A 47,695-nucleotide genomic window follows, 5' to 3' on the forward strand; every position below is an offset into this window, starting at 1 on the left:
TCTACATTGATCCCCCATTCAATACCGGCGCAACGAATTGGAAATATAACAATGATTATGTTGAGAAAGAAGACGCTTTTAGGCACAGTAAATGGCTTAGTTTGATGGAAAAAAGATTGAAACTGGCTAAGGCTTTGTTAAAGAGAAGCGGAGTCCTCATTTGCGCCATTGATGAGAATGAGTTGTGGCATTTGGGATGTCTTTTGGAGGATATTTTCCCAGGGCATGAAGTGCATTTAGTTACAATAGTCCATAATCCTAGGGGAGTACAAGGGAAAAATTTTTCTTATACTAACGAATTCGCTTATTTTGTTATACCCAATGGGCAAAAGGTTGTAGGAAATAGAAAGCTGAGCGAAGACGAAATATATATAAGTAATTTGAGGAACTGGGGAGGGGAATCATTAAGAACAGATGCGCGAAATTGCTTTTATCCTATAATTGTAAAGAATAATAAGATAATAGGTTTTGGAGATGTTCCCCCTAAAGATTTCCATCCTAAAAAGCAAACCGAAGAGAAAAAAGGCAGCTTCTATGTTTGGCCTATTGATGTAAAAGGAGTAGAGAGAAAGTGGAGATATGCTCGGCAAAGCGTAGAGTCTGTACTCAAGATATTGAGAGTAAAAGAGAACAAAGATAGGATCGAAATTGAAATTGGTAAAGACTACGGCACCGTGAGAACTGTCTGGCAAGATCACAAATATGATGCTGCCGAATATGGTACGAAGTTGGTTCATGCTCTTGTCCCAAGTAACCATTTTGATTTCCCCAAGTCAGTTTACAACGTATATGACTGCCTAGCTCCCTTAATTACTGAACAAAAAAATGCAGTTGTCCTAGATTATTTCGCTGGTTCTGGAACAACGGGACACGCGGTAATGATGTTAAATAAAATGGATGAGGGAAACAGGAAGTTTATTCTTTGCACAAATAATGAGGGCGGCATAGCCGAAGAAATTTGCTATCCCAGAATAAAAAATGTAATTAAAGGCCACAAAGATTATCCCGACATAACAGACATTCCTGCCAATCTTAAATATTTCAAGACTGACTTCGTCGATGCAAAGCCAACTGATTTGAATAAGAAAAAGCTTGTTGATAAATCAACAGAGATGCTTTGCCTGAAGGAAGATTGCTTTTACGAGGTTAAAAAAACGAGAGATTACAGAATTTTCAAGGATAATAAAGATAAGTATCTTGGCATAGTTTATGATGACGATGGAATTGATCCATTTAAGAAAGAAGTCATAAAATTAAAAAAGGATTTTGTTGTTTATATCTTCTCCCTTGATGAGAGTGCAAGAGAGGAAGAATTTGAAGATGTGATTAAGTTTGTAGAATTAAAGCCAATTCCGGCAGTCATACTGAACGTATATAAGAGGATATTTAAATGATAGAGCTAAGAGATTATCAAAAAGAGGCGATAAAAAGTCTTCATGCCAAAGTAGTAAAAGCATTAAGGACTCCTGAGAATAAAGTTGTTATATTTCAAGCGCCTACTGGTTCTGGTAAAACTCTTATGGTTTCGGAAATGCTTAAAAAGCTCGTAAGAGATAGAAAGAATGATCAGACATTTTCTTTTGTTTGGGTTTCAGTAAGAATGTTGCATGAACAAAGCAAAGAAAAGCTGGAGAAGTATTACGAGGATGATAGATTGATTCAATGTTCTTATTTCGAGGATTTGGAAGACAGAAAAATAAACGAAAATGAGATTCTTTTCATAAATTGGCACAGTATAAACAAAAAGGACATTAATATTTTCGTGAGAGAAAATGAACAGGATAATAATCTCAACAGCATAATTCGAAATACCAAAGAAGAAGGCAGAGAAATAATCATGATTATAGACGAGAGTCATCATACTGCAAGTTCAGAGAAGTCCAGAGAATTGATAGAGGTCATTTCTCCAAAGGTTACCTTGGAAGTTTCTGCAACCCCTCATCTAACAGAGAATGTTTTTGAGATTGAGAGAGTATCTTTGTCAGAAGTTAAGGATGAAGAGATGATTAAATCGGAGATTTCCGTTAATCCAGAATTCAGTAAGAAAAAAATTGGAGATAAGAGCGCAGATGAATTAGTTATAGAATGTGCTTTATTAAAACGAAAATGGTTGCAGTCAAAATTAAAAGAAGAAAATACAGATATTAATCCTCTCGTTCTTATTCAGCTTCCTGATGCCAGAGAAGGAATGGATGATAAGAAAAGAAGCGTTATTAATATTCTAGAAGAAAAATTCGATATTACAGAAAAAAATGAAAGATTAGCCATCTGGCTTTCTGAACAACATTCAGATGCTCTCGCTAATATAGAAAAATATGATAACAAAGTTGAAGTATTGATATTTAAACAAGCAATAGCATTAGGTTGGGATTGTCCAAGAGCTTCTATACTGGTAATTTTCAGGGAATCAAAGAGTTTCATTTTTACCATTCAGACAATAGGCAGGATAATGCGGATGCCTGAATTGAAATATTATAATGAGCCAGAATTAAATAAAGGGTTTGTCTTTACTAATCTGTCGAATATAGAGATTACAGAAGATTATGTAAAGGATTATGTCACGATATATGAAGGCAAGAGAGATGATAAGTTATATAGCGACTTGTCTATTCCTTCAATTTACCTAAAGCGACAAAGAGAGAGAACGAGAATTTCCGGGAAGTTTGTTAACATATTCTTTGAAGCCGCCGAAGAATATAAACTTGACGATAAAATTGACGTGAAGCCGTCACGAGTTATCAATCCAATTATGAGCGACGGAAGGATTATCGACGTTGATAAAGCTGGTGAAATAGAGTTCAAGGGTACGATAGATATTGAATTAAATGAGAAGGAGTTATCAGATAGATTTGATAGGTTTATAGCGCAGGCCTGCTCTCCTTATGCCCCGGTTGATTCAAGTGATAGAATGAAGACGGCAATTTACTTATACATTAAGCAAAAATTTAAAATTGATAAATATGATCCAAAAGCTCAAATGATTGTTTTAGGAAAAGAGAACTATCAGACTTTTATTAATGTTATAAACTTGGCGAAAGAAAGATTTAGGACGAATGTAATTGAGGGACTGAGCGAAACACGGGAAGTGCAACAAGTAGAAAAGTGGGAAGTACCGCCTTTGATTAGTTACAATAGCAAGTATAAGAAGATAGAGAAAGATAAGTCAATTGTGAAACCATTCTATGTTTCTCAATTAAGCGAACCAGAACAAAGTTTCATAGAATTAATTGAGAATTCTGATAAGGTTAAATGGTGGTTTAGGAATGGCCAAGGGGAAATCAAGTATTTTGCTGTTCCTTATAAAGATAAAGATGGTTTTGAGAGAGCTTTTTATATCGATTTTATCGTAATGATGAAGGATGGGCGGATAGGTTTATTTGATACCAAAAGCGGATTTACTGCAGAATTGGCAAAAGAAAGAGCAGAAGCTTTAGCGCGATATATCAAAGAACAAAATAAAAAGAAAGAAAAGAAGCTTTGGGGCGGGATCGTGACATTTAAAGATGGAAGCTGTAGGTATAATGATTCTGAGAGCTATGGTGGCGCTATTTCAGAAAGCCAAGCCCCTTATTGGAAAATTCTAACGTTATAAATGGATAAGAAAATATTACTAAAGCGGATTGACGATTTTATTGCTAATTACACTGAGGTTAGAAAGAAATCTCAGTATGATGATCTTTCTGATTTGCACGATGATGCTTTGACTGAAAGACTTGATACTCAGGCTTTGGCCATAATAGAGTCTATTGCAGAGAAAGGATCTGCTTATGTAATGAATTCAAAATGGATAGACTCAGCAGGTCATCCTCACGCTGTTCATATTCAACGACTAGTTGGTATTTTACATGCTCTAAGAGCAGATATTGATGCCGGTTATTTATGGCGAATGAGTGAACTAATTAATGCTGGAATTTTTGCAGATTTCTTAGAAATGGCTCGGTATCTGTTAGAAGAGAGTTATAAAGATCCCGCGGCAGTATTGGTAGGTGGAGTTTTAGAAGAAAACTTAAGAAAATTATGTTTAAAAAATGGTATAACAATCGAGATTAATAAAAATGGTAAGATACTATTCAAAGAATCATCTTTGATGAACGATGAGCTTAAAAAAGCTAATATTTATGGAAACTTGGAGCATAAGAGTATTATCGCGTGGCTAGACTTAAGGAATAAAGCAGCTCATGGAAAGTATTCAGAGTATAGCAAAACTCAAGTAGAGAATATGTTGTCTGGTGTAAGAGATTTTATAACAAGGTATATTGCATAACCTATTTCCGCCATTTGAACTTTTTGTTCTTTGAACGGCAAAATTTGCCCGCACCAAATTTTGCCGGAGCCAAACGTAGTTGTGGGGCGGGCGTGCCCGCACCACGCCCGCCCCATGCTTTTGCTTTGAAGCACTGCCCGCAAGAGGCGGGGCAGGCCGCTAACCTGTATTTTTTATCGTTGTAAGCGGCACGCGGCCGAGCTCTTTCCTAAAAAATTTTGTTTTTAAGGTGTAAAGAGAGCTAAAGCGAGGACGCTCGCCGCGACCCTGGATTTTTTATTGTTGTAGAGCGGCGAGCCACGCCGAACCCGCATTGCATTAGCTCGAAGCGAGCGGCCCAGCGAGCGCCATTGCACGCTCAATGTGGGAGCGCCCCCCAGGGCGCGGTGCATTAAAAGCTGTTTCCTTAGAGACTATGCTTTACCCCGCCCTTAGAGACAAAAACGACAAAAGGCGGGGCATAGCGTAGGCATAGTGGGAGAGAGGCTTTCCGGGAAAGATTTTGTTTGTCAGGGGGCGCGGGGGATAGAGTTGTTTCAGTAGGGGTTTACCCCGGGGGAGAAAAAATTCGAGCGCTTCGCGCGATCAGAATTTAATTCGATTTCTAGAGTATCTGGACCCCATTTTTCTGTTTCTCGCAGTATTGGAGAGTTTAAGGCCTATGACCGCAGTAGCGGTTATAGGCCTTTTTGCCGAAGAAGTTGGCACACGCGCGCAGTTCAGTTTAGCGCGGGGTGTATTCTGTCGCTGTCCGTAGGAGTAATGAAAATACCGGCAATATTACTGCCCGTCCGCACGAAGGTCACCTTTTCAAATTTCCCAATGCCTGTTTATAAAGAGATCGTTCCTCTTTCAAATATTAGTACCCGTTTTTATGGGGAATATCCATAAATATTACTTTTAACCGGATCTTAACCGTTTATTTACGGTGTGGTTTATGCTTATTGTATCGATAAATCGGTGGTATAATAATTTATTATGTATAGATGCTTGTAATATGGCAGTCTGATCATGATGAAATTCCTATCTCGTGTGATAAAACCTTCATTGGCAGGCGGCTGGCGAAGGTTTTTTGCTTTTCCGATAATGGATCCCGGACAGGAAAGGGTGAAAATATAGATAATTTGTTATAGGAGGTGATGGTATGTCAAAGTTTATTAAGAAGGCATCAAAGACAATTGGTCAAGCCCCCGGCAGCATTATCTATGTAGGTGAAAAGAAGATTGAGGAGCCCCGCATATCTATTATTGATTATGATGAAAAAAGTTTCCAGGAGAAAGAAGTAAAAAATGTGGAGGAATGTTTTCCATTTAAAGAATCCCCTACAATAACATGGATAAATATCGATGGTCTGCATGACACAGACATTATAAGCAAAATCGGTAATTATTTCGGCATCCATCATCTTATTCTCGAAGATATAGCAAATACTTCGCAACGCCCGAAATTTGAGGAGTCAGGCAAATATATCTTCGTTGTTTTGAATATGTTATATTTTGACGAAAAAGACAATGAGACAAAAGCCGAACAGGTAAGCTTTGTTTTTGGGACAAATTTCGTCATTTCGTTTCAGGAGCAAGAGGGAGACGTATTCAACCCTATTCGCGGAAGGATTAGAGATAATAAAGGGCGTATAAGAAAAAGCGGGGCGGATTATCTGGCCTATGTTTTAGTGGATGCTGTTGTCGATAATTATTTTATAATACTGGAGAAGCTTGGTGAGAAAATAGCAAATATGGAAGATGAATTAGTGGCTAACCCGAGCACCAGAAAATTACAAACAATCCAGGATTTAAAAAGAGATATTATATTCTTGCGTAAATCCGTATGGCCATTGAGAGAGATAATCAGCGGGCTACAACGAACAGAGTCGGATTTGTTTCAGGATTCTACAGCAGCATATTTGCGGGACCTGTACGACCATACTATCCAGGTTATCGACACTATAGAATCTTTGCGAGATATGGTTTCAGGAATGCTTGATATTTATATGTCCAGCATAAGCAATAAGATGAACGAGGTAATGAAGGTCCTTACAATTATCGCGACAATATTCATTCCCTTAACATTCATTGCCGGAATATACGGCATGAATTTCAATCCCGATGTTTCTTTTTTTAACATGCCTGAGCTAAACTGGAAGTTCGGCTATATGTTTGCATGGGGCGTGATGTTTTCTGTGGCATCGGCGATGGTGATCTATTTTAAAAAGAAACGGTGGTTTTAGGATAAAATGCGAGGTGTATAAATGAATTGGAAATGGATACTTGTTTTGATATTATTGCTGCTTTTGGCGATTTTTTCTGTGCAGAATTATGAAATTGTTAAGATTCAATTTTTATTCTGGTCATTCCAGACCAGCCGGGCTATCGTGATATTCTCGGCGCTTTTCATAGGTATAATCATTGGATTGATAATCTCCCTGATTAAGAGAGGTTAGGATTAAAATAAATACTGCCCTATGTTAACGCTGATAATATTAGTGATAAGCATGCTTTTTCTTCAAAGTTAAAGCGGATCCAAAATGAAGTTATAATTCTGAATGTATAAAAAAAGGGGGGGGGCTTATGAACTTATTGCTTTTTATTATGGCGATTATTATATCGTTTATTGTGGTAAGAATCGGCGCTATTGCATTTGAGCTGACAGGCCTTGAGTGGTCTTTGGCAAAATTCCAGGCCTTGTCTTGTTTTTCCGGCATGGGTTTTACTACAAAAGAGGCGGAGTTAATTACGGGTAATCCTCAAAGGCGGCGTATTGCCTCAATCCTTATGGTCTTAGGAAACGCAGGCCTTATTACAGTAATTGCAACATTTGCTAATTCTTTAAGACCGTCCACTATTATGCCAAAGTTTACTATCCCATTTGTGCATTTAGTTTTTCCGTCAAGTTTATTGCCGTGGATAAATTTGTTGATCATCGTAGTCTCTATATATGTAATTTACAGGTTTTTTAGCCACACAAGCATTACTAAAAAACTGACGGATGCATTACGGGCAAGGATTGTAAAGAAGGAAATTATTAAACGGGTAACTTTTGAGGAATTACTGGTTGCCACCGGCGGTTATGGCGTGTCGAGCATCGAGGTCTGTAAAGATAGTTTCATAATCGGAAAAACCTTATTTGAATCCGATTTGAGAAACAATGATATAACAGTCTTAGCAGTAGAAAGAAAGGATGAGATAATTCCTAACCCTGCATCGGAAACAAGAATTATGCTAGGTGACACCATTATATGTTTTGGTAAATTAGAGAATATTAGAAACAAATTATGCGTAATCTCTAAATAATGATGATTTGCCCTCCGCCCAGCCGCCAGCCGGCCGAGCCGGACACGCTCTAAAACTGGCAAGAAGCGAGCGGCCTGGCGAGTGTGCCTGCCGGCAGGCAGGCGCCCAGCGAAGGCCTTGCCCCAGCAGGGCCGAAGCGGTGCCGCGGGGCACAACGAAGCCCGCGCATCCCTAAAGGAACTTCCTTGGCTCGCAAGCGGGCGTGGTTTAGGGCCGCAAAGCCGAAAGTCCGAGCCAAGTCTTGCCCTCGCTGTTACTTTTTGCCTGTCCCGCTTTTTTATATTTATGATGCTCGTTATATAAGGAAAGCAGCTGTCTGCCCAGAGGCCGTTTTCTTATTTAATTTTTCTTTAATTGTGGTATACTGAATTTTAGGATGTAATCAAGTGGTCTGGGGATAAGTAAGCAGCTCCAGAGGGGTATTAGATGGTCGGGCCGCCGTCTATGTTCGGGTAGAGGGCGGTTTTTAATTTTAAATCGGCTGGGTTTTGTGGCGCACGATCCCGGAATCAGGAGGCAATAGTGGATATGCGAATCGGATTATTTGGCTTCGGTAGAACGGGCCGCGTGGTCGCGCAGGAGATTATGAATGATGAAGATTTGTATCTATCGTGGGTAATAAGGAAGACCCATAATGACGAGGGTGATTGGGCAAGCCATTTTTTCGGCAAAGAATCGCCGCAGGGAAAAATATATAGCGCGGGTAGCCTGGATTTTAGCACATTTTACGAGGAGAACCCTGTGGATGTGATCATCGATTTTTCTTCATCCACGGCAGTGAATGAATATATCCAGGCTGCTAATTGCGGGGTAAAGATTGTTTCGGCAATCTCGCGGTATCAGAAGGATGAGATGCTTAAGTTAAAGCGCATGGCCGCAAAGACGGCAGTTTTGTATTCTCCGAATATTACTTTAGGGATCAATTTTCTGCTCATTGCTTCCCAGATCCTTCAGCAAATAGCGCCTCATGTAGATATCGAGATCGTAGAGGAGCATTTCAGGGGGAAGAAGGAAGTGTCCGGCACCGCGCTTCGTATCGCCCGGCTTTTAAGCTTGTCCAAAGAGCACCACGTAAATTCCATCAGGGTAGGCGGGATCGTGGGAAAGCACGAGGTTATCTTCGGGTTCCCGAACCAGACAATACGGCTTACCCATGAATCCATTAACCGGGCAGCTTTTGCCAAGGGCGCGATATACGCGGCTAGATGGCTTGTTGGGCAGAAAAAAGGCATGTATACTATGGAACAGGTTATGGCCGCGGATTTCATTCGGCATAGTAAAACCATACATAAAAACAGCAGGCGCGAACGTGCCCGGCTCATGGAAATTTTGGGCCTTTAGATCACAGGCAAGTAACAAAGTGAAAAGTTTGCAAAGGAGGCTTAAGTGTATACGGAGATACTTAATAAGGTTTTTTTAGGTAACAGGGTTTTAGATTATCTGATATCCTTCGGTGTTTTCTTGTTCGGTTTTCTCGCGATCAAGATCATCGCGCTTGCGATCATCAGGCACCTCAAGGAGATCTCCAAGAGGACAGCGAACACTTTAGATGACTTTTTCATGGAGGTTATCGATAGAATAGGAGCGCCTTTGTTGTATCTGGCGGTTTTATACCTTTCTGTCAAAACCCTTACTTTTCATCCGTATTTTGCAAAAGGAATGAATTATTCGGGGCTGGGGGTCCTGGTTTATTTTGCTGCCCGCGTAACGATCATGTCTATTACGTATGGTTTTACCGTATATTTGACTCGGCGGGGAGAGGATGCCGGTCTTGCGCGCAGTCTCCAGGGGATCCTTGTTGTGGTAAAAGTAATAGTTTGGACAGGCGCTGTAATTTTCTTTCTGGATAATTTAGGCTTTAAGATATCGGCAGTTATTGCCGGTTTGGGCATAGGAGGTGTAGCGGTTGCCTTGGCCGCTCAGACTATTCTCAAGGACCTTTTTAGCTATTTCTCTATCATTTTTGACCGGCCTTTTAAAGTAGGGGATTTTATCATCATCGGCGATTTTATGGGAAATATTGAGCATGTCGGGATCAAAACTACGCGCATACGGTCTTTAGGCGGAGAGATGCTTGTTTTTTCCAATTCCGATCTTACCGATTCGCGCGTGCGTAACTATAAACTTATGGAAAAAAGGCGCGTCGTATTTAAACTGGGCGTTACCTATCAGACTACGCTTAAACAATTGAAGGAAATCCCGAAAGTCATTGAAAATATCGTTAAAAACACCAAAGATACGGTTTTTGACCGCGCCCATTTCTTTAGTTACGGCGATTTTAGCCTTATCTTTGAAATTGTTTATTACGTCATTGGCCCGGACTACAACAAATATATGGATACCCAGCAGGATATTAATTTCGCGATCAAGGAAGAATTTGAGAAGCGCGGCATAGAGTTTGCCTATCCTACGCAGACTCTTTACGTGCAAAAAGCGGGGTAAATGTTTGTTTTAAGGTTTATCGGGATATTTTGGGAACAGCAGCGGGTATTGCCGGCAAATCCGCCAAATGTGGGTTTGCGGAACTAACCTTTAATTAAAACCACGCGCCATAAATCCTCCCTGATTGTTAGTTTGTATTCTTATTTACTAGTGCTATAATGGAACAAAATGGGCAGCTTGATATTGTTATCGAGGCATGCGCGGTAAAGGCCTGAACAAGTATGGAGAGTTTCCCGCCCGCTTAGTATGGATCCTGTCCGGCCTCCGATATCTCAGGCATATTAGTTCAATGATCTAAAAATCCTGCGCAGGAATAAAAATAGGAGTGCGATTTGCATTGGCCGTTTATTGATGATTATATCCGTTTCGTAAAAATGCGGCTGTCCGCTTTTTGCGGCAGTAAAAAAATCGCGGAGGAAAATATCCTTCGTGCCGAGCTTTTCAGTATTGAGCAGTTTAAAATATACGCGAAGCGTTTAGCGCGAAAACAGCAGGTAAGTTATAAAAAAGGGTGGGGCCGTCTTTTGCTCCGATTGGAGGAGAATGAAAAGGTCCTTTGCGCTATTAACGAATTGCTCAACGAGACTGAGAATGGAAAACGCCGGGTTTCGCCGGCCGGCGAATGGATCCTGGATAATTATTACCTCATTGAAGAACAGATACGACTCGCCCAAAAATGCCTCCCCAAAACATACATCCGTGAATTGCCTTATTTATTGAGCGGCCCGCTTGCGGGGTGCCCGCGCGTCTACGAGATCGCTATGGCGCTTGTTTCTCATGGCGACGGCCTTTTGGATATCCGGGTGCTTACTGAATTTGTCGCCTCATATCAGAAGGTCAGCCATTTAAAGCTTGGCGAATTATGGGCAATACCCATTATGTTGCGATTGGCCCTTATTGAGAATTTGAGGCGAGTGGCTTCCCGGTTGATCATATCACAAAAGGAAAGGAACAGGGCAGATTATTGGGCAACGCGTATTTTGGCGGTCTCAGATAAGGATGCGAATGGGGTTATCCGCGAGATCGCGGCGATGGACAAAGGGGGAGGGGCGTTGTCCGATGCTTTTGTTACAGAGTTCACCCGCCGTTTTAACGGGCAAAGCCCCGCGCTGAATCTTCCTTTTGCGTGGTTGGAAAAGAAACTTGCTGAACAGGGCGAAACGCTTGACCGGATCATACGATCGAGCAGCCAAAGGCAAGCGGCTGATCAGGTTTCGATCGCGAATACGATCGGGAGCTTGCGCCTTCTGGACGTTACCGATTGGCATGATTTTGTAGAAGATTTGAGCGTGCTGGAGAAAGTTTTGCGCCAGGATCCTTCGGGCGATTACGCCGGGATGGCGTTTGCTTCCCGCGACCGGTATCGGCATGTCATTGAAAAGCTTTCTTTGCGAAGCAAGATGGTTGAAGAGGAAGTTGCGGCCCAGGCGATCGTGATCGCTAAATCCGCGAAAGTGGCGCATGGGCCTGATCATAGCACTGCGCATGTGGGGTACTATCTTGTTGACAAAGGGCTGGAGCTTTTTTACCGCCACTTGGGGCTGCGACTGCCTTTTGGTCAGTATGTGCAAGCCCAGAAAACATTTTTTTCATTCCTTTTGTATGTGGGATCTATCGGTTTGGTCAGCTTGACTGCGACAGCGTGTGCATTATATGTGATGTCAAATGTGGGGATAGCGGGCCTGCCCTGGCTTCTGTATTTCGGGTTTTTGTTCCTTTTGACAACAAGTCAGACCGCGGTTTCACTCGTGAACTGGGTCTCTTCACTGTTCGTGTCTCCCCAGCCGCTTACAAAAATGGATTTTTCCGAAGGGATACCGGAATCCGCGCATACACTCGTTGCCGTTCCCTGTATGCTGAGTGACGAGCGGACGGTTGCCTCTCTTCTTGAGGGATTAGAGGTCCACTATCTGGCGAACGTTGACGCGCATATTGATTTTGCGTTAGTGACTGATTTGTGCGATGCTGCGCAGGAGACGATGCCCGATGACGAAGCCTTGCTGGCTCAGGTCACAGAGGGGATTGAGCAGTTGAATTACAAGTATCGCCTGCAGAAAGAACGTATTTTCTATCTTTTTCACAGGCCGCGGCGGTGGAATGGCAGAGAAAAAAAATGGATGGGGTATGAGCGCAAGCGGGGCAAGCTCTCTGACCTGAATGCGCTCCTTCGCGGAAAAGGAGAAAACAGGTTCAGTTTTATTCTCGGGGATCCGGCGAGCCTGCGGGATGTAAAATATGTCATTACGCTTGATACTGATACCCGGATGCCGCGCAACGCGGCGCGCGGCCTTGTTGAGGTTATAGAACATCCTTTGAACCGGCCGGTTTATGACGAAACAAAAAAACGGGTGGTTTCCGGCTATGGCATTCTGCAGCCGCGCGTAGAGTCAAGCTATCCCGGTGAAAACCCCTCTTTTTTCGCCACATTTTTCGGCGGAGATTCGGGGATCGATCCGTATACGAAAGCGGTGTCGGATCTGTACCAGGATTTGTTCTATGAAGGGTCTTTTATCGGCAAGGGCCTGTATCATGTCGATGCGTTCGAGAAGGCGATCGAAGGCCGTTTTCCGGATAACCTTATTTTAAGCCATGATCTGCTGGAAGGATGTTATGCCCGATCGGGCCTTGTGACGGATGTGCAATTCTACGAGCAATATCCCTCGGGGTATCTGAAGGATGCTAAACGGAGGCATCGTTGGATCCGCGGCGATTGGCAGATCGTGTCGTGGTTGTTCGGTTCTGTCAGGGGGGGCGGTAAGAAGCGAGTAAGGAACCCGATCTCCGTTTTATCTCAATACAAGATAGCAGATAACTTGCGGCGGAGCCTTGTCGCTCCCTCAACGGTCTTATTGTTGTTGTCAGGCTGGGGGATGTTCCAGTTGTCCTGGATCTGGTCGGCTTTGGTGATCGCGCTTGTCGGTTTTCCCCTCGTGCTGATGTCCCTTGTAGAGACAATGAGGAAGCCGGACGACCTTTATGTCATATCCCATTTGAGAGCGGTGATGGCGTCTTTCAAAAAGAACACGGTTCGGTTGTTTTTTTCGTTGGTCTTTATGTTACACGAGGCCTCCTATTGTATGGACGCGATTGTCAGGACACTGTGGCGAATGTTCGTATCCCGCAGGCGTTTGCTGGAATGGGTGGCTTTTAGTGAGTCGAAGGCGTCTGCGCGGGAAGATGTTGCAGGCAGCTTCCGGAAAATGTTACCGGAATCCGTGTTCGCTGTTTTATTCTTGATTTATTTCGGTGTGGTATTGCGCTGTTTTGACGGGCTCGCGTTGATCCTGTTAAGTTTATGGATAGCATCGCCTTTTATCGCATTCGTGATCAGCCGCCCCGCATCTCCCCGTAAGATCAAATTATCTGATTCTCAGATCGTTTTTCTCAGGATCTTTGCGCGAAGGACATGGGCTTTTTTTGAAAGGTATGTGACTAAAAAGGATAATTGGTTGCCTCCGGACAATTTTCAGGAAGAACCCGTCAGCACGGTTGCCCATAGGACATCGCCTACAAATATCGGGCTGTCGTTATTGGCGAATTTGACGGCGTATGATTTCGGGTATATTTCGATGGGGGAGATGTTCAATAGGACGGAAAAAACATTCGATAGCCTTAACCGCATGGATAAGTTCCGGGGGCATTATTACAATTGGTACGATACTGAAACTTTGAAGCCGCTTATACCGTTGTATGTGTCTTCGGTGGATAGCGGTAATCTGGCCGGCCATGTATTGGTCCTGCGTTCGGGGCTTTCGGAGCTGTTCGGGCAGAAGATCGTCTCCCAGAAAATAGTCGACGGACTTTTAGATACGCTGCATATCCTGTCCCGGAGCGTGGGAGAGCTTGATAAAAAACAGGCAAGCGGCGTCGCGGTGATGCTCCAAGGGGTCTTTACGCGAGTCGGGTATTTTCAGCATAAGATATCGGCGTCTTCGATCAGCCTTTTAGAGCTTCATACGCTGTTGCGTCAGCTGTTAACTGATATTTCCAAGGTTCTGTCGGCCTCGGATCAAAAAAATTTCGAGAGAGTGAAGCAATGGGCGCTGGCTTTTGAAAAACAATGCTATGATTTTCTGGAGGATATGTATTTTATCGCGCCCTGGATCCAGCTGCCGCCGGAAATGCCCGGCATGTGGGACGCCGGCGATGAAAAACAGAAAGAACGTTTGGTCCTTCTTAGGGAGTCATTACGATGCCTGGATGAGATCCCGACTCTTGGGGATGTGGCGAGACTCGAGCTCAAACTGATCCCTCTCATAGACGATGTTATTAGCGGAATGGTAATTGTGGATGACGAATCCAAAATGAGCAGGGAATGGTTCGAGAAGCTGCGGGATGCGGTTAAGTCTGCCGGCACACGATCCAGCGAAAGGATCAGCGTAATAGAGGCTATCATTGTGAGCTGTAACGAGATATCCGGGATCGAATATGAGTTCTTATACAACAAGACAACGCATCTTCTTTCCATCGGTTACAATGTCAGCGAGCATAAAGTAGATCGGGGCTGTTATGACCTTTTGGCGTCTGAGTCCCGGCTCTGCAGTTTTGTCGGTATCGCTCAAGGCCGGATGGCACAGGATCATTGGTTTAAACTCGGCCGGATGATCTCAAAGTCCGGGGGGGATCCTGTGCTGGTGTCGTGGGGCGGGTCGATATTTGAATACCTTATGCCACTGCTTGTCATGCCGACCTACACGGGGAGTTTGCTTGATATGACGTATAAGAGCGTGGTCCGGGGTCAGATCCGGTACGCGTCAAAAAACAATATTCCCTGGGGGATCTCAGAATCCGGATACAATAAGGTCGACTCGAACATGGTCTATCAGTACCACTCATTCGGCGTCCCGGATATGGGGTTTAAGCGGGGACTTGCGGAGGATCTGGTGGTTGCTCCGTATGCTTCGATGTTGGCGCTGATGGTAGAGCCCGAGAAGGCCTGCGAGAATCTCGAGCGTTTATTCGCGCTGAACGCAGGAGGGACGTATGGCTTCTATGAAGCGGTTGATTATACGCCTTCGCGTTTAGCCCCGGATGAAACGCATGCGATCGTGAAATCGTATATGGCGCATCATCAAGCAATGGGTTTGTTGTCAATTGCCTACGTGTTGTTAAATATGCCCATGCAAAGGCGTTTTCTCGCGGATCCTATGTTGAAATCTGCCGAACTCCTTCTTCAGGAACGGGCGCCGAAAGCCGAACCGTTCCTTTACGATTTCGAAGTGACCGGATTGTTCAAAAAATTAGGAGAAAGAGAAACGCTTTTGCGGCTTTTCACCACCGCGCAAACCCCGGTCCCGGAAATACACCCGTTATCCAACGGCCGGTATCATGTGATGGTCAATAACGCCGGCGGCGGATACAGCCGCTGGAAAAATATCGCGGTAACGCGATGGCATGAGGACCCTGCCTTGGATAATGAGGGGGTTTTTATTTATCTGCGCGATATGGATACCGGTAATTATTGGACATCGGCGTATCAACCGTCGCGCGCAAATCCCAAGAAATATGAAGCCCTGTTCTCTCAGGCCGGCGTTGAATTCAAACGGCGGGATTATTATATTGATACTCATACGGAGATAGCTGTTTCGCCTGAAGACGACATTGAATTACGCCGTGTGACGATCACGAACCGGTCCCGAACGAGGCGCATTATTGAGGTTTCCAGTTACGCGGAAGTCGTGTTGAACGACCCCGCAAGCGATCAGGCACACCGTTTATTCAGTAATTTGTTCGTCCAGACCGAAATTGTCAGGTCTCATCAGGCAATTCTGTGTTACCGCCGTCCGCGATCCGACAAAGAAAAGTTCCCTTTAATGCTGCATCTTATGGCGGTGCATGGCCGGGCGACCGTCGGCGCTTCATATGAAACGGACCGGAACTTGTTTATCGGCCGCGGGCACACGGTCGCCGACCCCATCGTAATGCAGAAAAACGGAAATTTATCGGACAGCGCAGGCTCTATTCTGGACCCTATTGTTTCTATACGAAGCCGTATTGAGCTGGATCCGGATGAATCGGCCGTTATTGATTATGTTACAGGGGTATGCGAAGACAGGGAAACGGCTAAGATCCTAATGGAAAAATACCGGGACAGGAATTTGGCCGATCGCGTGTTTAACCTCGCCTGGACTCATGGGCAAGTCGCGTTACAGCAGATCAATGCGACGGAGGACGCGGCTCAATTGTACGGCCGTCTTGCAAGCGCGATAGTCTATTCTAACCCTGCCTGGCGCGCGGGAGAGAATATCTTGCGCCGGAATTCCCGAGGCCAGCCTGATCTGTGGGGGTATGGCATTTCGGGGGATCTTCCGATCGTTCTGGTGCGTATCGAAAATCAGGATAATATCGATCTGGTCGTGCAGATGATGCAGGCCCATGCGTATTGGCGTATGAAAGGGATCACGGTCGATCTGGTCATATGGAATGAAGACAGCTCCGTGTACCGTGATTTGCTCGGCGACAGGATCAGCGGATTGATTTCTGCGGGCGCTGAAGGGCGGACGAACAAGGATGGTAACATTTTTTTACGGCGTGCGGATCAAATGTCGGAAGAGATCCGGATATTGATGCAAACGGTCGCGCGTATAGTCATTACCGACCGCGAGGGGACGCTCGCGGAACAGATCGCGGATATGACGCAGCCGATAGTGAATTTCCCGCCTTTTGTGCCTACGAGGAAAGATGTTCAGGATGAAGAAGAAGGGCCTCTTGACCGTTCCGATCTGGTATATTTTAATGGCCTGGGCGGTTTTACCCGCGATGGCCGCGAATATGTAATTACTACCTCACGGTCGAAGAAGACCCCGGCGCCTTGGGTCAATGTGCTCGCGAATAAACATTTCGGAACGGTTATTTCCGAGAGCGGAAGCGCCTATACGTGGAGTGAGAATGCGCATGAATTCCGTCTGACGCCCTGGAAGAACGATCCCGTTTCCGATATACCGGCAGAGGCGTTGTATATCCGCGATGAAGAGACCGGGCGATTCTGGTCCCCGACGCCGCTTCCCTCTACGGGCAGTACCCGTTACACGACCCGGCATGGATTTGGTTATAGCGTTTTTGAGCATACTGAAAAGGGGATCGTATCTGAATTGACGATGTTTGTTTCGTTAGAGCACAGCGTTAAATTCGCCGTATTAAAAATAAAGAATATTTCCGGCCGGCGCAGGTCTCTTTCCGCGACAGCATATTATGAGCTTGTTATGGGAACATTTAGAGATAAATATCACAGGCACATTGTTACCGAGATCGATCCCAAAAGCGGCGCCTTGGTCGCCCGCAATCCGTATAACAAGGAATTCCCCGACAGGGCCGTGTTTTTGGATGTCACCGAACAGACGCGGTTTGTTTCCGGGGACCGGATTGAATTCATCGGGCGGAACGGGACGATGGCGTCCCCTTCGGCTATGCGCAGGGATAAGCTGTCCGGGAAGGTGGGGGCGGGAATGGACCCCTGCGTTTCCACCCAGGTAAAATTCCAGCTTGAGGACGGCAATGAAAAAGAAATCGTATTTACGTTTGGTTCCGGAAAAACGCTTGATGAGGCGCGGGATTATGCCCGGCGTTTTGGCAGAATGGACGCGGTGCGGCAGGAACTTGAAAATGTGTGGGAATACTGGAAGCGCACTCTGGGGGTCGTGTATGTGGAAACGCCCGAACCTTCGATAAATTTTCTTGTAAATGGATGGCTGCTGTATCAGGTTATGAGCTGCCGCCTGTGGGGACGAAGCGGTTATTACCAGTCTGGCGGGGCTTTTGGTTTCCGGGATCAGCTGCAGGATGTGATGGCTTTGGTCCATGCGAAGCCGGAAATGATACGGGAGCAGCTGTTGGCATTTGCCTCCCGCCAGTTCATTGAGGGAGATGTGCAGCACTGGTGGCATCCGCCGTCCGGACGCGGGGCAAGGAGCCATTGTTCGGATGATTATTTGTGGCTCGCGCTGGTGACATGCTTGTATGTTGAAGAGATCGGCGATACGGGCGTCCTTGATGAAAGGATCGGTTTTCTGGAGGGGCCGTCGGTTAAGCCGCAGGAAGAATCGTACTACGATATCCCCAGGATCTCCGAGCGTTCCGGGACGTTGTACGAGCATTGCGTGCTAAGCGTGAAGAAAAGCATGGCGCGCGGCGCGCACGGCCTGCCTCTCATCGGAAGCGGAGATTGGAACGATGGAATGAATCTCGTCGGCAGTGAAGGAAAAGGCGAAAGCGTCTGGTTGGCCTTTTTCCTGTGTTATGTCCTTAAATCGATGGCGGCTTTAGCGGCTCGGAAGGATGACGCCGCTTTTGCGAAGTTTTGTGAAGATGCGGTTACGACGCTGACGGCGAATATTGAAAAAAACGCCTGGGATGGGGAGTGGTATCTCCGGGCGTATTTTGATAATGGGAAGGCGCTGGGGTCTTCGCGGAACAGCGAATGCAGGATCGATTCGCTCCCGCAGTCTTGGGCGGTCATTTCAGGCGTAGCTAAGCCGGAAAGGGCCATAATGTCTATGGCGCAGGTAGTTAATCAGCTTGTTGATAAGGACAACGCATTGGTCAAATTACTCGCGCCTCCTTTTAGCGCAGAACGGCCTGCCCCGGGATACATAAGCGGTTATGTCCCCGGCGTAAGGGAAAACGGCGGCCAGTATACCCACGCTGCAGTGTGGGCGGCAATCGCGTTTACGATGCTCAAGGATAAAAAGAAGGCGTGGGAATTGTTGCATATGATAAACCCCGTGCATCATTCCGATACCCCCGATAGCTGCGCCACCTATAAAGTAGAGCCGTTTGTTATGGCCGGCGATGTCTATGCCTCTGTGCCGTTTGCCGGCCGCGGAGGCTGGACGTGGTACACTGGATCAGCGGCCTGGATGTATCAGCTTATTGTAAAATATTTGTTGGGTATCCGGTTGAAAGTTGACCGGCTCTATTTTGAACCGTGTTTGCCTGGCACGTGGACTTCGTGGAAGCTGCACTACCGTTTCAAAGAGACCTTTTATCATATTACTTTTGTGTGTTTAGGTCCCTCGGACCGGGTGACTTCTATTGTTGTTGACGGGGTCGCGCAGGAGGAAATGGCTGTGCGGCTCATTGATGACCGTGTAGGGCATACAGTGGATGTGAAGGTGGGATGATATTAAATCGGGCTGTGATGACGATATTGTTTTAAGCAATTCCAAGAAGAGCAGCTTTTTTTATCGAAAGGGCGGTGAAAAAGGAGGGGGGGATGCCGTTATTAAAGGAGTTCAAGGAATTCGCCATAAAAGGCGATGCCGTGGATATGGCGGTGGGTATTGTGATCGGGGCTGCTTTCGGCAAGATCGTCAATTCTTTGGTCAATGACGTCATTATGCCTCCTGTCGGTATGCTCATAGGCGGCGTTGATTTTAAGAATTTGGCGCTAACGCTAAAAGAAGCAACTATCGACCAGCCGGCGGTTACTTTAAAATACGGCCAGTTCATAAACAATGTAATTGATTTCCTTATTGTGGCGGCCTCGATATTTGTGGTCGTGAAAATAATCAATACTTTAAAGAATAGCCGGGCGTAGCTTGGAGTATTTGAAGGGTAAGAAAAGATCAATGAACCGGGTATATTGTCGGCGGCGGTTCTGGTTCGTTTTTATTCGATCTAAGAGGGAACTATGGATAAAAAGTGCCTGAATTGCAGAGAGTATAAGAACTGCAGGGATTCTTACGTTTCCTGGATAGTCTTTATTATAGGAATGATAGCGACGATAGCGTTAAGAGCGGTAACTGTCCTGATGCACTTGGACCCTGTTTACGGACAGTTGTCCTGGTATATCGGGGTAACGGGTTTTTTTATCTTTTTTGTGTACAAATTCAAGGTTGACCGGGCCCGCTATAGGCTTATAACCCAAAGAAGCCTGATGGAAAGGATCGCGCGCGGCGACCGGATAGAGGAATATGACCGAAGGCTTATAAGCCAGATACTTTGTTCCGTAAGTTCCAACAAAGACAGGATAAATTATTTATTGATATTTGTTTCTTCCGCAGCCGCGCTTATTTTCGCTTTATATTTCGATTTTCTTAGATAAACAGAATAAACTTGCATTTGTTCCGTATGGGTATGATAATAAAAAAAGGCCGTGATATAATAGGATCGTATTTCCAGGACGCCTCTAATCTTAAAGGCGGATACGCATCTGAGGCGGTTTTCCCCGATCGGGAAGAGCAAATTTCGGAACTTCTCGCGGAATGCCATTCAAAAAAGACGCCGGTCACTATTTCCGGAGGGGGCACTGGAACTGCCGGCGCCCGCATACCATTCGGCGGGATCGTGATTTCTACGGAAAGACTTGATAAAATCAACGAGATCTCCGTCGAGAAGATGTCCGCAAGATTACAGCCCGGCGTGCTGGTTGACGATCTCCGGCTTGCCTGTGAACAAAAAGGGCTTTTTTATACGTCTCACCCGACAGAAAGGACCGCTTCGGTAGGAGGCACGGTCTCAACAAACGCTTCCGGAGCCAGGTCGTTCAAATACGGCTCGATAAGGCAATATGTGAACCGCCTTAGGATGGTGTTGGCGGACGGCGAGGTGCTGGAGATAAAACGCGGAGAGAGGTTCATTACGCGCAGTAATAATATCCTTAAGCTTTCGGGCGGACGCAGCATAATCATACCGTTGCCTGGATATAAAATCCCGGATATAAAGAATTCCGCCGGGTATTTCATCAAGGATGGCTCGGACCTTATTGACCTTTTTATAGGGCAGGAAGGGACCTTATCCATAATAACCGAGATAGAGCTGGCTATGGTAAAGAAGCCTGACAGTATATTGAGCGCGTTTGTTTTTTTCAGACAGGAAAAAGACGCGTGGGATTTTTCGGCCCGGGCGGCGGAGTTGTCAAAGGGTAAAACAGCTTATTCGCCCGGGGATATAGACGCGCTATCAATAGAATATTTTGACAGTAATGCACTTGATCTTTTGAGGGGAAAGGTGAATAATATCCCCGGCGGGATGAATGCGGCTGTATTCTTTGAGCAAGAGGCTGGCAGCGGGGATGAGGATGGCCTTTGGCAGGCCTGGGCAAGCCTTATTACAGAACACAACGCCGCACTGGACGATACCTGGGTGGCTATGGGCAGTAAGGACGGGGAATATTTCTCGAAGTTAAGGCATTGCCTGCCGGAAGCGGTCAACGACATAGTTAGGCAAAGGGGATTGCCGAAACTCAGCACCGATATAGCGGTCCCTCCGGAGTTCTTCCGGGAAATGATGGGTTTCTATAGTGATATCTTCAAGAAGAGCAAGATAGCGTATGTTATTTTCGGGCATATAGGCGAATGTCATGTGCATACCAACCTGTTGGCTGCGTCAGCCGAAGAATTGGATAGGGGAAGGGATATCTGTCTTGAAACCATCAAAAAATGCGTTTCGCTCGGAGGAACAATTACGGCTGAGCATGGCGTCGGCAAGACTAAAAATAAATATCTGGAAATAATGTACGGCAGGGAAGGCGTAATGGATATGGCAAAGATAAAAAAAGCCTGTGACCCGAATTGTATCCTGGGCCAAGGCAACATTTTCTCCAAGGAAGTCCGGGACTCTTTGTTATCTTCCTGAAGCGTTGAATTTTCATTGATAACCGGGTTAATAGTTTATCTGCCAAAGCGGAGAATGCAGTAAAGTGCGTGACTGAAGGAATGGCCAAAGATTACATCGTCAAGCCGTTTGCCACGGATGATTTTCTGAAGAAGATAAATACGGCGCTTATGGATAAGACCGATAAAAAAGCAAGGAAGGCTTTGGGCGAAGAGGACAAGAAGTAAGGATCTTTCGATAAACACTAATGGTGTAACAGGCCGCTAAGGATGGTGGTAATATGAGAGAGAACATATTGATCGTGGAAGACGAAAAAGACATCGCCAGGATGCTGGACTATAATCTTAAGAAAGAAGGATTTAAAACATTATGCGTTCATGACGGCGAGGATGCCTTGGAAGAGGCCGGGCGCGGCCATCCTGATCTTATACTTTTGGACTTGATGCTGCCCGGAATGGACGGCCTGGAGGTGTGTAAAACACTTAAAAAAGATACAAAGACCGCGTCCATCCCTATAATAATGCTTACGGCCAAAGCCCAGGAATCGGATAAGGTTATCGGCCTGGAATTGGGCGCGGACGATTATATGACAAAACCTTTCAGTCCGAGGGAACTGCTGGCCAGGATAAAGGCGGTGCTGCGCAGGATGAAGGAGAAAGATAAATTGCCTGAACTGATGAGAATAGGAGAATTGGCAATTGATTTTTCGAAAATCATGGTTCTGGTCAAGGATAAGCAGGTAGACCTGACTGCCAAAGAATTCGAGCTGCTCAAGACCCTGATCAGCGCCAAAGGCAGGGTTTTATCGCGGGATTACCTTTTAGACAATATCTGGGGTTTTGATCACGCCGTGGAGATCCAGACCCGGACGGTGGACGTGCACATCCGGACACTGCGCAAAAAATTAAAAGCTGAGGCCGAACGCATAGTTACGGTCAAAAACTACGGATACAGATTCGTGCTGGATGAATGACATATCAAGGGTAAAATATGCCGGTTAAGAAAAGCTTTAAGCTCCATCTGATCTTTTCCTATATACTCACCATAGCAATATCTTTCGGATTCATAGCGATATTTTTGAGCAGGAGCCTGGAAGATAACTCCCTGCAGGAGATCAAATCCTCCCTGGTCAGCCAGGCCCAATTGATCCAGGACCAAATCCCTCCCGGCAGCTTAACAACGCCGAATACGGTATATTTGTCCGACCTGGTAAAAAGAATAAGCTCTCGGATAAAATGCCGGCTGACTATCGTCGATAAACAGGGGAAAGTCCTGGCGGATTCTCAGAAATCGCCGCAAGAGCTTCCATCAATGGAAAACCACCTTTACCGCCCGGAGGTAAGGGATGCTTTATCCGGAGCAACCGGTATTGATATGCATTATTCCGCGACTCTTAAGATCGAAATGCTTTATGTCGCCTTGCCTATATTGGATAATTCCGGTATCCAGGGCGTGCTTAGGCTGGCGCTTCCTTTGGAGAACGTCCGGAACATATTATTCGCCACCAGGAAAATAATATTACTGGGTTTATTTTTTGCTTTAGTGCTGGCTTTTATTCTGGGTTCGGTAATGGCCGGCAGGATCACGAAGCCGATCAATAAGATGATCCGGGTATCGCGCAAGTTTTCCGAGGGCGATTTCAGCCGGAGGATTATCCAGGATTCCCGGGATGAAATAGGCGAACTGGCCGTCACCTTGAACAAGATGGCCCAGGATATTGAGGATAAGATCCGGCAGATTGAAACGCAGAACCAGAAACTCACGGCTATACTCAATAGTATGATCGAGGGCGTGATCGTGGTGGATAAGGCCGGGTATATTGTCTCAATAAACCATACTATAGAGAAGATATTCGATGTCTCGGAGAAAGACGCCCTGGGTAAGCTATTCCTGGAAACAGTCCGCAATAACGATATCTTAGAAGCGATAACCCGGGTTTTCAAGGATGGCAATTCGGTTTCCGCGCAGTTGGATCTTATATTCCCAGTCCGTAGGATATTCCAGATAAACGCCGCGCCTATATTTTATAACCAGACGGTTTCCGGGTGCCTTGTGGTCATACACGATATTACCGAGATCCGCCGGCTGGAGACGATGCGCAGGGACTTTGTGGCTAATGTTTCGCATGAGTTAAAGACGCCGCTTACCTCGATCAAAGGATTTGTGGAGACTTTGCTTGAGGGGGCATTGGAGGATAAGGAAAACAACCGGGATTTCCTGAGAATAATTCATGATCACGCTGAACGCTTGAACAGCCTGGTTAATGACCTGCTTTCCTTGTCTTATCTGGAATCGAAGGAGATCATCCTGGATAAGAATGATCTTAACTTGAATCAACAGCTTGAAGAAGTGATAGCAGGGTTCATGGCGCAGCTTAAAAAACGCGGCATAGCCATAAAGAACGAATTGCCCCCTGGCCTTACCGTGAAAGCCGATATTGACAGGATCAAACAGGTCTTTATTAACCTTATCGATAACGCCATAAAATTCAATAAAGAAAACGGCTCTATTCGTGTTTTCAGCCAGGAACTTGAAGGCGAGATCAAGATCTGCGTAGAGGATTCCGGCATGGGCATACCGGCAAAGGATATTCCCCGTATCTTTGAGCGTTTTTACCGCGTGGATAAGGCGCGTTCGCGTTCACTCGGAGGGACCGGCCTCGGCCTTTCCATAGTAAAGCACATAGTCGAACTCCACGGCGGCAGGGCAGGCTTGGAAAGCAGCGAGGGCCTTGGTTCTAAATTCTGGTTCACTCTCCTTAAGTAATACCTTAAACCCCCCAAAAAAACTTTACCTGTTTTTAACATCTCTTTGAATTCGATTTAACCCCTTCATTCTATACTTGTCTTAAGAAAGGAGGGAGAGATGAGAATATTCATAAGATCGGTCGCAAGGATAGCCGCGTATTTCAAGTCGATGATCGACGATGAAATGAAGATGATGGATATCTTTTACGGCCAAGCGGCTTAACGAAAGCCGTTTTAAAAAAACCAGCCCAAAAGCGGGCTGTTGAAGTTGTAGATGAGGAAAGGATAATAAAAATGGCAAAACTAAAGTTAAACTTTGCACCCGGCGCAACAGGTATATGCGCCGGTGTTGTGACGACAATTAACACCCGGCGTAATGGCACCCGGCGTTATCTGAATACGCCGGTATCCGCCTTGTGGCGGAGAATATACGCCGGTGTTGTGACGACAATTGACACCCGGCGTAATTGGAATATACGCTGGTGTTGTGTCTCTACACAAGGAGGAAAAAGTGTTTAAGAAATTAATGAATGCGGTTTTTACGTTGTGTTTCTCGGTATTGATCGGTTTCAGCGCGTGGGCCGCTGAGATCGATGTTTTGGTGGATAAACTCGTGGAAAAAGGGGTTTTGACCCAGGGTGAAGGCCAGCAGTTGATAACCGAAGCAAAGGAAGAAACAAGGAGAGAATTGGCCCAAGGCAAGAATGAAACTCTCCCAAAATGGCTGCAGACTACCAAGTTCTCCGGAGATATGCGCATACGTTACCAGGGTGAGACCAAGACCGGGTCTAAGCACCGGGACAGGGGGCGTTTCCGCCTGCGCTACGGGTTTGAGATGAAGCCGAATGAGCTAATGAAAGTCGGTTTTAGGATGGCTACGGGCGAAAACAAAACCAATGGCCCGGAGCAAACTTCAACCAACCAGTCTTTCACCAATTCTTTCCAGAATAAGAATGTCTGGGTCGATCGGGCTTATGTGGAATATAAACCGTTCGGCAATCAGGATCTTTTGCTTTTAAAGGATATGACGTTGATCGGAGGTAAGTTCGCCAATCCGTTCTACACCACTGACCTGGTTTGGGACGGAGATATCAATCCGGAAGGCGGCGTGGTTAAATTCACCCCTTCTTTCGGGACTGCGATGAATCCTTTCCTTACTATAGGGTTCCTGCCTATCGGCGAAAGCAGCTCTGACTCTAATGACCCATTCCTCTTCGCCGCGCAAGCCGGGTTAGGCGGCACGGTTAAAAACCGGCCGTATAAGGCAGCTGTTTCTTATTATGATTATGAAAACGTTAAAGGAAACGCCTGGAATGCCTACAGCGCTAACTATACTCCCACGATCAACAACTCATTGGACGGCACGCTCCTGAAGTATGATTTTAATATACTGCAGGTTGTCGGGGAATTCTCGCCAATGGACCTTACGTTATTTGGTAATTCCATGCCTTTGACCATACAGGGCGATTATGCCAAGAACCTGGCCCCGGGAGCTATCAGGGATGATACCGCCTGGCTCGCCGGATTGAAACTGGGTAAGGCCAAAAATAAAGGCACCTGGGAGGCGTTTTGGAATTACCGCCAGATCGGACAGGATGCTGTTCTTGCTACTATCAATGACTCCGATTTTCATCTTGGGGGCGTTGCTGCTAAAGGCAATAAATTCGGCCTGACTTACGCGATCATGCCTAATTCAACTATAGGTTGCGCGTATTTTATGACAGATCCGTACAGGAGTTATCAGACCGCCACCAAGAAACATATTGATATTTACCAGTTTGACTGGGTAACCAAATTCTAATATGACACCCGGCGTAATAGGCACCCGGCGTTATCTGAATACGCCGGTATCCGCCTTGTGGCGGAGAATATACGCCGGTGTTGTGAAGACAAGTGACACCCGGCGTAATAGGCACCCGGCGTTATCTGAATACGCCGGTATCCGCCTTGTGGCGGAGAATATACGCCGGTGTTGTGAAGACAAGTGACACCCGGCGTAATTGGAATATACGCCGGTGTTGTGTCTTTACACAAGGAGGGGAGAATGAAACGTTTAAGCAGTTTAACAGTATTGTCAATTCTCGCGTTAGGCTTAGCAATACCGGCTTACGCGGAAAAGATCGTGGTTGAAGGTTCGACCACAGTCTTGCCTATTGCCCAGCGGGCAGCTGAGGAATATATGAACGCTAACGCCGGGTCGGATATATCGATCCGGGGCGGCGGATCAGGCGTGGGCATTACTTCTTTGATCGAAGGGGCCTGCGATATCGGGGATTCTTCCCGGGCGATCAAGGATGAGGAATTAGAAAAGGCGGTAGTCCGCGGCAGATCGCCGAAGGCAAATGTTATTGCCATGGACGGAATTGCGGTAATAGTTAATTCCGCTAACCCTATAGGAGAATTAAGCAAAAAACAGCTTAAGGATATCTACACCGGTAAAATATCGAATTGGAGCCAGGTTGGGGGATCAGAGGACAAGATCGTGGTAGTGTCCCGTGACTCGGCCAGCGGTACCTATGAGGCGTTCGGCGAATTAGCTTTGGATAAGGCTAAGGTAAGGCCGGATGCTCTTATGCAAGCCTCCAATCAGGCCGTAACTTCTGTAGTGGAAAAAACCCCGGGAGCGATAGGTTATGTTGGATTAGCCTATATGTCCGGAGTGAAAGTTATCAAGTTAGACGGTGTAGCAGCTTCGAAGGAGACTGTTTTAAGTAAAGAATACAAATTGTCCAGGCCGCTGTTTATGTACACTAATGGCAAACCCTCAGGATTGGTCAAAGAGTTCATTGATTTTATTCTGAGCGATAAGGGCCAGCAATTGGTAGAAGAAGAAGGTTATGTGAGTATTAAGTAGTAAAAGATGGTCATTTTCCTGTGCGGCGAGTGTTTGAAGCCGCGGCACTCGCCGCACTAAAATAAATAAAAAGCGATCGATAAAATTATGCATAAGCAAAAAGAAAAAATATATAAGTGGATATTCGCCGGGTTAGCGTTTTCTTCTTTAATATTCCTTGTGGGAATCGTAATCCTTTTATTTAAGGAAAGCCTGCCGTTTTTACGCAAAATCGGCATATTAGACTTTATATTAGGAAGCAACTGGTATCCTACCCATGAACAGCCGGAATTCGGTATCTTTCCTATAATACTGGGATCATTATGGGTGACTGCGGGAGCGATGCTGTTTTGTGTGCCTTTAGGAGTAGGGAGCGCCTTGTATATACATGAACTTGCTTCCAGCCGCCAACGGGCCTTTTTGAAACCGCTGATCGAGATCCTGGCGAGTATTCCTTCAGTGGTTTTCGGTTTCTTCGGTATGACCATAGCCGCGCCGTTATTACAGAAGACATTTCATCTGCCCACGGGATTATGCGCTTTCACCGCCAGCCTGATACTGGGTATAATGGCTGTGCCTACGGTATGCAGCCTGGCTGAAGACGCGTTATCCTGCGTACCGGTCAGTTTCCGCGAGGCATCCCTGGCAGTGGGAGCGAATAGATGGCAAACTTTGATCAGAGTGGTCATTCCCGCCGCCGGATCAGGCATATCTACCGCTATTATCCTGGGCATGAGCCGGGCTGTGGGCGAAACCATGACCGTATTGATGATAGCCGGAGGAGCGGCGGTGATCCCGCACAGTTTCTTTGAACCGGTCAGGCCGATGACTTCCACCATAGCGGCGGAAATGGGCGAGGCGGTAATGGGAGGGCTGCATTATAACGCTTTGTTCGCCATAGGCCTGGTTTTATTCCTTGTTACTTTAATTTTCAATATTATGGCGGAGATAATCAGCTGCAGATGCCGGTTGAAGTTAGGAGCCTGCAGATGAGCCCCGTTAGGCAAAGGCATTTCGCGAAATACACTTCATCGCCTAATGGGGTTAAGAAGAACATTACTCAAGGCTTGGGGTTCGGACTCATAACATTATGTATTTTAGTTACCTTGATCTTTTTGGGAGCGGTAATTTATTTTGTCGCGGTCAGGGGTATAAAGGTTATCTCATGGGAGTTCCTGACCGATGTCCCCCGCAAGGCGATGACCGCGGGCGGAGTGGCCCCGGCGATCGTAGGCACGCTGTATCTGACTTTAGGGGCTATAATCTTTGCTTTGCCTCTTGGTTTGGCCTGCGCGATATACCTTAATGAATACAGCCCTAAAGGCTATGTGGTAAATATTATCCGGATGAGTATTAACAACCTGGCTGGAGTCCCGTCTGTTGTATTCGGGCTTTTCGGCCTGGCGCTTTTTGTTAAATTTTTTAAATTCGGGGTATCTATTGTTTCCGGAAGCCTGACCCTGGGTATCCTGGCTTTGCCGGTGATTATTTCCGCTTCCCAGGAGGCCTTGATGGCTGTTCCCCATTCGCAGCGGGAGGCTTCGCTGGCTTTAGGCGCGACGCATTGGCAGACAATAAGAAAGATCGTCCTTCCGCACGCGCTGCCGGGGATCCTGACCGGGGTGATCCTGAGTATAGGAAGGATCGCCGGAGAGACCGCGCCGATCCTTTTTACCGCCGCGACTTTTTATTCCAGGGGTTTTCCCCGTTCGGCGTTTTCCGAGGTAATGGCTTTGCCGTACCACATTTACGCGCTTATGACCGAAGGCACGCATCCGGATAAGCAGGTGGCGATAGCTTACGGCTGCTCGCTGATCCTTTTGGCAATGGTCCTTTTAATATCCACAATAGCGATCATTATCCGGCAGAAACAAAGGAGAGAAAATGGCTAAACAGTTATTGCAGGAACTATATTTAAATAAACTATCCCGGGGGCAGCCTAAACAATTATTCCAACCTGATCCTGGCGGGCAGGTAAAGATCAAGGTGGAAGGCCTGGATTTCTTTTACGGCAAGGCACAGGCGTTAAAGAAGATCAACCTGGATATCTATGAAAACAGCGTAACCGCGATTATCGGCCCGTCAGGCTGCGGCAAATCCACCTTTATAAGGCTCTTGAACCGGATGAACGAATTGGTCCCGAATACCCGTATTTGCGGCAGGATCAGCCTTAACGGGGAGGATATCCTTGATCCTCGGATGGACGCCGTGGATATAAGGCGCAAGGTCGGGATGGTTTTCCAGAAACCTAATCCTTTTGCCAAGAGTATTTTTGAGAATGTCAGTTACGGTCTGAATGTTAACGGGGTAAAAAATAAAGGCCTTATAGAAGAAAAAGTTGTGCAGTCGTTGAAAAAAGCCGCGCTCTGGGAGGAGATCAAGGACAGGCTGAATGATAATGCCTTAAGGCTTTCCGGAGGCCAGCAACAGCGGCTCTGTATTGCCCGCTGCATAGCGGTTGATCCGTCGGTGCTTTTGTTCGATGAGCCGTGCGCCAGCCTGGACCCCATATCGACCGCTAAGATCGAGGAATTGATCCTTGAGCTTAAGCGGAATTACACTATTGTCATCGTTACCCATAATATGCAGCAGGCGGCGCGCGTTTCCGACTATACGGGGTTTTTCCTGATGGGCGAGCTTGTCGAGTTCGCCAGGACCCAGGATATTTTTACCGCCCCCAAGGATAACCGGACAGAGGCGTATATAACAGGGAGATTCGGATGAGCCGGAAGAAGAAGGTATTGTTCATATGCGTGGAGAATTCCTGCCGCAGCCAGATGGCGGAGGGATTCGCGCGGTTCTATGGTTACAGGTTCCTGGAGGCTTACAGCGCCGGCTCTAACCCTTCCGGAGAGATTAATCGCGACGCCATAGAAGTGATGAAAGAGGCGGGGATAGATATATCCGGACAAAGCTCGAAAGGGTTCAAGAATCTCGCGGAACGGGATTTCGATTACGTCATCACTTTGGGGTGTCAGGACCAATGCCCGTTCATCCCGTCTAAAAAGAACGTTGAGTGGGATATCGACGACCCGAAGGGAAAATCAATGTATTTTTTCAGGCAGGTCAGGGAAAAAGTCCGCGAAAGAGTAAAAGGCCTGATCAAAACGATCATCGCGGAAGAAGCGGAATTAGGCAGGGACGCTTTAAACACTATATAAAGGTGAAAAATGGAAAGACATTTCGATGAAGAGTTGACTGATTTGAAACGCGACATCCTGCTTATGGGATCTTTGGTGGAGATGGCGATATTTGAATCCATTGAGGCGTTAAAAGAAATGAACCCTGACCGGGCGGCAGATGTGGTCAGGTCGGACAAGGTGATCGATGAGTTTGAGATAAAGAACGCCAAGACCTGTGTGGACCTTCTGGCGTTGCATCAACCGATGGCGGTAGACCTGCGTTTCATCACTATGGCTATGCAGATAAATACCGACCTGGAACGCATGGCTGACCTGGCTGTTGATATCAGCCAGCGGGTCATGGAACTTGCCGGCCAACCTTTGCTTAAACCTCTGGTGGATATACCTAAACTCGCGGTGATCGCCTGCGAAATGACCCGGGACGTAATAAACGCATTCTTGAACGACGACGCCGGCCTGGCGAGAAATATCATCCGGCGCGATGACGCGGCTGATGAATTGCGCAACCTGGTCCAGAATGAATTGATCAGCGATTATATGTTGAAAGACAGCGCCAGTATCCCGCGAGCCCTGCCGTTACTTTTAGTAGCCCGCCATCTTGAACGCATCTGCGATCACGCCACCAACATAGCCGAAGACATAATATATATGATCGAGGCGAAAATGATAAAGCACCACGAGTTTATTTAACACGGATTTAACATGGATTTAACATAGGCCTAACACCGTTGGTCTAATATATCTTTTTAATCAAGGAGGGGATATGTTCAGACGTTTAACTACGGTGTTTTTTTTGTTTTTTGGGGTTGCCTCAATATGTTTCGCGGCCAAGGGCAATAATTGTCTGCAGATCAAAGGTTCGGACACCATGGTAAACCTCGTCCAGTCCTGGGCGGAGAAATATATGGAGGTTGATCCTGATGATTTTCTGGCGGTTACCGGAGGAGGCTCAGGTACAGGGTTATCCAGCCTGATCAGCGGGTCCTGCGATATCGCGATGAGTTCGCGTTTTATTACAGCTAAAGAAATCGACCTGGCAAAGAAAAAAGGTATCGAGCCTTTTGAGATAAAAGCGGCTCTGGACGGATTGGCAGTGGTGGTTAACCCCAAGAACCCATTGAGTAAATTGACCATCGATCAGCTTGCCGGGATATTTACCGGGAAAATAAAGAATTGGAAAGAACTCGGCGGCATGGACGCCAACATCGTCCTGCTTTCCCGGGAAGTGAATTCAGGCACGCATGTTTATTTCAAAGAGCATATTTTGCGCAAAGGCAACCCCGCTTCAACCGAGGAGTTCGCGCCGTCAGCCCTGATGTTGTCATCTTCGCAGGCTATCGCCGATGAAGTAGCCCAAAATACTTCGGCAATAGGTTATTACGGCATGGGTTATATCGGCCCAAAGCAGAAAGCCATTGCCGTCGCCAAAGATGAAAAGGCGGTGTATGAGGCCCCGACAATAGATAATGTGATAAAAGGGTTATATCCTATATCCAGGCCGTTATTGATATATACTAACGGAGAGCCCAAAGGACTGGTAAAGAAATTCATCGATTACGCGCTGTCTAAAGAAGGCCAGGAAATAGTGGCGCAAACGGATTTTGTGCCGATAAAATAACAAACTATACGTGTGCTTCCCCAATTCGTTAACGCATCAAAATCATTTCAAATAATTTTGATGCACTCATTGGGATGTCGCTAAATGCGCAATCCTTTGCGGCTTGCGCGGAATTGTGCTCCATGCGTAAAATAAAAGAATTCATAATCGAGAAGCTGATCCTATTGTGCGGGTTGGCTTCCATTTTTTTTGTCATCCTTATTTTTATTTTCCTTTTAAAAGAAGGATTAGCGCTGTTTAAAACCATCGGCGCGGACAAGTTCCTCTTCGGCCAGAAATGGTATCCTATATCAGAACCGGCGCAGTTTGGGATATTGCCGTTGATCCTGGGTTCGCTTCTGGTGACTTTCGGCGCGGCTGTTATTTCCATCCCCATAGGCATAGGATGCGCTTTATATATCGCCGAGATCGCCCCGCCTAAAACAAAAGAGTTCCTTAAGGCCGGTATTGAGTTGCTGGCGGCCATCCCCAGCGTGGTTTTGGGTTTTATCGGCATGGTTACGCTTGTCCCGTGGGTAAAGAGTGTATTTCATCTGCCTACCGGACTGACCGCTTTATCCGGATCGATAATGCTGGCGTTCATGGCTATGCCGACCATAGTTTCTATAGCCGAGGACGCGCTTTATTCTGTGCCGAAATCCTATAAAGAAGGCGCGTTTGCTCTCGGCGCGACGCATTGGCAGACCATTCACCGGGTGATCCTGCCCGCGGCTTCATCGGGTATCCTGGCAGCGGTGATGTTGGGTATAGGCAGGGTGATCGGAGAGACCATGGCGGTGATGATGATCACCGGAAATGCCGCGATCATGCCTAACAGCATCCTTCAGCCGGTGCGCACCCTGACCGCGACAATCGCCGCGGAGATGGGCGAGGCGGTGGTGGGCAGCGAGCATTATTTCGCGCTTTTCGCTGTGGGTATAGTTTTATTCATCATAAGTTTCGCTATTAACGTCAGCGCGGACATGTTCCTGCATAAAGATAAATGAGAGCCGAGAAGACCCAGAAAATAGCCTTCTTCTTTTTATTGCTTTCCACTTTGCTGATAGTTATCCCTGTAGGCTTGATCGTGGTGATCATAGCCCAAAAAGGATTGCCGGCGATAAACTGGCAATTTCTCACGGATATCCCCAGGCAGGGGATGCGCGGCGGAGGCATCTTCCCTGCTATATTAGGGACGATATATCTGGTAACCGGCGCGATCGTTTTTGCCCTGCCTATCGGCCTTCTGGCGGCGATATACCTGAGCGAATATTCCCGGGATAACCTTTTGAACAGGATTATAAAACTGGCGATCGTTAACCTTGCCGGAGTACCTTCGGTAGTTTATGGTTTGTTCGGCCTGGCGATATTCGTGGTTTTCTTTAAATTCGGCGCGTCCATACTTTCCGGTTCGCTTACCCTGGGGATAATGATACTGCCGATCATTATTACCGCTTCGCGCGAGGCCCTGGAGAGCGTTCCGTATTCTTTCCGGGAGGTAAGCCTTTCTTTAGGCGCGAGCAAATGGCAGACCATACGCCATATAGTGCTGCCTAACGCTATTCCGGGGATCCTTACCGGGACAATCCTGGGTTTAGGCCGGGCTGCCGGAGAGACCGCTCCGATCTTGTTCACCGTAGCGGCGTTTTATCTGCCGCGGCTTCCGCAGTCCATATCCGACCAGGTCATGGCCTTGCCGTATCATTTATATGTTATCTCTACCCAGGTCCCTAATGTCGCGGAGAAGGTCAGATACGGAACTGCTCTGGTATTGCTGGTCCTGGTTTTGTTTATGAACCTGGTGGCGATCATAATCCGGTATCAGTTCAGAAAGAAAAAGAAATGGTGAGAATTGGCGATAATTTCCCGGAGTTTTTCTCAGCGCATGAATCTGGCAGTTTGTTCGCTCAGGGGCGATTTTACCCTTTGGGCCGCCAAAGATCTTTCGTGTCTCGGCGCCTGCAGAACTCGCTTTTTTTGCTCCGGCAAAAAGCGCTCAAACAGCTTCGGCGTCCTCGGCCAATAGGCCTCGATTCCCTATCTGCTCAAGTTGCTTTGGCTAAAATCGACATTCGCTCACAGATCCGCCAGATTCATAGCGGACTAAACTTAAACGCAACGAGAAATTATTCTTTGTTTTCATATTTAAAGGTTTGCGGTTGACGCGGCATGGTGAGATAGCGAGGACTGTGTCACAAAGCGGGTTCCGCAGACCGCAGGTCGAGGACTGTTCGAGCGACTGACACAGTCCTCGCTAATACAATGCCTCGGCATGACTCTCAAAAGGTATAATTATGAATAAAATAAATAAATTCAATATTAATGATCTGAATATCTGGTTCGGCCCGGTCCACGCCTTGAAAGGCGTGAATATGAGCGTTGACGCCAACAAAATATTGAGCGTTATCGGGCCTTCGAACAGCGGGAAAACCACTTTTTTGCGGATGTTGAACCGCCTGAACGAAGAAAATCTGTCTTTCCGCATGCGGGGCAATGTTGACATGGACGGTAAGGAAATACATTCCATGGATAAAGAGCTCCTGCGCAAAAAGATCGGCATGGTTTTTGCCCTGCCTCTGCCGTTGCCGCTATCGATATTCGACAACGTCGCCTACGGCCCGCGCATGCACGGTATCCGCGGAAAAAATGAACTGCGCAGTAAAGTCGAGCGCGCATTAAAACAGGCGTATATCTGGGATGAGGTAAAAGACAGGATGAGTGAATCGGCATTTAAACTTTCCGGAGGCCAGCAGCAGCGCCTTTGCATTGCCCGGACCCTGGCGGTTGACCCGGAGGTGATCTTGTTCGATGAACCCTGCTCCGGCCTTGATCCGATCTCTACGGCTAAGGTTGAAGACACAATGCTCGAGCTTAAGAAACAATACACTATTATACTTGTGACTAATAATGTGAAACAGGCGGCGAGAGTGGGCGATAAGACCGTTTTTTTCCTTTCCGGCGAGTTGGTAGAGTTGGATTCTACGGAAAAAATATTCACCGCGCCGACTGACAAACGCACGGAAGATTATATCAGAGGTAAATTTGGATAATAACGCTGGGAAGCATAAAATATCCGTTAAAGCCCTGAATTTGTGGTATGAGAATTTTCAGGCATTGATCGATGTCCGCGCCGCATTCAAGGCAAACCGGATAACCGCTATGATCGGCCCGTCCGGCTGCGGGAAATCCACGCTGCTGCGCGTTTTGAACCGGATGAATGATCTGATCGAAGGCGTGCGCATAACCGGGCAGGTGAACATAGACGGGATAAATATCGTTGATCCACAGACGGACTTGATCGCTTTGCGCAGGAGAGTGGGAATGGTCTTTCAAAGGCCTAATCCTTTCCCGTTGTCGGTTGCCGAAAATATCGCTTTCGGGTTGAAGATCCACGGTATGGCCGGAAACAGGAATATGCTCGATGAAGTGACTGAGAAAAGCCTGAAAGCAGTGCTTTTATGGGATGACCTGAAGGATAAACTGGACAGGCCGGCTCTGCGGCTTTCTCTGGAGCAGAAACAAAAACTGTGCATTGCCAGGCTGATCGCGGTAAAGCCCGATGTCCTTTTAATGGATGAGCCATGTTCCACCCTTGATCCGCAGGCAACTGCCAGGATAGAGGAATTAATGCGTGAATTAAAGCGAGATTATACTATAATAATCGTTACGCATAATATGCAGCAGGCTGCGCGGATCTCCGACGATACCGGATTTATGCTTTTAGGCGAACTTGTGGAATTCGGCAGGACCGGGGACATATTCACCGCGCCGGCAGATAAACGGACAGAAGATTATATTACAGGAAGGTACGGATGATCGCGTTTAAATTTCTAAAATCCTTATAAAATCGGAGACTGATATGGAACGGCATTTTGACCAGGAATTAATGGAGTTGAACAAGGAAATACTGAGAATGGGGGCTTTTGCCGAAGAGGCGATCTGCAAGTCTATTGAGGCGTTGAGCAGCCGGGATAAGGATTTGGTCAGCGAGGTGATCGATAATGACGCCAATGTGGATAAGCTGGAGCTGGAGATAGACGAGAAATGCGTGGATCTTATTGCGCTGTACCAGCCTATGGCCAAAGACCTGCGATTTATTACCACCGGCATGAAGATCAATACGGAATTGGAGCGTATTGCGGATATTGCCGTGGATATCGCCCAACGGACCCTGGAATTAGTGGACAAGCCGCTTTTAAAACCGCTGGTGGATATACCGAAACTGGCTGTGGTAGCGCAGAACATGGTTAAAATGGCTATAGACTCTTTTGTCAACGGCGATAGTGAATTAGCTAAAAAGGTTTTGTCTTCGGATTCCGAGGCGAACCGGTTAAGGGACCTGATACAAAGCGAGCTTATAACCGATTATCTGGTAAAAGACGGGACTACCGCTCCCCGGGCTGTCCAGCTTTTGTTGATCGCGCGTTTTCTGGAGCGCATCTGCGACCATGCCACTAATATAGCAGAGGATGTGATCTATATGGTCCAGGCCGAGGTGGTTAAGCATCATCCCGAGAGATTAAAAGGTAATTAATAGCTTTAAGCGGGGATTCAAGCCGTATAAACTGCATTTTACAGATAGCCCTTTCCGTTGAGCCAATTTCCGGTTTCATCATAATATCCTTAACACATTGGTATCCCGAAGGTTATAATAAAATTTTATTTGACTTTTATTTTTATTTGAGGTATATTAATTCACGAACCAGTTGTAAATAAAAAGGTTACAGAATACGGGGAAAACGATTGGTAGATAATAAATTCAATATACTTGTCGTTGATGATGAACAGGATGTGCGGGATTATTTGGGCCGCGGCCTGAACCGCAGGGGTTATTATGTTATTGAGGCTTCCAGCGCGGAAGAAGGCATAGAACAGGTCAGGAATAATGATGTGGATCTGGTGCTTCTTGATGTTAAACTGCCGAATATGGAAGGCTCGGATGCTTTAGGGGAGATGAGGAAGATACATCCGGAGATCGAAGCTATTATGATCACCGGGCACGGGACCATAGAATCCGCGACAGAGTGTATGAAAAAAGGGGCTTATGATTATGTGGAAAAGCCCTTGAGCATCGAAAAAATAGTGCTGATGATCGAGAAGGCTTTGGAAAAACATCAGCTTAAAGAAATGGTCGCTTTATACGAGATAAGCAAGGCTATATTCTCAACTATAGAAATGAACGATCTGCTGGAGATAATCGTTGATCTGACCATGCGGGTCCTTCAGGCGGACGATACCTCAGTAATGCTCTTTGATGAGCAGAATAGATTATATATTGCCATATCTTACGGCCTGGAAGAACAGATACAGAAAGAAACCCGGTTGGCAGTAGGCGAAAGGATCGCCGGCTGGGCGGCTGAATATAAACAATCCCTTCTTTTGATCAACGGATTAAAAAATGATTATAGATTCGAAGGCGTGCGCGGCAGGGAAGAGATAAAATCCTCTCTGGTCGTCCCTTTGCTTAAGAATGATAAACTTCTGGGGATACTTACGGTCAACCGCATGCGTATCCCCAACAACTTCAATAAGGCGGACCTTTACAAAGCTAATATATTCGCGTCATTAGTAAGCCTGGCTCTCGATAATGCCAATCTCTATAAGGAATTCAAGAAAGCCCAGGAACAGGTGGTTAAAATCAACGCTGAGTTATTAAGCAGCGTTATTGACCTGCGAAAGATGAACGCGGACCTGCAGAACAGCCAGCGGCAATTGGTGCAATCGACCAAAATGGCGGCTTTGGGCAGGCTGGTCGCTGATATGGCCCACGAAGTAAATAATCCGCTGATGATCATTTCCGGCAGGGCCCAGCTTTCCTTGATGGAAGAGATCAAGAATGAAAAGGTGAGGAATAATATTGAGATCATGCTGGAAGAAAGCCTGCGGGCCAAGGATGTGATGCAAAGGCTGCTGCGTTTTTCCCGCCCGAGTAAGGGCGAATTAGGCCGGGTTAATATAAATACCAGCATAGCCGGGCTGGTCCCGATAATAAAACCTCAGTTTGAAATGAGCGGGATAACGATCCGGACGGATTTTTCCGAAACCCCGCTTTTTGTGTTGATAGAAGAGAAGCATATCCAGGAGGCGTTATTAAATATCCTGAATAACGCCAAAGACGCGATCAACGGTAAGGGGGAGATCGTGATTGCTACCCGCGCCGAAGCGGATTTCGCCCGGATAGACATAAAAGATTCCGGCTGCGGCATGCCCCAGGATGTCATGGACAGGATATTTGACCCGTTTTTCACCACTAAGGAAAAAGGGACGGGTTTGGGCCTTTCCGTGTGTTACAGCATAATAAAGGACTCTAACGGTAATCTGCGATTTTCCAGTTCGCCGGGGGAAGGGACTACCGCGACCATTCTTTTACCGTTAGACGATAAGGGTGAAAAATGAAGAAGATCCTGGTGGTGGACGACGAACTAAGAATAATAAAGATATTAGAGGAGTTTTTGACAATAAAAGGTTTTGAAGTGGTTACTTCGCTGGGAGCGGAGAACATACATGAAATCCTGGATAACGACAAAACAATAGATCTTATGGTCCTGGATATGAAGATGCCCGGGACAAGCGGCATGGCAATACTCCGGGAAATGAAGGATAAGAATATAAATATGCCGGTAATCATATTTACCGGATCGGTCGATATAAAGAAATACCGCAATGAATTAAAAGAAATGGGCTATGATTACCTGGATGCTATTTATAAGCCGGTGAATCTCCAGGAGCTTTTCGATAAGATAAACAGCAAGCTCTCCTGAAATTATGTCCCGCGTTTTTTATCCCTGTTATAAATCTTCTTGTCCGGTAAAATAATAAGTATATAATTAAAGAGAGAGTGTTTTTACAATAACCTTATAGGAAAAGGACAGGCTGATATGAAAACCATAAAATTCGATTTCAACAATATGTTCGATTTCAGCGTCGGCAAAAGCCACGGGGTAACCGCTAAAGATTTACGGTCAGCCGGGGCGGCGGCAAAGAAGGCGCATCAGCATTTGAGCGCTGTCCTGGCGGATAAGGCCAGCCGCGTGAGCCTGGGTTTGGAATGGCAGAATCTTCCGTCTCAGGATAAAAAGCTCATCCGGGATATTCAGAGGCTCGGGAATAATATCAGCGCCAAGTACGATAATGTTATCTCGCTGGGTATCGGCGGATCGTATCTGGGATTGAAGGCTGCCCAGGATGCGCTGGCGCCTGCGTATTATAATGAATTCGCCGGACTGCGCAAAGGCCGTCCCCGGATATACCTGGAAGGCAACAACCTTGACCCGCAGCCTTTGGCCGCGTTATTGAGGAGCCTGAACCCGAAAAAGACCTTTGTTATTGTTATCTCTAAATCCGGCGAAACCACCGAGACCAAAGCCGCGTTCGCGGTGGTCGAGCCATGGTTGAAGAATGGCGCAGGCCCTAATTACGGCAGGCAGATCTTTGCTATTACCGATCCTGTGTCCGGCGCTTTGCGTAAGAAGGTAAATGCCGCGCATGCCAAAGACAGTTTAAGTTTTAATTCTCTGCCGCTTTTGAAAGGCGTGGGAGGGCGTTATTCGGAATTGAATATGGGATTGCTGCATCTGGCTATCCTGGGCGTTGATATCGCCGAGGTCTTAAGCGGGGCAAAGAGCATGTCAGCCAGGTGCCGGGCAGCCGATCCGCTGCGCAACCCGGCATATATGTACGCTTTACTGCATACCATACTTTACCGTAATAAGAATAAGCCGATCGGGATACTTATGCCTTTCTGCGAATCCCTGAAATCCACAGCTGACTGGTACTGCCAGCTTTTGGCGGAAAGCACGGGTAAGAAATACGCCAGGTTGATAAAGAAGGGAAGCGACGGGCGGGAGGAATGGGTTATGGACCGCAAGCGGATAGTCAATCTCGGCAGGACCCCGATCTCTACCCGCGGGACGAATGATCTGCATTCGGTCCAGCAGAATAATATCGAAGGCGTTAACGACAAGACGGTGACTTTTATCCGCGTTGAGAACTTCAGATCCGATATAAAAGTTCCGGGCAAAGGGGATCTGCTTTCCGGCAAGGCTTATTCCAAACTGCTTGGTTTGGCGCAGGAAGCTACCGAATGGGCAATGGTCAGGAACCAGCGCCCTAACTGCACTATAATATTGCCGGAGGTCACCCCGTTTTTCTGGGGGCAATTGCTGTTTTTCTTTGAGATGGCTACTGCCTTTGAAGGGGAATTATTGAATATCAACGCCTTTGACCAGCCCGGAGTGGAAGGCTACAAGAATTATATGTATTATAAGCTGCGCAAACCGGGGCTATCCCGGGATATCTCCTCTGAAATAGAGAAATATCCTTTGGTCAAGCGATCGCGGTTAATAATATAAGGATCATCGCTGCCTGGCCGTGGCAATTGTGTTTATAAACAGGTTGACGGAAGTTTAAAGCGGTTTAAGGGAATTTGAGGCGAAGTAAATGCTGAAACCTATCAATGCCAGTCCGCAGACGAAGATTATCCCCCGGTAGACCTTCAGGGAAATGAATTTCCTGCCTTTGCTGATCACCAGCGCGACCAATCCGTACCATATGAAATCCGCCAGGATGTGCCCCAGGAAGAAAATGATCACTGCCGTTAGGCCGGATTTCTTGGCCGCCAGGGTCAAGCCCAGGCCGATACTCAGCCACCATATCGACCAGTAAGGGTTGGTTATGCTCATAGTAATTCCTAAGAGGATCAGGCTGGATGATCTTACGGGTTTGGTTTGAGTTTCGAGATTGAGCTTGGGTAAGCTGGAGATCATTCCTATGCCGAAAAAGGCAAGTATTAATGCCCCCAGAAGAGAGATGGCCAGCATTAAGGCCTGATTATGCATAAAGTTGGCCAGGCCGAAAATGATGACCCCGATCATCAGCGCTTCCATTACGGCATGCCCGGCACAGATCAGCGGCCCGGATTTAAAACCGTGTTTTACGCTTTGCGAGATCACCGCGGTAAGCAGGGGTCCGGGCATAAGCGCGCCGGAGAAAGCTATGGTGAAGGAAACCAGGGATATTAAAATATATTCGGTCATTTTAAGTGTTGGTCTGTTGGGGTTGTCTGGATTATTCTATCATTGATCCGGTATTTTTCCAGACAATTGATTTTGGTTGAATTGGGTTTTTTATGGTATATAATAATTACATTCAGCGTTAATCGTACCCGGCGTAATTCGCACCCGGCGGTATTGTAACCGCCGGTATCCGCCTCCTGGCGGAGAATGTACGCCGGTAATGCGGTAAGCGTACACTTGCCTATCCGATAAGGCAAGGTGTGTTGCTTTTGATAATATTGACACCCGCTGCAATCGGAAGATACAGCGGTGTTGTCTACGGAGACAAGGGGTTATATGGCGGGTAATTTTTCTTTTGATATTGTTTCAGAAGTGGACCTTCAGGAAGTGGATAACGCGGTCAACCAGGTTAAGAAAGAGCTTAGCCAGCGGTATGACTTTAAAGGCAGCAAGGCATCGCTGGATCTCGACAAGGTTGAAAAAAAGCTGACCATCATAGCGGATGATGATTTTAAACTGCGCTCGATGAAAGATATCCTGGCCACAAAGATGGCTAAACGCGGTGTTTCGTTAAAGTCCCTTGTTTTTAAGGACCCGGAAAAAGCCTTTGAGGGAACTTTAAGGCAGTCAGTGGAAATAGCCACCGGCATAGATAAGGAAAAGGCCAAGGACCTGGTAAAGGTCATCAAGGACCTGGGGCTTAGGGTGCAAACTCAGATAGAAGGCGAGAAGGTCAAGGTTTCTTCGCCCAAGAAAGACGAACTTCAGTCGGTGATCAGCCATTTAAGAGCCATAGACTTTCCTTTAGCGCTTAGTTTCTGCAATTACCGTTAGGCTAGCCAGCGTATGGATAAGATAAAGAAGATCCTGATCATATCCTCCGATGAAAACTTAAGGAAAGTCCTTAATTTCTGTTTTGACGGATGGGGATATGAGGTCTTCCTGCAGGAAGCGCCTTTCAATGATATAAAATACGTTAAAAAGATCGCGCCTGACGCGATCGTAGTTGATGTGTATTCCGCCAGCAAAGCCCATCTTTCCATATGCCAGTTGTTAAAAGACGATTTTATTACAGCGTTCATTCCTGTTATCACTTTGATCAATAAAAGGCAGTTAAGAGAACAGCTTTTGCTTCTTAAGCAGGGAGTGGATGATTACCTGATCAAGCCCCCGGATCCTTTGGACCTGCGGGTGCGCATAGAGATGGCTATAAAAAGGGCGCAGTTCAGTTTTTATACTACTCCGCTCACCGGGCTTCCCGGAGGCAGGATGATCGAAGAGACACTGAATGATAAGGTTGCCCGGGGAATGTCTTTTTCCTTCGGTTACATAGACATAGATAATTTTAAGTGTTACAACGATGTTTACGGATATCAAAAAGGCGACCGGATCATTATGCAGACCGCCTATATGCTCTATACTACGATCAGGAAATACGGCAATAAAGACGATTTTATAGGCCATATCGGCGGAGATGACTTTGTTTTTATCACCAGCGTATCCAAATCCGTGGATATTTGCCGGAATTTCATCTGTTTGTTTGATAACATAATCCCGTTCCATTATTCTTTGACCGACCGTAAACAGGGGTTTATAATTGCCAGTGACAGGAACCATCAATTAAAGAAGACCGCTTTGATGAGCGTGTCCATAGCCCTGATCAACCAGCATACCCCCGAAGATTTTAAGAATATCGTCCAGATAAACGAGAAGGTCGCCCAGATCAAGCACTATTTAAAACAAATGCCGGGGAGCAAATTTATGGCCGACCGCCGTAGTTCCGCTGAAGGCAGGAATGGCGCGCCCCAGGTGTATAATAAGAAAGAAAAGATCCTGAACGCCTACCGGCCGTTGGGCCAGATCCTGGTGGAGTTGAATATTATATCGTTGGAACAGTTGGATGAGGCGTTAAAAATACACTGGCGCAGGGATGCTTTGCTGGGAGAGACGCTTAAGGACCTGGGTTATATCAAAGAAGAGCAACTGCAAAGGGCGCTGGCTATGCAGATGGAAAAGATCAGCGCTTTGATAAATGACCGGCAAGGATTGGTATTGAAAAATTAATTGGATATGTCGCTATCACCCGGACTTATAGGAATGTCCGGTATGCGGTTCCTGCGCGTGTGTTTCTACACAAAGGAGGTTGAATATGAAGAAGGCGCTTACTATAACATTAACGGTAATATTGGGCCTGGCGGTTATTCTGTTGTTGACCAAGAATATGCTGGTGAAATTCGCGGTTACTAACGGGATAAAGGCGCTTACCGGGGTTACGGTGAAAGTCGAAAGCATAAAAGTCGGCGTATTCAAGCAGGTCGTTGCCGTGAATAACCTGCAATTGTTCAATCCCAAAGAATTCACCGATCAGTTAATGGCGGATATTCCGGAGATCTACGTGGATTATGACCTGGGAGCCTTTATGAAGGGTAAGGTGCATTTAAAGGAGCTCAGGCTTAACCTGAAAGAACTGGCGGTAAACAAGAGCGCCAAAGGTAAAATAAACCTGGAATCATTGCAGTCTTTGCAGCCGAAAGGCTCAGGGCCAGCCCCGGAGATAGCCATAGACTTGCTCAAACTGGATATCGACAAGGTCGTTTACCGGGATTACTCCTCCGGGGGCAGCCCTCAGGCAAGGGAATTCAACGTGAATATACACGAGCAATACGAGAATATAACCGACCCTAATCAGCTGGTGATGATCATTCTGAGCCGGGCGTTGGTCAATACTACAATAGCCCAGATCGCCAAGATAGGCGGCCCGTTGAAGAAGGCCCTGGGCAGCACCGTCGGCGCTGCCTCGGAGGCTGTAGGCAATACTATAGGGATAGCCGGCGATACCGTAAGCAAAGTGACGGGCACGTTAAAAGGCCTGTTAACCGGCAGTAAAAGCCAATGAGCTGCTGACGGGTTGATTTACTCTTTACGCTATGATATAATTACTCTGCTTCAGTACGGCTTACATAAGATAAATACCGAAAGGACAAGCGCTATATGCAAGAAAAGGCTCCGGGGGATATATTACAAGGCAGTTCCATCGCTCATTTCGTGATCGACGAGAGCCACGCGGTTATTCATTGGAACCGCGCCTGCGAGGCGATGACCGGCTATTCCGAGAAACAGATGTTAGGCACTAAAGATCATTGGAAACCGTTTTATCCCGTTGAAAGGCCATGCCTGGCCGACTTGCTTCTGCAAAAAGCCACAGAGGAAGACTTATTGCAGAATTACAAAGGGATGAAGATACGGAAATGGGAACTTTTGGAAGGCGCGTATGAGGTGGAAGGTTTTCTGGCTCCGTTAGGAAAGAATGGAAGATGGCTGAGGTTCACCGCCTCCCCATTACTGGACCAGGAAGGTAAGCTTGTAGGCGCGATCGAGACCCTGGAAGATATAACCGAGCGCAAGATAGCCGAGGCGGAAAAAGAAAAACTCCACCGGGAACTCGTCCTTTTCAACAAGCGGCTGCAGCAGTTGGCCCTGCGCGACCCGCAGACAGGCCTTTACAATCATCGTTATTTAGAAGAGGTCATTGAGGCCGAGGTTACCCGGGCTAAAAGATACGAGCAGCCCCTGTCTTTGATCATGATCGACCTGGATTATTTTAAATCCATCAATGATACATACGGACATCATTTCGGAGACCTGGTCTTGAAACAATTATCCAGGCAATTAAAAATGATCGTTCGGCGTTATGATATAGTGATCAGGTCGGGCGGAGAGGAGTTCGTGATAATCTGCCCGGGGACCGACCGGCTTCAGGCGATAATGCTGGCCCAACGGATGCTGGACGCGATCAATCTGTATAACTTCGGGGATAAAAAACAGTCGGTCAAGGTAAAGTTAAGCCTGGCGGTAACATCCTACCCGGAAGAAAAGATAGTGGACAGCATGGATATGGTGGATATAGCCGAACAGATACTCAATAAGGCCAAGGAATACGGCGGTAACCGGGTGTATTCTTCATGCGATGTGAAAAAAATAGGCTCGAAATCCAGGCAAAAGTCCAGCGGGAAGAAGGAGAATATCGCTGAACTGCAGCATAAGCTGGGCCAGGTTACCAAAAACGCCAATGAAAGCTTGATCGAAGCTATCTTTGCTTTTGCCAAGACCATCGAAACCAAGGATCATTACACCGGCGAGCATGTTGAGCAGACCGTTTATTACGCCATTGAAATAGCCAAGATGCTGAAATTCAGCAGGGAAGAGCTTCAGAACGTGCATCAGGCCGCGATCCTGCATGATCTGGGTAAGGTAGGAATAAGCGATAAGATCCTGCTTAAGGACGCCAAGCTTACCGAAGAAGAGTATTCACAGATCAAAAAACACCCTCAGATAGCCGCGGATATCCTCAGGCCTATACGTTTTCTGCACGCGATCATACCGTTCATACTTTATCATCATGAACGCTGGGACGGACAGGGTTATCCCAGCGGCCTCAAGGGAGATGTGATCCCTATGGGAGCGCGGATCATAGCGGTGGCCGATGTCTATCAGGCGTTGATATCCAACCGGCCTTACCGCAAGGCCTTTACCAAGGAACAGGCGATAAAGATACTGAGAGAAGGCAGCGGAAAGCAATTTGATCCCAAGATCATCAGGGTATTCCTGAAGGTGTTAAAAGTGAAGAAATAATCCTATGTTGCCGGTTCAAACATTTCTTTTTTACGGGTTATTGGTGTTTTTATTGCTGGCCGCGGTAATGAGCGGAGTTTCTTTGGCCAGGCATAACCTTAGGGCAGGTAAGTCCGTTGCTGACGAGATCGGCGGATTGAAGTCCCGGATCAGGGGATTGGACGGTATTATCCGGGAAAAAGAAGACAGGCTTCAGAAACAACTGCAGGTTGTCGATAAACAGGCTGCGGAGAATGAGATATTAAAGGCGAATAAGGACGATCTGGGATTGCAGCTCGCTGATCTGAAAGAACGCTTAGGCAAAGAGACAGCTTTAAAAACCGATTTAGCCGCTAAGGTTGTTGAACTTGAAGAGGAATTGGCAAAGGCGCGCAAGGAATCAGCCTTGTCCAACCAGATGCATGAAGGGCTTAAAGGCCAATACGACGAGCTGGAAGAAAAGTTCTCTCAGTTGTTCCAGCAGTTTTTAGAGGAGCAAAAAAAGAATCAGCCTTTGGTCAACCTGCAGACGCCCCCCTCTTGACGCATAACCTGTAAATCCCGAAAGGATAATCTGCTAAAATGGGCAATATCCACAGCAACGCGCTTGGTAATATCGAACAGAAGATCCGGGACAACGCGGATAATCCTCTGCGCCGGCATGTTTTAGAAAACGCCAGGGATTTTAAGCGTTCCTGGATAGAGCTGGGCCGGTCGCTTTACTCGGTGTGGAAGGATAAGCTCTACAAAGAATGGGGCTATCAGGATTTCGACAATTACACGGCCAAGGAGATCGGCATACGCAAGCAGACGGCGATGAAACTCCTAAGGTCGTATTTTTTCCTGGAGAAAGAGGAACCGGGTTATCTTAAAGAGAGCATCAGCGAAACCGCCAAGGCGGTGAACGTTCCCAGCTATGAATCGGTCGATCTGTTAAGGCTGGCTAAAGAGAAAAAGGACCTGGATGCAGAAGATTACGCGAACCTTAAGGAAGCGGTATTCCAGAAAGGCAAGGACAGCCGGGAGGTTAAGAAAGACCTGACCAGCCTGATCCGCCAGCGCCAGGAATTGGAGCCGGAAGAGGCCTGGGAGCAGAAAAGGCAAAGATCTATAAAAAGATTCATCGGAACGCTTAAGTCGCTAAAAGAAGAGATAAAAAGTTCGAAGATGCTGCCTGCCTCGCTTGTACAGGATGCAGACGCTTTTATTCGCAAGTTGGAATCCGAACTTCAATAAACTGAAAGGTCCGAGTGAAAGCTTTTTTAATAAAATGGTTGGTTAATATAACGGCTTTAGTGGCGGTGGCGAGTTTTGTCCCGGGCATCTCCGCGGATAAATGGCAGACGGTGGCGGTTGCGGCGTTGGCCCTGGGCTTGATCAATGCCTTTTTGCGGCCCTTGATCATAAGATTGACCCTGCCGTTGAATATCCTGTCTTTCGGGTTGTTTACTTTTCTGATAAACGCTTCTTTTTTCTACCTGGTTTCGCGGATCGTCCCCGGTTTCGAGGTGGTTGATTTCCGGAGCGCTTTTTGGGGGGCTTTATTGTTCAGCTTCATCAGTTTCATTTTAAACGTATTCCTTGGGCCTCAGGGGCATTCCGACCTGCGTTTCTACCGCGGGCCGCAACCCGGGGGGAATAAATACAAGGACGTCATTGACGTGGAGGGCTCAAGCGACTCCGGGAGAAAGGGCGGGGACAGCGCCGCGAAAGTGGCAAAACCATGGATAAAATAAAAAAATATTTTATTACCGGGATAGTATTGATAATACCGGTATACCTGTCTATATACCTTCTGGCGAGCATCTTCATTTTTCTGGATAATCTTCTGGGCCGGTTCATCAATGTTTACCTGCAGTCGATCCTGGGGTTCTCTGTTTTCGGGCTGGGTTTCCTGGTTTTCCTGATCTTGATCGTTTTGATCGGCTGGCTGGCCAAAAGGTTCATCGCCCATAGATTATTCGTCGAATTCGAAAAATGGTTCGCCGGGCTCCCGTTGATCAGGAATATTTACCCGGCGATAAAAGAAGTGCTCCTTTTCATTACCACCCAGAAAGAGCTGGGTTTTAAAAAGGTGGTATTGATCGAATACCCGTCCAAGGGGCTTTATTCCATAGGTTTTTTGACCAACGACCAGTTTGAGATCGTCAATAAAGCGGCGGGCGGGGATATGGTGTCGGTGTTCATCTCCACGACCCCCG

At 46.7% G+C, this 47,695-nt stretch carries 38 protein-coding genes and 1 pseudogene; 38 read left to right on the plus strand and 1 reads right to left on the minus strand.

Going from position 1 to position 47,695, the window contains the following annotated elements:
* The 30 genes and pseudogenes from M0R35_04050 to M0R35_04195 form a co-directional block, all read left to right on the plus strand.
* Positions 1-1,394 (plus strand): site-specific DNA-methyltransferase (locus M0R35_04050; GenBank protein MCK9594830.1); only part of this gene is annotated, 1,394 nt, incomplete at its 5' end.
* Complete coding sequence (locus M0R35_04055; protein MCK9594831.1) at positions 1,391-3,592, plus strand: DEAD/DEAH box helicase family protein; 2,202 nt, start codon at positions 1,391-1,393, stop codon at positions 3,590-3,592. The genes M0R35_04050 and M0R35_04055, both read left to right, overlap by 4 nt.
* The gene (locus M0R35_04060; GenBank protein ID MCK9594832.1) at positions 3,593-4,264 is read left to right on the plus strand and encodes a hypothetical protein; all 672 of its coding nucleotides are present in this window, start codon (positions 3,593-3,595) and stop codon (positions 4,262-4,264) included.
* Between the two features lie 1,144 nt (positions 4,265-5,408).
* Complete coding sequence (corA, locus tag M0R35_04065) at positions 5,409-6,491, plus strand: magnesium/cobalt transporter CorA (GenBank protein ID MCK9594833.1); 1,083 nt, start codon at positions 5,409-5,411, stop codon at positions 6,489-6,491.
* Positions 6,492-6,512: 21 nt separating this feature from the next.
* Positions 6,513-6,704 (plus strand): lipopolysaccharide assembly protein LapA domain-containing protein, encoded by a 192-nt coding sequence (locus tag M0R35_04070; GenBank protein ID MCK9594834.1) that lies wholly within the window; start codon positions 6,513-6,515, stop codon positions 6,702-6,704.
* Positions 6,705-6,831: 127 nt separating this feature from the next.
* Positions 6,832-7,554 (plus strand): hypothetical protein, encoded by a 723-nt coding sequence (locus M0R35_04075; protein MCK9594835.1) that lies wholly within the window; start codon positions 6,832-6,834, stop codon positions 7,552-7,554.
* Between the two features lie 585 nt (positions 7,555-8,139).
* Positions 8,140-8,895 carry a dihydrodipicolinate reductase gene (locus M0R35_04080; GenBank protein ID MCK9594836.1) on the plus strand — a complete coding sequence of 252 codons (756 nt, stop codon included), beginning with the start codon at positions 8,140-8,142 and terminating at the stop codon, positions 8,893-8,895.
* A 45-nt stretch (positions 8,896-8,940) separates the two neighbouring features.
* Complete coding sequence (locus M0R35_04085; GenBank protein MCK9594837.1) at positions 8,941-9,996, plus strand: mechanosensitive ion channel family protein; 1,056 nt, start codon at positions 8,941-8,943, stop codon at positions 9,994-9,996.
* A 374-nt stretch (positions 9,997-10,370) separates the two neighbouring features.
* Complete coding sequence (locus M0R35_04090; GenBank protein MCK9594838.1) at positions 10,371-19,115, plus strand: cyclic beta 1-2 glucan synthetase; 8,745 nt, start codon at positions 10,371-10,373, stop codon at positions 19,113-19,115.
* Positions 19,116-19,207: 92 nt separating this feature from the next.
* Positions 19,208-19,516, plus strand: a pseudogene (gene mscL / locus M0R35_04095) (large-conductance mechanosensitive channel protein MscL).
* Between the two features lie 108 nt (positions 19,517-19,624).
* Entirely contained in the window at positions 19,625-20,038 is a 414-nt protein-coding gene (locus M0R35_04100) for a hypothetical protein (GenBank protein MCK9594839.1), read from the plus strand.
* 26 nt (positions 20,039-20,064) lie between these two features.
* Entirely contained in the window at positions 20,065-21,570 is a 1,506-nt protein-coding gene (locus tag M0R35_04105; protein MCK9594840.1) for an FAD-binding oxidoreductase, read from the plus strand.
* Positions 21,571-21,829: 259 nt separating this feature from the next.
* On the plus strand, positions 21,830-22,522 hold the full coding sequence (locus M0R35_04110; protein ID MCK9594841.1) for a response regulator transcription factor: 693 nt from the start codon (positions 21,830-21,832) through the stop codon (positions 22,520-22,522).
* Between the two features lie 17 nt (positions 22,523-22,539).
* Positions 22,540-24,315 carry a cell wall metabolism sensor histidine kinase WalK gene (locus M0R35_04115; protein ID MCK9594842.1) on the plus strand — a complete coding sequence of 592 codons (1,776 nt, stop codon included), beginning with the start codon at positions 22,540-22,542 and terminating at the stop codon, positions 24,313-24,315.
* 492 nt (positions 24,316-24,807) lie between these two features.
* The gene (locus M0R35_04120) at positions 24,808-26,097 is read left to right on the plus strand and encodes a putative porin (protein ID MCK9594843.1); all 1,290 of its coding nucleotides are present in this window, start codon (positions 24,808-24,810) and stop codon (positions 26,095-26,097) included.
* Positions 26,098-26,340: 243 nt separating this feature from the next.
* The gene (locus M0R35_04125; GenBank protein ID MCK9594844.1) at positions 26,341-27,150 is read left to right on the plus strand and encodes a phosphate ABC transporter substrate-binding protein; all 810 of its coding nucleotides are present in this window, start codon (positions 26,341-26,343) and stop codon (positions 27,148-27,150) included.
* A gap of 87 nt (positions 27,151-27,237) precedes the next feature.
* On the plus strand, positions 27,238-28,122 hold the full coding sequence (pstC, locus tag M0R35_04130; GenBank protein ID MCK9594845.1) for a phosphate ABC transporter permease subunit PstC: 885 nt from the start codon (positions 27,238-27,240) through the stop codon (positions 28,120-28,122).
* A complete protein-coding gene (gene pstA / locus M0R35_04135; protein MCK9594846.1) occupies positions 28,119-29,021 on the plus strand; it encodes a phosphate ABC transporter permease PstA in 903 nt (300 codons plus the stop codon). Before pstC (M0R35_04130) ends, pstA (M0R35_04135) begins: the two co-directional genes overlap by 4 nt.
* Positions 29,014-29,853, plus strand: a complete 840-nt coding sequence (gene pstB, locus M0R35_04140; GenBank protein ID MCK9594847.1) for a phosphate ABC transporter ATP-binding protein PstB — start codon at positions 29,014-29,016, stop codon at positions 29,851-29,853. Before pstA (M0R35_04135) ends, pstB (M0R35_04140) begins: the two co-directional genes overlap by 8 nt.
* Entirely contained in the window at positions 29,850-30,290 is a 441-nt protein-coding gene (locus tag M0R35_04145; GenBank protein MCK9594848.1) for an arsenate reductase ArsC, read from the plus strand. The genes pstB (M0R35_04140) and M0R35_04145 overlap by 4 nt, the downstream gene beginning before the upstream one ends.
* 9 nt (positions 30,291-30,299) lie before the next feature.
* Complete coding sequence (phoU, locus tag M0R35_04150; GenBank protein ID MCK9594849.1) at positions 30,300-30,962, plus strand: phosphate signaling complex protein PhoU; 663 nt, start codon at positions 30,300-30,302, stop codon at positions 30,960-30,962.
* Positions 30,963-31,035: 73 nt separating this feature from the next.
* Complete coding sequence (locus M0R35_04155; protein MCK9594850.1) at positions 31,036-31,890, plus strand: phosphate ABC transporter substrate-binding protein; 855 nt, start codon at positions 31,036-31,038, stop codon at positions 31,888-31,890.
* A gap of 122 nt (positions 31,891-32,012) precedes the next feature.
* On the plus strand, positions 32,013-32,876 hold the full coding sequence (gene pstC / locus M0R35_04160) for a phosphate ABC transporter permease subunit PstC (protein ID MCK9594851.1): 864 nt from the start codon (positions 32,013-32,015) through the stop codon (positions 32,874-32,876).
* The gene (gene pstA, locus M0R35_04165; protein ID MCK9594852.1) at positions 32,873-33,718 is read left to right on the plus strand and encodes a phosphate ABC transporter permease PstA; all 846 of its coding nucleotides are present in this window, start codon (positions 32,873-32,875) and stop codon (positions 33,716-33,718) included. Before pstC (M0R35_04160) ends, pstA (M0R35_04165) begins: the two co-directional genes overlap by 4 nt.
* Positions 33,719-34,163: 445 nt before the next feature.
* Positions 34,164-34,919 carry a phosphate ABC transporter ATP-binding protein gene (locus tag M0R35_04170; GenBank protein ID MCK9594853.1) on the plus strand — a complete coding sequence of 252 codons (756 nt, stop codon included), beginning with the start codon at positions 34,164-34,166 and terminating at the stop codon, positions 34,917-34,919.
* Complete coding sequence (gene pstB / locus M0R35_04175) at positions 34,912-35,685, plus strand: phosphate ABC transporter ATP-binding protein PstB (GenBank protein MCK9594854.1); 774 nt, start codon at positions 34,912-34,914, stop codon at positions 35,683-35,685. The genes M0R35_04170 and pstB (M0R35_04175) overlap by 8 nt, the downstream gene beginning before the upstream one ends.
* Positions 35,686-35,728: 43 nt before the next feature.
* Entirely contained in the window at positions 35,729-36,403 is a 675-nt protein-coding gene (phoU, locus tag M0R35_04180; GenBank protein MCK9594855.1) for a phosphate signaling complex protein PhoU, read from the plus strand.
* A gap of 209 nt (positions 36,404-36,612) precedes the next feature.
* Complete coding sequence (locus tag M0R35_04185) at positions 36,613-38,265, plus strand: response regulator (protein ID MCK9594856.1); 1,653 nt, start codon at positions 36,613-36,615, stop codon at positions 38,263-38,265.
* Entirely contained in the window at positions 38,262-38,630 is a 369-nt protein-coding gene (locus M0R35_04190) for a response regulator (GenBank protein ID MCK9594857.1), read from the plus strand. Before M0R35_04185 ends, M0R35_04190 begins: the two co-directional genes overlap by 4 nt.
* A 117-nt stretch (positions 38,631-38,747) precedes the next feature.
* A complete protein-coding gene (locus M0R35_04195; GenBank protein MCK9594858.1) occupies positions 38,748-40,220 on the plus strand; it encodes a glucose-6-phosphate isomerase in 1,473 nt (490 codons plus the stop codon).
* A 54-nt stretch (positions 40,221-40,274) separates the two neighbouring features.
* Here M0R35_04195 and M0R35_04200 read toward each other — a convergent pair whose 3' ends face one another.
* On the minus strand, positions 40,275-40,904 hold the full coding sequence (locus tag M0R35_04200; protein ID MCK9594859.1) for a LysE family translocator: 630 nt from the start codon (positions 40,902-40,904) through the stop codon (positions 40,275-40,277).
* Positions 40,905-41,219: 315 nt separating this feature from the next.
* Here M0R35_04200 and M0R35_04205 point away from each other — a divergent pair, with 315 nt between their 5' ends.
* The 8 genes from M0R35_04205 to M0R35_04240 form a co-directional block, all read left to right on the plus strand.
* Positions 41,220-41,717 (plus strand): YajQ family cyclic di-GMP-binding protein, encoded by a 498-nt coding sequence (locus M0R35_04205; GenBank protein ID MCK9594860.1) that lies wholly within the window; start codon positions 41,220-41,222, stop codon positions 41,715-41,717.
* 12 nt (positions 41,718-41,729) lie between these two features.
* Positions 41,730-42,947, plus strand: coding sequence for a diguanylate cyclase (locus M0R35_04210; GenBank protein MCK9594861.1), 1,218 nt, complete (start codon positions 41,730-41,732; stop codon positions 42,945-42,947).
* Positions 42,948-43,032: 85 nt separating this feature from the next.
* Positions 43,033-43,779, plus strand: a complete 747-nt coding sequence (locus M0R35_04215; GenBank protein MCK9594862.1) for a hypothetical protein — start codon at positions 43,033-43,035, stop codon at positions 43,777-43,779.
* Between the two features lie 95 nt (positions 43,780-43,874).
* Positions 43,875-45,515, plus strand: coding sequence for a diguanylate cyclase (locus M0R35_04220; protein ID MCK9594863.1), 1,641 nt, complete (start codon positions 43,875-43,877; stop codon positions 45,513-45,515).
* A 43-nt stretch (positions 45,516-45,558) separates the two neighbouring features.
* Entirely contained in the window at positions 45,559-46,038 is a 480-nt protein-coding gene (locus M0R35_04225) for a hypothetical protein (protein MCK9594864.1), read from the plus strand.
* A 38-nt stretch (positions 46,039-46,076) separates the two neighbouring features.
* Complete coding sequence (locus tag M0R35_04230; GenBank protein MCK9594865.1) at positions 46,077-46,730, plus strand: hypothetical protein; 654 nt, start codon at positions 46,077-46,079, stop codon at positions 46,728-46,730.
* Between the two features lie 14 nt (positions 46,731-46,744).
* On the plus strand, positions 46,745-47,230 hold the full coding sequence (locus tag M0R35_04235; protein ID MCK9594866.1) for a phage holin family protein: 486 nt from the start codon (positions 46,745-46,747) through the stop codon (positions 47,228-47,230).
* A partial coding sequence (locus M0R35_04240; GenBank protein MCK9594867.1) for a DUF502 domain-containing protein occupies positions 47,218-47,695 on the plus strand: 478 nt, incomplete at its 3' end. The genes M0R35_04235 and M0R35_04240, both read left to right, overlap by 13 nt.

The organism is Candidatus Omnitrophota bacterium (assembly GCA_023227985.1).
Classification (GTDB): domain Bacteria; phylum Omnitrophota; class Gorgyraeia; order Gygaellales; family Profunditerraquicolaceae; genus JALOCB01.

What these genes read in the sequence shown, in the direction of transcription:
- pstC (MCK9594851.1), top strand. Translation starts at nt 32,013, where the DNA reads ATGCGTAAAATAAAAGAATTCATAATCGAGAAGCTGATCCTATTGTGC.
- M0R35_04125 (MCK9594844.1), top strand. Translation starts at nt 26,341, where the DNA reads ATGAAACGTTTAAGCAGTTTAACAGTATTGTCAATTCTCGCGTTAGGC.
- M0R35_04200 (MCK9594859.1), bottom strand. Translation starts at nt 40,904, where the DNA reads ATGACCGAATATATTTTAATATCCCTGGTTTCCTTCACCATAGCTTTC.
- M0R35_04105 (MCK9594840.1), top strand. Translation starts at nt 20,065, where the DNA reads ATGGGTATGATAATAAAAAAAGGCCGTGATATAATAGGATCGTATTTC.
- M0R35_04070 (MCK9594834.1), top strand. Translation starts at nt 6,513, where the DNA reads ATGAATTGGAAATGGATACTTGTTTTGATATTATTGCTGCTTTTGGCG.
- pstB (MCK9594847.1), top strand. Translation starts at nt 29,014, where the DNA reads ATGGCTAAACAGTTATTGCAGGAACTATATTTAAATAAACTATCCCGG.
- M0R35_04110 (MCK9594841.1), top strand. Translation starts at nt 21,830, where the DNA reads ATGAGAGAGAACATATTGATCGTGGAAGACGAAAAAGACATCGCCAGG.
- M0R35_04055 (MCK9594831.1), top strand. Translation starts at nt 1,391, where the DNA reads ATGATAGAGCTAAGAGATTATCAAAAAGAGGCGATAAAAAGTCTTCAT.
- M0R35_04170 (MCK9594853.1), top strand. Translation starts at nt 34,164, where the DNA reads ATGAATAAAATAAATAAATTCAATATTAATGATCTGAATATCTGGTTC.
- M0R35_04190 (MCK9594857.1), top strand. Translation starts at nt 38,262, where the DNA reads ATGAAGAAGATCCTGGTGGTGGACGACGAACTAAGAATAATAAAGATA.
- phoU (MCK9594849.1), top strand. Translation starts at nt 30,300, where the DNA reads ATGGAAAGACATTTCGATGAAGAGTTGACTGATTTGAAACGCGACATC.
- M0R35_04080 (MCK9594836.1), top strand. Translation starts at nt 8,140, where the DNA reads ATGAATGATGAAGATTTGTATCTATCGTGGGTAATAAGGAAGACCCAT.
- M0R35_04075 (MCK9594835.1), top strand. Translation starts at nt 6,832, where the DNA reads ATGAACTTATTGCTTTTTATTATGGCGATTATTATATCGTTTATTGTG.
- M0R35_04205 (MCK9594860.1), top strand. Translation starts at nt 41,220, where the DNA reads ATGGCGGGTAATTTTTCTTTTGATATTGTTTCAGAAGTGGACCTTCAG.
- M0R35_04090 (MCK9594838.1), top strand. Translation starts at nt 10,371, where the DNA reads ATGCGGCTGTCCGCTTTTTGCGGCAGTAAAAAAATCGCGGAGGAAAAT.
- corA (MCK9594833.1), top strand. Translation starts at nt 5,409, where the DNA reads ATGTCAAAGTTTATTAAGAAGGCATCAAAGACAATTGGTCAAGCCCCC.
- M0R35_04195 (MCK9594858.1), top strand. Translation starts at nt 38,748, where the DNA reads ATGAAAACCATAAAATTCGATTTCAACAATATGTTCGATTTCAGCGTC.
- M0R35_04060 (MCK9594832.1), top strand. Translation starts at nt 3,593, where the DNA reads ATGGATAAGAAAATATTACTAAAGCGGATTGACGATTTTATTGCTAAT.
- pstA (MCK9594852.1), top strand. Translation starts at nt 32,873, where the DNA reads ATGAGAGCCGAGAAGACCCAGAAAATAGCCTTCTTCTTTTTATTGCTT.
- pstC (MCK9594845.1), top strand. Translation starts at nt 27,238, where the DNA reads ATGCATAAGCAAAAAGAAAAAATATATAAGTGGATATTCGCCGGGTTA.
- M0R35_04215 (MCK9594862.1), top strand. Translation starts at nt 43,033, where the DNA reads ATGAAGAAGGCGCTTACTATAACATTAACGGTAATATTGGGCCTGGCG.
- M0R35_04115 (MCK9594842.1), top strand. Translation starts at nt 22,540, where the DNA reads ATGCCGGTTAAGAAAAGCTTTAAGCTCCATCTGATCTTTTCCTATATA.
- pstA (MCK9594846.1), top strand. Translation starts at nt 28,119, where the DNA reads ATGAGCCCCGTTAGGCAAAGGCATTTCGCGAAATACACTTCATCGCCT.
- M0R35_04100 (MCK9594839.1), top strand. Translation starts at nt 19,625, where the DNA reads ATGGATAAAAAGTGCCTGAATTGCAGAGAGTATAAGAACTGCAGGGAT.
- phoU (MCK9594855.1), top strand. Translation starts at nt 35,729, where the DNA reads ATGGAACGGCATTTTGACCAGGAATTAATGGAGTTGAACAAGGAAATA.
- M0R35_04145 (MCK9594848.1), top strand. Translation starts at nt 29,850, where the DNA reads ATGAGCCGGAAGAAGAAGGTATTGTTCATATGCGTGGAGAATTCCTGC.
- M0R35_04155 (MCK9594850.1), top strand. Translation starts at nt 31,036, where the DNA reads ATGTTCAGACGTTTAACTACGGTGTTTTTTTTGTTTTTTGGGGTTGCC.
- M0R35_04230 (MCK9594865.1), top strand. Translation starts at nt 46,077, where the DNA reads ATGGGCAATATCCACAGCAACGCGCTTGGTAATATCGAACAGAAGATC.
- M0R35_04210 (MCK9594861.1), top strand. Translation starts at nt 41,730, where the DNA reads ATGGATAAGATAAAGAAGATCCTGATCATATCCTCCGATGAAAACTTA.
- M0R35_04220 (MCK9594863.1), top strand. Translation starts at nt 43,875, where the DNA reads ATGCAAGAAAAGGCTCCGGGGGATATATTACAAGGCAGTTCCATCGCT.